Raw genomic sequence first — 52,288 nt, 5'->3', positions numbered from 1 at the left:
AGCCAGTCGCCGCTGCGGTCGCCGGTAAAGATTCTACCCGTGCGATTGCCGCCGTGCGCCGCCGGCGCCAGGCCGACGATGAAAAGACGCGCCGCGGGATCGCCGAATCCCGGCAGCGGCTTGGCCCAATATTTTTGTCCCCGATAGCGCAGCGGCGGATTCTTCGCCGCTTGCTCGCGCCAGCGGACCAGGCGCGGGCATCGCTTGCAGCGCGTGATGGTTTCGTTGAGCTGCTGTACCGGGTTCATGAAAAGTCCTGCTAACATAACGGCGAGCGAAAAAGAAGATGAAGCCCGCGCCGCGGACCGCGTGAAATATAGGAGCGATTGCTTTTAGGCAGCGCCCGGCGTAAAATCGTTTTTAAAATTTCAGATTCAGCCGAGAAATTTGGTTGAACTCAAAACGGCATTAGCTCGATGAATCATGACCCGACTGGATCGTTCCAGCCGGGTTTTTGTTTAAATGGCCGCGCTAACCAATATCGAGCCCATTTCTCCTCTCCAGCGCTGCGCGCGCGCGGCAAGTGTCGCCGCCGCCGCCGTCGGGTGTCTCGTTCTTCTGGGTTGGGCCTTCGACGTCTCAATCTTGAAGACTGTTTATCTCGGCGGGGGCGACATGAAGGCCAACGCGGCTCTGGCGTTGGTTCTATCCGCCCTGTCCTTATGGCTCTTGTCCGGAGACTCGGACGCTCGCCTGCTTCTCGTCGCCCGGGCGTGCGCGGCCGTCGTCGTTCTGATAGGCCTGTTGACGCTTGCCGAGCATCTGCTCGGGCGGGACCTCGGCATCGATCAACTTTGGTTCAACGATCCGGCGGCCGAAAGCGGCCGAATGGATCCCGCCACGGCAGTTTTGATCTTATTGCTGGGCGCCGAGCTGTCGCTGCTCGGCGCGGCCATCGAAGCCCGGATCGTCCAGTCGATCGCCCTGGCGACCGGCGCGCTTTCGCTGCTCGCGTTGTCCGGATATCTTTATGGCATCCCTGCACTCTATGCCGTCGGGTCCTATGCCCCCATCGCGCCGCACGCGGCGGCGTGCTTCCTGATTCTTTCCCTCGGCGTTCTATGCGCGCGCCCCGGCGAGGGCCTTCTCGCGGCTCTCGCGGGAGACAACACCGGCGGTTTGTCGGCGCTTCGATGGCTGCCGGGCGCGGTCGGCATCCCGCTTCTGCTCGGCTACTTGACCTTGCTGGGCCAGAGAAGAGGATTTTACGGCGCTGAAGTTGGATTGGTCCTCTTCGCGCTGTCCAATGCCGTTTTCTTCACCGTCGTCATCCTCCGGAGCGCCCGCTCCTTCGCGCAAGCGGAATCCTCGCGGAGACGCTCCGAAAGACGGCTGCAGCGCGATCTCCAGCGCCTGCGGGCTCTGCGAGAGAGCGAGCTCGCCATCCCTTCCGCGCCGGAGCTGGGCGATATTCTCGATATCCTGTTCGAGCGAATCGACCTCGTTCTCCCCTTCGCGACCGCCGCCACGGTCCGGCTGTTGAACCGGGAAACCGGTGAATTGGAGCCCCTGCGCGCGCGCCATCGAAACGAAGAAAACTGGACGCTCGAAGAAAACCGGGTTCTCGGCGCGCGCAGCAAGAAAATCATCGAAACGAAAACTCCCCTGACGATAGGGAATCTGCAGCACGACCCGCAGGCCAACAAGCCGATGGTGCGCAAGGCCGGGGTGGTTTCGTATGTGGGCGTCCCGGTGGTCGTCAACGATGAAGGGCTCGGGATCCTCGGCGTTTACACCGGCGAGGAGCACGATTTTGCCCGCGATGAGATAGAATTCTTGAGGTCCGCGGCGGCGAAGGCGGCGCAGTCGATTTACCAGGGACGGTTATACGAGGAGTTCGAGCTGTCCAAAAAACAATTGGAGCTGGCCAACGCCAATTTGAAAAACTCGCTGAAGGCGCTCCCCGGTATTTACTCGGCGCTGGCGCCCCTCACGGCGTCGGGGTCCATCGCCGAAACGATCGATGGAATCCTCGCGAGCCTCATGGAGGCGACCGGCGCCGATGCCGTTCTGATCCGGGTCTGGAAAAAGGACACGGGCGCCACCGTCGTCGCCGGCCACCGGGAATTTTCCGACGACCATGTCAGGCAGATGGAGACCGGGCTGTTGGGAGGGGCGCTGGAATGGGTCGTCAAACACGGCGAGCCCATCGTCGCTCCCGAGATCGCCGCCGAGCCGCGCTTCAAGACCAAGGTTCAGCAGCAAGCGGGCTTTTCCTCCTGCGCCCTGCTGCCGCTGAGGATTCATGGGTCCGTGTGCGGCGTCATCCATCTTGCCAGCCGGCGGCCGGGCCGCTTCGACGAGGGACAAAAAGATCTCCTGGTAGCCATCGCGCAACAAATGGGCGTCGCCATCGAGAACCGGGAGCTTTTCGATCACCTGAAAGATTCGCGCGACGAGCTCGAGAAGGCGAGCAAGGTCAAGGACGAGTTCTTGAGCGTCATGTCGCACGAGCTGAGGACGCCGCTGAGCGTCGTCATGGGCTACGCCGGTATGGTCAAGGAGAGGCTACTGGGCGAGATCAACCCGCAGCAGGAAGACGCGCTGCAGAAATTGCTCACCCGCGGCAACGACCAGCTCACGATGATCAACGCCATCATGCAGATCACCCAGCTCGAATCGCGCGCGCTCGTGCTCGAGCGCCATCTAGTGAACCTGGCCGAGCTGCTCGGCCATCTCAAGTCGGATTACGCCATAAGCCACACCAAAGAGCAGGTGGCGCTCGTCTGGGATTACCCTTCGGAACCGTTGGCCATCGTGACCGACGGCGGGAAACTGAAGGAGATTTTGGTCAACCTGATCAACAACGCGATCAAATTCACGCCCCAAGGCAGCGTTACCGTTTCGCTCCGGCTGACCGAGGACCCGAGAAGAAAGTGGGTGGAATTGAAGGTGGCGGACACCGGAATCGGCATCGCCGGGGAGCACTTCGGCGTCATCTTCGATAAGTTCTACCAGGTCGATAGCTCCGAGACCCGGCTCTACGGCGGAACCGGCTTGGGACTTTACATCGTCAAGCACTTCACCGAGTTTCTCGGCGGCAGACTCGACGTCGCGAGCGAACCCAGCGAAGGATCGACGTTCACGGTCAGAATCCCCTACGCAACCTAGGCCGGCGTCGCCGGCCGCCGTGGATCGGACATTCTGTCTTGCCTCCTCCGACGCACCTATGCAAGAATTACGCGTAAAAGCCGAGACGGACTGATTCCGCCGCGACTCCGGCTGGACGACTTTGGCGATCAACGGCGAGCCCGACTGGATCAGACCGGCCGGGCTTTTTTATTGCGCCTTCGATTCGCGTCGAGTGAAATGGCTCAAAGACGTTCAAAAAGCAGACGAAGATCCCGCAGGACAAAGAGTTCTTCGGAGAAGCCGACGCGAGCCCGTCGGAAAATTCAGGCTGAACTCGCCGAGCGTAAGCCGGCGGAGGAGGCGCTCAGGGAGAGCGAAGGACGATTTCGCACCTTGGCGGAGGCGGCGCCGATCGGGATCTTCTTGACCACGCCGACGGGCGAGTGTGTTTACACCAACCCGATTTGGAGCACGATTTCGGGACTGACCGCGGAAGAGAGCCTGGGATACGGATGGATGCGGGCGATTCACCCGGACGAGCTGGAAAGAGTTAAGCAGTCGTGGCATGACGCGGCCGCGCAGAGGAAGGATTATGCAACCGACTATCGCCTCATCACGCCCGCCGAAGATCTGCGCTGGGTGCATGCTCTCGCGACGCCGCAGGTGGACGCATCGGGAAAGGTTGTCAGCTACGTTGGGGTGGTAGAAGACATCACCGAGCGCAAGCGAGCCGAGGAAGCGTTGCGCGAACGGGAGAATCAGCTGTCGTTGATCTACGACAACATCCCCGATCTCGTTTCCCGCGTGGACCGTGACCTCCGCTATCTGTTCGTCAATGCCTCGTATGAACGCCGGTTTGGTGCGCCTGCAGCGGCCATCGTGGGCCGCACGGTGCCGGAAGTCATCGGCGAGGAAGCCTTCAGGCGGGCCGAACCCTATATCAAGCGAGCCTTGGACGGCGAGCGGGTCACCTTCGAGAACCCGCTCAAGACCGCCTCGGGCGAGCCGTTGCTGGGGCTCACCACTCTCGTGCCGGATTTAGACATGAAGGGAGAGGTTCAGGGTTTCTTCGTTGTTGTGCATGACATCACCGAGCGCAAGCGGGCGGAAGAGGCGTTCCGTGAAAGCGAGGCGCGCAAAGCGGCCATTTTCGAATCGGCGCTCGATTGCATCATCACCATCAACCACGAGGGGAAAATCGTTGAATTCAATGCGGCGGCCGAGAAGACGTTCGGTTACACTCGCGCCGAAACCTTGGGCAAGGCGATGAGCGAGTTGATCATTCCTCCATCCCTGCGCGACGGGCATCGCCGCGGTCTGGCGCACTATTTGTCCACGGGCGAGGGCCCAGTGCTGGGAAAGGAGATCGAGATCACTGCGATGCGCGCGGATGGCACTGAGTTTCCGGTAGAGCTTGCCATAACCCGCATTCCTCTGAACGGTCCTCCGGTATTCACCGGTTACGTTCGCGACATCACGGAGCGCAAGCGCGCCGAACAGCAGGCCCGCGACAATCTCCAACGCGTCGAGGCGCTCCGAGCGATCGAGCAAGCCATCGCCTCCTCGTTGGATCTCCAGAGCGTACTCCAGATTCTGCTGGAGAAGATCGAGCTCTTCTTGCCGATCGCGACGGCCAGAACGGTGCGGCTTCTCAACCGCGAGACGGGAAAATTCGAGTTTGTCGCCTGCCGGGGCGTGGACGCCAAAGAATGGAACGCAAGTCGAACCGGCGCGCGGTCCTGGAAGGTCATCGCGACCCAATCGCCCGTGGCGGTCCTCAACATCGACGCAGATCCGCTGACGCACAATCGCGAAATCTTCCGCAAGTACGGCTTGGTTTCCTACCTGGGAATCCCGCTGATCGCCAAGGGCGAAGTCTTGGGCGTTCTCGGCATTTATACGGGCCGCGAGCATGAATTCAACCAAGAGGAGATCGATCTCCTCACCACGCTGGCAAATCACGCGGCGATCGCCCTCCACAACGCCCAGCTCCATGAGCAAACCAAGAAGCACGCCGCCGATCTTGAGAAGACAAATAAGGTCAAAGACGAATTTCTCGGCGTCATATCGCACGAGCTCAGAACGCCTCTCGGCGTGGTGACCGGATACGCGGGGATGATCAAGGACCGGCTGCTGGGCGAGATCAATCTGCAGCAGGAACAGGCGCTGGAGAAAGTGCTCACCCGGGCGGCGGACCAGCTTGCCATGATCAACGATATCTTACAGACCGCGCAGATCGAGGCGCGCGTGGTCGCGCTGGAGCCCCAGCCTGTGGACCTCAATGAATTTCTCGATCAGTTGAAGTCGGACTATGCTGTCCGGGCCGAGAAGAAAGATGTCAGACTCCTATGGGATTACCCTACCGACGCGGACTCCATCAATACCGATAGAGCGAAATTGCAACAGATCCTGCAGAACCTCATCAACAACGCGCTCAAATTCACCGCTGAGGGCAGCGTGACGGTCTCGGCGCGAGTCCTTTCTGAAACGGGGAATCGGGGAAACGGAGAATCGGGGAATCGGGGCGGGGAAGTCACCGATTCTCCGGTCCACCCATTCTCCGGTACAGCCAGGCGCTGGGTGGAGCTGCGGGTGGCCGACACCGGCATCGGCATTCCCGCCGAGCAGATGCGATCCATCTTCGACAAGTTTTTCCAGGTCGATAGCTCCGCGACCAGACACTACGGCGGCGTCGGGCTTGGACTTTACATTGTAAAACAATTCACCGATCTGCTCGGGGGAAAAGTCGAAGTGGAGAGCGAGCTCGGCAAAGGTTCGACGTTTACAGTGACGATTCCTTCCGCCCCGTAGAGCGCGCGGATTTTTTTGCCAACACGGCACACTTCGCTGTCGCGTTTTTTCAATTCACCTTGACAGTTTGCCGACGCGGGTGAGATAATCGCCGCCAGTTGGAGTTTCGAAGGCTGCGCAGGTCTATGGGACTAGGCGGCCCGCCGTTTGAAGGTCAGCTATGAGCCCGACTGGACATGCCAGGCGGGCTTTTTTGATATGGACGGACTTTCTCTCCCGCATTCGGCACTTCTTTTCCAGTCCGGAGACGCTGACCCATGAAGATACGCTGGCACCTGATGATTCTGGTCGCGGTCGCGCTCCTGCCGGTTTTGATATTCGCCGGCGTGATGATCGCGGTTCTGGACGGAAAGGAGCGGGTCGCCGTGTCGATGGGAGGAATGTTGCTTCTCCTGTTGGGCCTTCTCCTGGCGGCTCTGTTCGGCCGGCGCATCGCGGCTGTATTCGCCGTTCTCTCCAGCGGCGCGGCGGCCCTGGGACGCGGCGAGATACCGCAAGTCCCGCGGCTGACGATCGCCGAGGCCGATCAACTCGCGCGAGCGTTCGAAGAGGCGGCCCTCAACCGCAAGCGGGCCGAGGAGCAGCTTCAACTCAGCGAGGAGCGCCTGGCCCTCGCCGTTGTCGGCGCCGGCCTCGGCACCTGGCATTTTAACGTCGTCACCGGCGAGTTGATCTGGTCGGAAAAGTGCCGGGAGATATTTGCGGTCGCGCCCGACGCGACTCTCACCTATAAATTATTTTTACAGATGATCCACCCCGAGGACCGCGAAGGCGTGGACCGGGCGGTCGCCGAAGCGCTGAGAGAAAAGAGGGACTACGGCGCCGAGTTTCGCGCCGTGCGGCCCGACGGCGCGGTGCGCTGGATCACGGCGCGCGGCCGGGGCCACTACGACGAGCGGGGAAATCCCACGCGCATGGAAGGCGTCGTGCGCGACATCACCGAGCGCAAAAAGGCCATGGGGAATCTTCAACACGCGCTCAAGCGCATCCGCGCGCTGCACGAGATCGGCATGGCGATCACCTCGACCCTGGATCTCCGCCGCGTGCTGGACATCCTGTTGGAGAAGCTCCAGCTCTCCACTTCCTACGCCGCGGCCACCGTCCGGTTGGTGAACCGGCAAACCGGAGAGCTCGAGCCCGTAGCCTCCAGGAACATCAATGAAGAGAAGTGGAAAAGGACTTTCTCCAAAGCCCCGGGAGGCCTATCGCAGCTCGTGCTCGAAACCAAGAAGCCCGTGATGATCGACGACGTCGGCCAAGACCCGCGCACCCGCCACCAGGAGTTCATGCGCGAATACGGATTGGTCTCTTTTTTAGGGATCCCCTTGATGGCCAAAGACGAGGCGCTCGGGGTCCTCGCCGTCTTTACCAAGGAAACCCACCGGTTCGACGAGGAAGAAGTGCAATTTTTCACGACCCTGGGCGGCCAGGCCGCCATCGCCATTCACAACGCGCAGATCTATGAAGAGATGGTCGGCGCCAACAAGGTCAAGGAAGAATTCTTGAGCGTCATGTCGCACGAGCTGAGAACGCCGCTCAGCGTGGTCATGGGCTATGCCGGGGTACTCAAGGAAGGCATGCTCGGCGACATCAATCCGCGGCAGCAGGAGGCGCTGCAGAAGATTCTCAGCCGGGCGGCCGACCAGCTCCACATGATCAACAGCATCATGCAGACGACGCAGCTCGAAACGCGCGCGGTGATGCCCGAGTACCATCCGATCAACCTTTCGGAGTTGCTCGCGCATCTCAGGTCCGACCTGGATATGACCCATAGTAAAAAGAGCGTCGCGCTTCTCTGGGACTATCCGTTGGAACCCGTACACATCGTCACGGATAGCGCGAAAGTAAAGCAGATTATTCAGAACCTCATCGGCAACGCGTTAAAGTTCACCGACCAGGGCAGCGTGACGGTATCGGTGCGGCTGGTGGAAAACACCGGTCCCCATCCGCTGGTCGCCGACAATCAGTTGATTCAAGACTCGAACCTCACGCCTTCCGACTCGGACCTCTCATCGCACGCCTTGCCGAAGTGCCTGCAGATCAAGGTAGCGGACACCGGCATCGGCATGTCCGCCGAACAGCAGTGGTCCATCTTCGACAAATTTTTCCAGGTGGACAGTTCGGAGACTCGCCTCTACGGCGGCGTCGGCCTGGGACTTTACATCGTCAAAACCTTCACCGCGCTGCTCGGCGGCAAAGTCGAGGTCGAAAGCCAACGCGGCAGCGGCACGACGTTCACCGTGACGATACCGGTGGAACTGGCCGCCGGCCCGACCGACCGTTCTTAATTTTACGATTTTACTGTAGGGGCAGACCTGCGTGTCTGCCCTGTCGGACGGGCGACCACACAGGGTCGCCCCTACAAAATTCGCAAATTAAACCACTACCTCGTCCTGTTGCCTGTTGCCTAAGAACTCGCTAAAAAAGGGGGACAAGAGAGGAGACGAACCATGTCAGCCGAAGAATACCGGATCGAAAAAGATTCCATGGGAGAAGTGAAGGTGCCGAAGAGCGCGTACTACGGCGCCCAGACGCAGCGGGCGGTGGAAAATTTTCCCGTCAGCGGCATCGGCTTTCCGCCGAAATTCATCCGCGCCCTGGCGCTTATCAAGCACGCCGCCGCCACGATCAACCAGGAGCTGGGGCTCTTGGACGCAAAGACCGCCGATGTGATCCGCCGCGCGGCCCAGGAAGTCATGGATGGAAAGCTCGACAAGGAATTCGTCGTCGATATTTTTCAAACCGGCTCGGGCACTTCGACCAACATGAACGCCAACGAGGTGATCGCCAACCGTGCGCTCGAACTTTTGGGGAAAGAAAGAGGCAGCAAAGGGGTCCACCCCAACGACCACGTCAACATGGGACAGTCGAGCAACGACGTCATACCGACGGCCATCCACGTCTCCGCCCTCGAGGCGATTCGTAAAGAGCTTCTGCCCGCGCTGAAGAAGCTGCACGAAGCGCTCCAACGAAAGGCGCGTGAATTCGACAAGATCGTAAAGATCGGACGCACGCACCTGGCCGACGCGACGCCGATTCGTCTCGGCCAGGAGTTCAGCGGCTACGCGCGCCAGATCGAGCTCGCCATCGAGCGTATCCAAGAGGCCTCCCGCGGCCTGGAAGAGCTTGCGCTCGGCGGCACCGCGGTGGGAACCGGCATCAACGTCCATCCTCAATTTCCCCCCAAGACGATCAAAAAAATCTCCGAGATGACCGGCCTGAATTTCCGCGAGGCGAAAAACCACTTCGAAGCGCAGGCCGCGAAGGACGCGGTCGTGAACGTCAGCGGGGCCTTGAAGACTCTGGCGGTAAGTTTCACCAAGATCGCCAACGACCTCCGCTGGCTCAGCTCCGGGCCGCGCTGCGGCATCGGCGAGATCGGTTTGCCCGACACGCAACCCGGCTCTTCGATCATGCCGGGAAAAGTGAATCCGGTCATGTGCGAGTCGGTTCTTCAAGTCGCGGCGCACGTGATCGGCTGCGACGCGACGATCACGATCTGCGGACAGGCGGGAAATTTCGAGCTCAACGTGATGATGCCGGTGATGACGCTGAGGCTGCTCGAGGCGATCACCTTCAGCGCCAGCGTGGCCAAGGCCTTCACGGAGAAATGCGTCGTGGGAATCGAAGCGAATAAACAGCACTGCGAGGAGATGATCGAGAAAAGCCTCGCGATGGTCACCGCGCTCGCGCCGGTGATCGGCTACGACGCCGCCGCGAAGATCGCCAAGGAATCGTTCGCCACCGGCAAGACCGTGCGCGAAGTCGCGCGCGCGCACAAGGTCTTGCCCGAGGACAAGCTCAACAAGATCCTCGATCCCTGGCGCATGACCGAGCCGGGAATCCCGGAAAAAGAATAAAGAAGCAATCCGCTAAGAAGCTATCAGCGCTCAGCTTCGAGCGGTTTTCCCTCACCCAACCCTCTCCCTGAGGGAGAGGGTTGGGTGAGGGTTAGCTGATAGCTGACGGCTGATCGCTGAAAGCTCCTCCTTTCCTTGACCCTCCGGGCAATCTGTTATAAATAAAAACGACACGCATGCGGAGGCGGATGTTGAATGCAGGAATTTGATGTCTTGGTCATCGGCGGTGGAGCTTCGGGATTGAGAGCGGCGATCGCCGCCAAGCATGCGGGAGCCACCGTTGCCCTCATCACCAAAGTTCATCCCTTGAGAACCAACACGGGGGTCGCCCAGGGCGGTCTCAACGCCCCCCTCGGTAAAGACGACTCTCCAACGAGCTTCGCTGAAGATACGCTCCTGGCAGGAGACGGCCTCTGTGACCGCGAAGTCGTTCAGGGCTTCGCCGCGGAAGCCGCAAAAGAAATCGTCTGGCTCGAGCGAACGGGCGTTCCCTTCAACCGCAACGATGAAGGACGAATAGATCTGCGCCGTTTCGGATCGAACGGCAAAAGCCGAACTTGCTACACGGATGATCGAACCGGACACATCGTGCTCCAGGTGCTCCACGAGCAGTTTCAGCGCGCCGAGATCCCCTCGTTCGAAGAATGGTTTGTCACCTCACTGTCCGTCGACGGAAATGGCTCGGCCGGCGCCGTTGCGTTGAGTCTTCGATCCGGCAGACTCGATGCGTTCGCCGCGCGGGCGGTGATTCTCGCCACGGGCGGGTCCACTCGGATGTATCTCCCTTCGACCGCTTCTCTCGGCACGACGGGAGACGGCCAGAGCCTCGCCTACGCGTCGGGAGCCCGGTTGATGGACATGGAGATGATTCAATTCCATCCCACGGTGTTCCCTAAGAACCAGGCGCTGTTGATCACGGAAGCGGCTCTCGGCGAGGGAGCGGTTGTGGTCGACGGCAAAGGAGAATCGATTCAACTATCGAAGAGTCTACCGAGGGAAAAGATTTGCCTCGCGATTCACAACGCGTCCAAGAACGGCGGCGGCTCGGTCGCCGTCGACCTGAGACCGATCGGCAAGGATAAGCTGCTGTCGCGCTTTCCCCAAACTCACGAGCTGGTCCGGGCGGTTGCCGGCCTGGACATCGCGAAAGAGCCAATACCCATTCATCCGGCGGCTCATCGCTCCGTGGGAGGAATTGAAGCGAACGCGGCAGGCGAAACGTCTCTGCCGGGTCTCTTCGCCGTCGGAGAATGCGCCGCCAACGGCCTCAACGGCGCGGGCCGTCTGGCGGGAAACACTCTGAGTGAGGCGTTGGTCTTCGGCAGAAGAGCGGGAGAGACCGCGGCAAGATATTCCAAGACGGCGCCCAAGAAGAGTTTTCCCGAAACCAAGTTGAGCGATGAAGAAAAACGACTCGCGGCCATTCGTGGACAAAACCCGTCCGGTGATTCCTTGGGCAAAATCCACTCCGAATTGGGACAGTTGATGAATGAAAAAGTGGGTCTGATCCGCGAACGCGCGGGACTGGAAGAGGCCCTCGATCGGATTCAGCGCTTGAAGGAGCGGTACGGTAAGATCAGCGTCAGGAATCCATCGAAGGTCTACAATTACGAGCTTACCGGCTATCTCGAGCTGGGTTCCATGCTGAATTTGGCCGAGATTGTAACCTTGGCGGCCCAGGCGCGAACCGAGAGCCGGGGCGCCCATCGCAGGGCGGATTTTCCCAATCGGGACGACGACAACTGGACGCACCACACTCTTGTGAGCCGGATTCAAGGCGCGCCCCGGTTGAACACGAGACCGGTTGCACGATAAAAAGGAGCTATAGGATGGAAGTCACTTTCAAAATCTACCGCAAGGACCCGGAAAAGGACGGCAAGCCGGGGCGTTCCACCCACGCCGTAAATATTCCGGCCGATGCCACGGTGCTCGACGGTCTGCTGAAGATCCGCGATGAATCGGATCCGACGCTTGCCTTCCGCGCATCCTGCTGCCGGGGTTACTGCGGCGATTGCATGATCCGCGTGAACGGCAGAGCGCGCTTCAGTTGCACGGCCAAGGTCTCCGCCTTTACTGAAAAAGGACCCGAGCTGTCGCTCGATCCGCTTCGCATCGTGCCGGTGATCAAGGATCTCGTTTTCGATTGGGACGCCTTCATGTGGAACAAGATCAAGGCCGTCAAGCCTTGGCTCGAACCCGCGGAGCCGGCGTCCGATGGCGAGAACGTAGTCCCGGACGCTCAGATGAAGGATCTCAGAAAGGCGATGAGCTGCTATTACTGCGGCATGTGCGACGAGGGTTGCACGGTCCTGCCGGTCGATTTCAATTTCCTTGGACCGGCGGCTCTGACCAAGGCCTACCGGTTCGCCTTCGATCCACGGAACCGAGATACGAGAGAACGATTTGCGGTCCTCGAGGGGCCCAAGGGCATCTGGGACTGCGTCCATTGCTATGAGGCGGACGAACATTGCCCCAGAGGCATCGAGCCGACCAAGCGCATCATCGCCCTGAGAGATCTGGCGTTCAAGATGGGCATCAAGAACGAGAAGGTCGCCCGGCATCACCAGAGCTTCGCCGCGTCGGTCAAGGAAAGCGGCTGGCTGGACGAGGGAAGGCTCGCAATAGAATCCGAAGGGCTCACCAATATTAAAGGGCTCATGAAACTTCTCCCGACCGCGGCCAAAGCGATGATGCGCGGCAAGGCGCCTCTGCCTTACCTGCACGCGAAGAGGCCCGGGGCCGATAAAATCAAGAAGATCTTCGAGAAAGGGGAGCAAGAGACAAAATGAAATATGCTTTCTATCCGGGATGCGTCTCCCGCGGCGGCTGTCCGGAACTTTATCCATCGGCCGTAAAAGTCTCGGCCAAACTGGGCATCGATCTGGACGAGTTGAAAGATGTGGGCTGCACTGGCGCCGGCGTGCTTCCCCAATACATCTCCGATCCCATCAACGCGCGCACGTTCGCCAAGGCGGAAGAGCTTGGTCTCCCCGTTATGACCATATGCAGCACGTGCCAAGGAGTCATGAGTCAGGCCAACTATCGGCTAAAAGGCGACCCGGAGTATCGAGCAAAGATCAACCGAGAATATCTTGCCGAGGAGAAGCTGGAGTACAAAGGGACGACCGAAGTGAAGCATCTTCTCTGGGTCCTTTTTGAAGATTACGGGATCGAGCGGCTAAAGTCCTTGCTCCGAAGACCGCTCAAGGGTCTGAGGGTCGCTCCTTTTTATGGCTGTTATATCCGCCGTCCTCCGGAGGCCATCACTCCCACTAAAGAACTCAACCGGCGAAAAAATTATCTCGACGAGCTGATAGGGATTTTGGGCGCCGAGCTGACGGACATCAGCGGCAAGGGAAAGTGCTGCGGATTTCCCATCCTGACGGCCAACGAGGAGAATTCCCTCGCCATGGTCGGCAAGCACACCGGCGAGGCAAAAGAAAAAGGCGCCGACTGCATGGTTACCCCTTGTCCACTCTGCCACCTGAACTTGGACGGAAACCAACCCAGGGCGGAGGCGCAAGAGGGAAAAGAGATCGGACTGCCGATTCTCCATTTGCCTCAGTTCCTGGGCTTGGCCCTTGGCTTCGACCCCGGTGAGATGAATCTAAAGCGCCACATCGTCCCAACCCAGACGGTCGAATCCAAGGTGAGCATGCTGACGTAGTGGAAACCGAAGGCAAAAAGCTCAACCCCGTTAACTTGGCCCGGCAGATCCTTAAGTTCCGCAAGGAGAAGCACCCCTATGGTTACAACTATGCGGTAAGGGTCCGCCTCGGCCACGCGGAGATTCAGGACCTCACGGCCATAGCCGAGATTCTTTCCGCCGTGGAAGAGCTCGGATATGAAATCGTAAAAAAAACCACTTGAGCAATCTCTTTCGACTCTAAAGAAGCAACCATGATTACACATGATATTATCTTGATCGGCGGCGGCGGCGCCGGCCTGCGCGCCGCGATCGCCGCCGCCGAGCAATCGAGCAGGCTCTCGATCGCCGTCGTCTCGAAGGTCTATCCGATGCGCAGCCACACGGTATCGGCCGAAGGCGGCACCGCCGCGGTGATGCGCGACTACGACAGCCTGGATCTCCATTGCAAGGACACGATTTTCGGCGCCGACTTTCTCGCCGACCAGGACGCGGTCGAAGAGTTCGTCAGAGAGGCCCCGGGAGAGCTCATCCAGCTCGAGCATTGGGGCTGCCCGTGGAGCCGCGACCCGGACGGCCGCGTCAGCGTGCGCTCGTTCGGCGGCATGAGCGTCGACCGCACCTGCTTCGCCGCCGACAAAACCGGCTTCCACATGCTGCATTCGCTGTTTCAAACCTCGCTCAAGTACGACAATATCGTGCGCTACGACGAGTTCTATGCCACCTCCCTGCTCGCCGACGACGGAAAAATCCGCGGCGCCACCGTGATCAACATCTACAACGGCCGCCTGGAAACGATCGCGGGAAAGGCCGTGATCCTGTGCACCGGCGGAGGCGGCCGGGTCTTTCCCTTCACGACCAACGCGGCGATCAAGACCGGTGACGGCATGGCGATGGCCTATCGCGCCGGAGTGCCGCTTAAGGACATGGAATTCGTCCAGTATCATCCGACCGGGCTGCCGGGCACCGGCATCTTGATCACCGAGGCGTCGCGCGGCGAAGGCGGCTGGCTCAAGAACAAAGACGGCTACCGTTATCTCCAGGATTATGGTCTAGGCCCGCCGACGGACAAGCCGACCCATCGCAAGATGGAGCTCGGCCCGCGCGATATCCTCTCGCGATGCCACATGCAGGAGTATTACAAGGGCCGGACCTTCGAAGGGCCCTACGGACACTACGTCCACCTCGATCTCCGCCACCTGGGGGAAGAGATCATCAACCAGAAGCTTCCTTTCGTGCGCGAATTAGCCAGCAAATATGTCGGGATCGATCCGGTCTACGAGCCGATTCCCGTGCGGCCGGTGGTGCACTACATGATGGGAGGAGTCCACACCGACAAAAACGGCAAGACGCCGCTCGAAGGGCTCTTCGCGGCCGGCGAGACCGCCTGTGTCTCGATCAACGGCGCCAATAGGCTCGGCTCCAATTCGCTGACCGAGTTGCTCGTCTTCGGCGCGCGCGCCGGCCGCGCGGCCGTGCAATATGCCGCGAGCCGGCCGGCCTCTTCGCAGCGCCTCGAAGCGCTGGCGCGCGACGAGCAGCAGCGCCTCGACCGGCAGTTCCTGAAAAAACAGGGCGGCAAAGAGAAGATCACCAACATTCGCCAGGAGATGCAGAAGGCGATGGAGGACGGGTGCGGCATCTACCGCAAAGAGGAAGAGATGAAAAAGACCTGCCAACTTCTGCGGCAACTGCGCGAGCGCTTCGCCGACATCGCCATCGAAGATCGCGGCGAGATATTCAACACGCAAGTCACCGCAGCTTTGGAGCTGGACTTCATGCTCGACGTGGCGGAGGCTGTCGCGCATTCCGCGCGCAACCGCAAGGAGTCGCGCGGTTCGCACACCCGCACCGACTTCCCCAAGCGCGACGACCCGAACTTTCTCAAGCACACTCTCGCCCACCGCACTCCCGACGGGCCGAGGATCGAGTACCTGCCGGTGACGATAACCCGCTGGCAACCGGAGGAGAGGAAATATTGAGGAGACCATGGCTGAACCGACCGTAACCTTGAAGGTGACCCGCTACCGTCCGGGGAAAGATTCCGCTCCGACGCTGCAAAGCTACTCGGTGCCGTATCGCCAGGATTGGGTAGTGCTGGACGCGCTGAACCACATCAAGGATCAGATCGACGGAACGTTGAGCTATCGCTGGTCGTGCCGCATGGGCGTGTGCGGCAGTTGCGGCATGATGGTGAACGGAGTCCCCAAGCTCACCTGCGCGGCTTTTCTACGCGACTATCACGGGCAGGAGATCCGCGTCGAGCCGCTCGTCAATTTCCCGATCATCCGCGACCTGGTGATCGACATGAACGATTTTATGGACAAGTTGAAGAGCGTAAAATCGTGGCTCGTGCGCAAGGTCGAAAAGCCCGTGACCGAGGGCGAATACCGCCAGACTCCGGCGGAGCTGGAGAAGTTTCACCAGTTCACGCAATGCATCAACTGCATGCTCTGCTACGCGGCCTGCCCGGTCTACGGCCTGGAGCCGGAGTTCCTGGGCCCTGCGGCGATTGCGCTCGCGTACCGCTACAATATGGATTCGCGCGATCAGGGACGGGATCAGCGGCAGGAACTTTTGGGCAGCCATCACGGCGTATGGGAGTGCACCTTCGTCGGCGAGTGCTCGGAGGTGTGCCCCAAGCACGTCGACCCGGCCGCCGCGATCCAGCGCTCCAAAGTCGACCTCGCCAAAGACTGGTTTAAGTCGATGCTGCTTCCATGGGGTACGAGATGATCCATTCGACTCAGCTCAGGATCATCCTGAGGAGGATCGAAGGATGAACGGAACCGCGGTCAGACCGGACAAATCGAAGCTCTATTATCCCAAGATGCCGCGGACGTGGTGGCTCCAAAAGCCCGCGTATCTTCTCTTCATGCTGCGCGAGTTGTCGAGCGTTTTCATCGCTATCTTCTTGATCGTTTTCCTGGTGCAAATCTATCAACTGACCAAAGGGCCCGAGGCCTACGCCGCCTTTGTCCAGAAGCTCAGCTCGCCGGGTTGGATTTTATTTCACATCGTGGCTTTGTTGTTCGCGGTATATCATAGCGTGACGTGGTTCGAGTCCACCGCCGTCGTTATGCCGATCAAACTGGGGGAGCGTGAATTGCCCCGCCAACTGGTTTTTGCCGTGAATATCGGCGCCTGGATCGCGGTGTCGGCGGCTATTTTGATTCTGTTTCTCGCGCTTCGAAGTTGACCCGTGTCTTCAACGAACAAAAATATCGAGCCGCTTTGGTGGGGACTCTTCTCGGCGGGCGGAGTGGTCGCCGCCTTCCTGGTGCCTATTCACATATTTATTTTCGGCCTTGCCGTTCCCCTCGGCTGGATACCCGACACGGGCGAGCTCTTCCGCCACTGGCCGGTCAAGATTTATCTCTTCGTCCTGATCGCTCTCCCTCTCTACCACTGGGCCCACAGATTTTATTTCACCGTGAACGATATGCGTCTGGGAGTTCCGCGCGGACCGCTGGCGGTTTTTTGCTACGGCGGCGCCGTCGTTGGAACCGTCATGACCTTATGGGTTCTGTTGCAGTTGTGAATGGAAAAAACCCCGGAGGTGCCTCATGGCTGATGAAGGGGAAAAACTCACGCAGGCGGAATTCGTCAAAAAGGCGATCGTCAGCTTGAGGAAAGAGCCCTACAAGGGCATCCACACCATCTACTCGGGCTTCAACGACGCGTTCCGCGCTTATTTCAACAACGAAGACCCGATCAAATGCACCAACCAGCTCGCCGAGGAAGGCGTCATCGTGATCCGCCCCGTCCGCGGGGGCGTCATGCTCTATCTCCCCGAAGACGCGCCCGCCGGCCGAACGTCGGGCAAAGACGTGCTGAAGAAAATGGGACTGTAAGTTCCACGATTTCCGCCTGAGCCTCTTTCATTCGCGCCCTGGTTTGCTGTCCACGGCTCGAAGCTCGGGGAATGGGATCAGAGCGGCCAGATTCCCCGCGAAACCGTCCAGTCCCGGAAACAAAGTCGCCGAGCTCATATTCATCGCGAGCAGTTCTTTCGTCGTCTCCTGAAGGAATTGCCGGTCCGATGGCAGGGAGATCTTAACGACGAGTTTCTCGGGAGCGTCCACCGCTTCCAGATTTTCCATGAAGGGTTTCGTAATATCGCCCGGAACAACGAATATGCTCTGTTGGAGAATCAAGCGTTGGTTCATTTTCGAGGGATTCAAGGGAAACACGAGGGCATGAGGGGCGAGTGGTTGATGATCGCGCCGACCGTCGACTGTTTCTTGGCGTTGGGATCCTCATTCAGCAAGCTTTTTAAATGATCCCTGGCTTCCACCACTTCTCGAACGCGGCCGAGATTCATGGCCCAGACGCGGCTGCTCACCCGTGCCGGATCGGCTGATGGCGAAGTAGACGGCCACGAAGAACGAATAGGTCCAATCCAGGAGCCGGGTCGGGGCTCCGTGATGCCGCATCAATGCGAGCCACCCGATGATATCGTCTTCATCGGGTTGGCTCGTTAAATACAAATGCGCCTCACGCTTGAAGCGGCGGAGAAGGCCGTTCTCGATGTCCGGCATCTCGGACCAGTTACGTCCCCAGCGGTCTATCGATGCGCGTTCGAGGCTCGTCTTGAAGCCCGGCGTGGCCCGGTCGCCGCGGAAGCACCACTCGCCGGACCTGAAGTCTCTGTACCGGTCGAGAAGATCGCGCCAGTTACGTATGGGTTCTGATGCCATCAGAGTTCAAATCCTGTGCGAAAGTATTCCGGACAAAGTTACTGACTCGCCGCCGGATTCGAGTCGTCGAACTGCGAAAGCAGTTCTTTGTTCAGCTCGACCTTGACTTCTCTCCAGGTGGGGCAGGCGCAACGCGCGAATAACTGCGCGATCGCCTGAGCGACTCCCGGCCAATCGAATTTGGGAACGAGAAGCTTGCCGCGGCCCCATTGCGACTCTGCGCTGCGAGCGAGAGAAAGCGGCGTGACCACCGTAAAACTAAAAGCCTCCTCCCCTTCGCCGTCCTTGGGGCCGACTAATACTTGAAAATGAATCTCGCAATCGCTCGGGTCCTCAGGCAGATTCGGCGGGTCGAGGTCCGGGCTATGGATGCGGCGAATTTCGGGATAGATCATTTTTGTTTTCTAGAGCTGGTACCGATCACCCATCTCAGGAAGGTTGGCCAGTTTCTGCGTTAACTCATAGATGCCGTTGACGGTTCTGGCGGCCGCCTTCGGATTATCTGCGGCAATATACCCGAAGATGTCCTCCAGCCAACGCTCGGCTTCCGCTGTCCAAGTTATTTTTGCCATGAGCGGATGCGTCGCGCCATCTCGTCGTTTGAGATGACTCGGCCCGCGTCCGAGTCGGCCAACCCACGCTCGACCATGACGTGAAATGCCAGTTCACGTACGATCTCTTCGCGCGAGCTGTCGTCTGGTTGATCTTCAATCAGTTTGGTCAGTTCTTCTTTCGCTTTGGACATGGTCCGCGCCTCCAGGCTATGTTAATCCTGCCACACCCGGAGAATGCGATCAAATAGCACTTGTCTCTCATGCTTGAATCACCCCGGCAGCAGACTCACCACCGCGTTCCCCGTCCCCGAGGACGGGCCGTAGGCGTGGAGCTTGCCGCGGAAGGCGACGCCGGTGGCACCGAGGAGGATCGCCAGGTGGCGGCCGCCCATTTCGGCGTCTACCGTTTTGCAGAAGGAAGGAAAAAAAGATTTGATCTCCGCGGCTCGACCTTTAGTCACCAGCTCGACGAACTGGTGGTCGAGTTTTTGATCTTCGTCCTTGGGCCATCTCTCCGGGCCACGCACGAGCTTGTGCGAGAGCGCGCCGCTGGCGATGACCACCGCGCGCTTCGAGCCGGCGCGAATCGCTTCGGCGATCGCCTCGCCGAAGCGGAGACATTCCGCTATGTCCCCCATGATGCAGCTCGACACGGGAACCACCGGAACGTCGAACTTCGGCGTCAAGTAGCGGATCGGATTCACCGTGCCGTATTCGAGCATGAAGGGCTCCGCCGCCGTGCAGATCACCGGGATGCCCTTCTCTTTTCCTTTGGCGGCGATTGCGGCCGCCAGCTCCGGATCGCCGGGAAAATCGTAGGGCACGCCGGCGATGATCTCCGGCGCTTCCGACGAGGTGAGTACGCCTTTGTGCCGCTTGTGTCCGAGCACGTAGTGATTAAAGGTCGTCACCCAGTGGGTGGAAGCCTGGATGAGAACGTCGGGCCGAAGCTCGGCGACCACCTCGCCCAGCTCGTGCATCCCGCGGATCATCTCGCGCGTGAAAGCCGGCGCGGTGGACTCATCCGCGATGCGCGGCGTATGCGTGACGATCAACGCGCCGACAATGGAACCCATGGCGGATGAATTGCCGAGTCTCGCAGTGAATCTGACTCAAATCCGAAACTCGAAACTTATTTTTAGATCTTCCTGAACGGCCTCCCGGCCGCCGGCTTCAAACCCTGGATTTGCATGCCTGCGGGCTTTTCCACCGACGGCTTGACTTCCTCTTCCAATAGCCGGTCGAGCGCGTCGTCGCCCTTCAAGCCCTCGAGCTTGATCTTGATGCGCAGGTTGTTGGCGCTGTCGGCGTTCATGATCGCCTGCTCCAGGCCGATCTTGCCTTCTTTATAAAGAAGGAAAAGCGCGTGATCGAAAGTCTGACAGCCTTCCTGAATACCCTGCTCCATCGCTTCCTTGATGACGTCGACCTGGCCTTTTTTAATCAGCTCCTTGACCCGCGGCGTGTCCATGAGAATTTCGATCGCGGGCACGCGCTTGCCGTTCACGCCCGGGATCAGTCGCTGCGAGATGATGGAGCGCAAGTTGAGCGAGAGCTGCATCAGAACCTGGGCGTGGCGCTCTTCGGGAAAGAAGTTGAGGATGCGCTCGAAGGACTGGTTCGCATTGGTGGAATGGAGAGTGGCGAGACAGAGATGGCCCGTGTCCGCGAACGTAATCGCGGTCTCCATGGTGTCCGAATCGCGAATCTCGCCGATCAGGATCACGTCCGGCGCTTGGCGCATCGCGTTCTTCAGAGCGTCGCCCCACGATTGGGTGTCGAAGCCCAGCTCGCGCTGGTTGACGATCGATTTCTTGTGCCGGTGGACGAACTCGATCGGGTCCTCGACGGTGATGATGTGGCCGGGCGCGTTGGTGTTCCGATAATCGATCATCGCCGCGAGCGTGGTCGATTTTCCCGAGCCGGTGGCGCCGACCAAAAGGACCAGGCCGCGCTTGGTCATGGCGATGGTATTGAGGATCGCCGGCAACCCCAACTCGTCCAACGTCTCGATCTCGACCTTGATTCTCCGGATCACGATTCCCACCGAGCCGCGCTGGCGAAAGGCGTTGACGCGAAACCGGCTGAGCCTCCGGTACGACAGAGCAAGATTCATTTCCATCGAGTCGCTGAATTGCTGCCACTGGCGCTCGTTCATGAAGGACTTGGCGAGCATTTCCAACTCCTCCGGCGTGAAGACGTGATCGCCGATCGGCTGCACGACGCCTTGAATCCGGTACATCGGCGGGCTTGCGACGGTGAGATAAATATCGGACGCGTCCTTTTCCACCATGACGCTGAGAAAATCGGTAAGATTCATAATTCCCTCCGGCTGAATCTCAAAGGGCCCGGCCCCGGGCGGCTGTTCCTCCGACTCCGAAAGCGCCGGCGCCGAACAGATTCGGAGTCATGCTCTTGGCCTGCGCCTCTTCCTGGGTCACGAGGCCGCGCGAGACCAGGTCGACCAGCGCCATGTCCATCGTCTGCATGCCGTCTTTTTGGCTCACCTGCATCGTGCCCGGTATCTGGTGAATCTTTCCCTCGCGGATCAAGTTGCGGATCGCCGTGGTGCCCGTCATGATTTCCAGCGCGGCCAATCTTCCGTTTCCGCCCTTTTTCTTGAGCAACGTCTGGGTGATCACCGCCTCGATGGACTCGGCGAACTGGGAGCGGATCTGCGACTGCTGTGTCGGCGGAAAAACGTCGATCACGCGATCGACCGTCTTGGGCGCGCTCGACGTATGCAAGGTGCCGAGGACCAGGTGGCCGGTCTCGGCGGCTGTGAGCGCCAGCTGAATGGTTTCGAGATCTCTCATCTCGCCGACCAGGATGATATCCGGATCCTCGCGCAGCGCCGCTCTCAGCGCGTTGGCGAACGAATGGGTGTGGAAACCCAGCTCTCTTTGATTCACCAGGCATTTCTTGGATGGGTGCACAAACTCGATCGGGTCTTCGACGGTGAGGATGTGGCCTTCGAAGTCGTTGTTGAGATGGTCGATCATCGCGGCCAGCGTCGTCGACTTCCCGGAGCCCGTCGGTCCGGTGACGAGCACCAGCCCTTTTTCTTTTTCGCAGATTTGCTTCAAGATCGCTGGCATGCCGAGCTGCTCGAGCGTGAGAATCTTCGATGGGATGGTGCGAAACACGGCGCCCTCGCCCTTCCGCTGCATGAAGACGTTCACCCGGAAGCGGGCGATATCGCCCAGCTCGAAGGAAAAGTCCACTTCGCGCGTCGCTTCGAAGGTCTTGCGCAGCGCGTCGTTCATGATGTCGTAAACCATGCTGTGGACTTCTTCTTTCGTCAGAGCCGGATGGTCGAGTTTTTTCAGATCGCCGTGGATGCGCATCATTGGCGGCTCGCCCGAGCTCAAGTGGCAGTCCGACGCGCTTTGCTCGACGCCAAAGGCAAGCAACTTCGTTATATCCATAAACGCCTCCGCAATCAGCGCCTATAATACACTAGTTGGCGGTCGGGGTAAACGTTCCTGCGAATGCCGGAAAATGGCCGAGCTTACGGCCTAAGCGATGATCTGAAAGAAGGATTGACGCGAACGGGTGGTGAAACTGCATTGGCCCGGAGAGAGACGCGCAGCGGTCGGATGGTGACTGGCCCTTTGTGGCGGGTCTGTCAGGCGGGAAATTTGGCGACGAGTTCTTGTAGTCGCGCCTTGGCGCCTTTCAGTATCGGCTCTCCGTCTCCCGTCAAAAGCGCGTCGAAATCCAGGACCAGCAGCGCTTCCACGCTTTCGCGCAGGCGCGCCGGATCGTCCATGACCCTTTCAGGGAGAAGCCCGCAGTGTCCCGGAGGATTGCCGATGACGGCGTCGCCGACGATAAGAATACTCCGCTCGGGCCAGTGAAGCGCGATTTCTCCGGCAGATTTGCCATGCGCTCCGACCACAACGAACGGCCCCGCCTTCGCGCCCACTTTAAGCTCGTCATCCAGCTCGGTTCCCTGGCCGCGCGCATGCGGCGCATCGGCGGGGTGGATCGCCGTGCGCGCCCCGGTGCGGGCGCGGATTTTATTCGCGGCGCGCGAGTGATTGCGGTTGGTGAGGAGAATACGCGAGACGCCGCGGCGGGCCAGCTCTTCCAGGTCCTCTCCGCCCGGCTCGACCGGATCGACGCAGAGATTGCCTTCAGGGTGAAGAACGAGATAGCCGTTGAAGTTGTAGCCGTGCGGCTCGGAGAACCAGGGCCAGGTGAAGATTCCAGGAAGGATTTCGCGCATGCGTTTTAACGCTGAGGGCCGAGTGCTGAGTAACTGCTCGAACTCCCTTGCTCAGTCCTCAGCACTCATCGCTCAGCACTTTTTTAGTGTTCATGATCGTGGTCGTCGTGATGATGCACGTGTCCCCGCCCGTGCTCCGTGTGGCGGAAGATCAGCGACTTGATCACCACCGGAACGGCGCGGGCGTCGGGAAGCTCCTCGCCGATATCGATGAAGTCGAAATCTTTGAGATCGATGCCGTCGATCGAGATGATACCGGCGCCCGGCAATAGCTCTCTTTCGAGGATGTTGCCGACAAGCTTGGCGATATCGGCGTCGAAGACCAGCACCAACGGCTGTCCCCTGTCCACGTGGTCCTTCATCGCCTCCGCCACTCCCTGGGCCAGATTGCGAATCAGCGGATAGGACGGGCCGAGCTCCCAGTGAATAGCCAGCGCCGCCGGCCGCTCGCCGTCGTTGATGTCGAAGCGCTGCAGCGACCGCAGCACCGCCTCTTTCACCACCGCCGGCTGAAGCGGCTCGTGCTGGTGGAAATGCGGCGTCACGACCTGGAGATTTCTCAGCGGCAGAAGCTCGCCGTGCGATAGGTAGATGGTATTGCCGCTCACCTGGACGGTGTATTGCGACGCGCCGATGACCGTTGCCCGGATGCGGACGTCGGCGGGCTTCAACGGTATCTTCGCCGCCAGCTTTTCCGCCCGCTCGCGCACCCGCCGCCCCATTTGATTGCCCAGGTCTCCGAGATTTCTCTTCTCCAAGCCGTAGACGTACTCGGAGACGCCGCCGGAAAACATCAGCGCGTCAACCCGGTCCGTATAATCGAGCTCCGGGGTCAGCAGCAGGCTCTTGACGAAAGGAGAAAGCGCGCCGCGCTCCACCACTTCGAAGAGCGAGTCGCAGAGAAGGGCCGCCATTTTCTCCTTCTCGTCGTCTTTCATCGTCTGTCCCAGCGCGAGCTTGATGCCGGCCTGGTTGCCGATCTTGACCCCCGTGTCTTCCAGACGGTTGATCTTGCCCTGCTCGTCCATCGCGACCAGGCGCGCGCCGACTTCCACGGCGCAGGTGTCGATCACCTTGCCGTTTTGCGTGATGGCGATTTTGCTCGTGCCGCCGCCGAGGTCCACGTTCATCACGGTGTAATTATTTCCCTCGTGCATTGTCAGATGCACCGCGCCCGAGCCGTAGGCCGCGAGGATCGCCTCCAGATTGTGTCCGGCGGTGGCGCAGACAAATTTTCCCGCCTGGGCGGAGAACAGCGCCGAGATCGCCTCGGCGTTTTTCTTCTTGGCCGCTTCGCCGGTCACGATGACCGCGCCGGTGTCGATGTCCTTCGGCGTCAAGCCGGCCCTTTGATAGGCCTCGTGGATGAAATCGCCGAGCTTGTCGGTGTCGATCGTGGTCTTGTCTATATAGGGCGTCAGCAGGATCGGCGACTCGTGGAGAACCTCTCGCTTGACCACGACGAAGCGGCTGGAAAGCGCGATGCCCTGGCGCCTTAAAAGCAGGCGCGAAAAAATCAGATGCGACGTGGAGGAGCCGATGTCGATCCCGACGGACGTGAGCGATATGCGCTCCGAGCGCCACATTGGGTGGTCTTCGTCCATCGGCATGCCGCCTTCGTTCTCGTCGTCTTCATATTCCTCGTGGAGATAATATTCCTCGGTAGATGGTTCAAACATCCTGCGATATTCCTTTCCTAATTTGTTTTCGTCTCACGATTGAACCATTTGCATACCATAACAAAAGCCGGCTTGCCAATGATCGCTGCATGGCTCCGAAGATAAAATTTTGTAGGGGCGACCCCCCGTGGTCGCCCGAAAAAAAGGGCAGGCACAGGGGCCTGCCCCTACAAAGAACCGTTGTTGAACCATTACCCGAGCATGGACAAGGCAGAGTTGGAATAGTAAGATGAGCACACTGCAACATGGGCCAGGAAGAGTACAGCGAATTAGCCTCTTTTCTCCAGCGCTTCATCCGCCGCTTCCGCGCCGTCAAGGGCCTGGAAGGACTCTGCCTCATCGGGATCTGCCTGGTCCTGCTGTTCTCGCTCGGCCTGGCGGTCCGGGAGATCAAAGCCTTCTTTCCCTACGCGCCCGTCATTTATTGCCTGCTCGCCGCGGCTCTTTTGATCCTGCCTTTGGGCTGGACGCTGTTTCAGCTCTGGCAGCGCGCCTCCGACGAATGGGCGGCTCTCTATATCGAAAAGAAATGCCCGCATCTTAGAAACAACTTGATCAATTCGCTCCAGCTTTATCCGCAGATCGCGGGCGAGAACAGGCCCGCCGAAATTTCCGCCTCGATGGTGCTGGCCCTTTTGCGCGCCACCCGCCGGCAGCTCCACTCGCTGCGCGCCGAAGAGCTGGTCAACGCCGCGCCCGTCAGGGCGAAAGGCCGGCTCTTGGGAATTTTGTTCGTCCCGGTTCTCGCCGTTGTCCTGTTCGATCCGTCTTCGTTGAGCGACACGTTCAGTCTCCTCGCCCATCCTCTGAAAGACATCCCGCCGTCGGAGATTAGGATCGACCTTGCGCCGAAAGGGATCCGCGTCGCGCGCGGCTCCGCCGTGACGCTCAGGGCCGCGGCGGCGGGCGCGATTCCGAAATCGATGGACCTCCTGCTCGCCTCGGGCGCCGACGCCGCGGAGGAAAGAATTTCAATGGAGGCGCTCGGCGGAGGAAAATTCACCGCCACGTTGAACGACGTCAAAGGCACCGTGTCTTACCGCGCCGTCGCCGGCGGCTTTTCATCTCCGCGCTACACGCTGGAAGCGATCGATCCGCCCGAGATCGGCAACCTTAGCGCCACACTGTATCCGCCGCACTACGCCGGCCTGCCTACCGAGACGATTCAGGGCGGAAACATCGACGGCCTCAGAGGCTCGACGATCCGCCTGGAGGCGGCGACCAGCAAAGACGTTATCAAAGCCAAGCTGCTGCTCGACGGAGCGAAAGAAGTCCCGCTCAGAATAGACGGAAGAAAGCTGCAGGCGAATCTCGTCATGTTTCAATCGCAGCGCTACCAGATCCAGGTGGAGGATGCGCTCGGCTTCGGCAACCAGCCCATTTTATACGAGATCCGCGTCCGCCCGGACGGCTTTCCGACGGTCGAATTATTGCAGCCTGGCGAAGACCTCGATGTCAATGGGGATGAAAAGTTGCCGCTGGAATTCAGCGCGCGCGACGACTTCGGCATTCAGGAAGCGGCGCTGTCCATCAAGATCGGCGAGCGCCAGGAAAAGATTTCCATCAAGCTCGACGGCGCCAAAAAACTGATCCCCAGACAGCGGTTCGACTGGGACCTGGGGAGGCTCGGCCTTCGCGAGGGAGACGAGGTCGTTTACAACTTCGAAGTCCAGGACAACGATACCATCTCCGGCCCTAAGATCGGCATCTCGCGCGCGCTGAGACTCAGGCTCAAGAACCTCCGCGGCGAGCACAAGCAGGTCGCCGACATGATCCGCGACTTGTCCGGCCGCATGGTCGATCTCCTGGCCGACCATTTGGAAAAGCCTGCGGGAGAGAAGCAGGCGGCGGCTCCGGAAGCCGACCACGACAAAAACTTCGAGAACAAGCTCGGCGAGATGGTGAAAACCGTCGAACAGGTCATGCAGCGGAGCGAGAAGGACCGCCTGACCGATTTCGCGACCTGGTCCGATCTCGAAGCGCTCAAGCGCAACCTCGAATTCACCAAGAACGACCTGCTCAGGCGCCAGGAGCAGGCGACCGGAGAGGAAAAAGAAAAGGCGCGCGACGACATCTCCACCGAATTGGAGCGGATGTCGCTGCTCTCGGAGGAGATCGGCAAGCGGCTCAAGGCCGAAGAGCTCGCCGGCTCGGCCCGCGATCTGATGAAGGGCCAGGAGCGGTTCATGGACGCGCTGGAAAAACTCCGCAGCGGCGACAAGAATCTCGACGCGGTGCTGAAACAGCTTTCCGAGATGGCCAAGCAACTGAGCGCGCTGCAGCAGGCGCTGTCGCAGTTCGCTATGCGCCTGCCGGACGACTTCATGAACAGCGAAGCGATGCGCGGCCTCAACTTCGGCGACATGTTCTCCGCCATGGAAGCGATCCGGAAGAAGCTCGCGGCGGGCGACATCGAAGGCGCCATGCAGCTCGCGCGCGAGCTGTTCAACCAGATGGCCTCGATGCTGGCGGCGCTCCAGGCGGGGCAACAGTCGGCGATGTCTTCGAGCATGGGCCGCATGCAAGGCGAGATGATGCGCTCGGCCAACGAGCTGCAACAGATCGCCCGCGAGCAGCAAGAGCTGCTGGTCGAGACCGAGAGCGTCAACAAGAAGACGCTCGCCGAACGCGAAGCCGTTCTCAAGGAAAAACTCGAACGCTTCATGTCGAAGGCGAACCAGGAGCTTTCCCGTCTCGCCGAGATGTTCCCCGACATCGAGGGCGGCGGCAAGCCGAGCGAGGACGCCCTGGACGAAGCGACGGTGAACAATCTGGTGAAAGAAATGATCGGGCGGCTGTTGAAAAAAGACTTCTCCGGCTTCGACGAGATCATGGGCATGGCCGGGAAGGAGCTGGCGAAGAAACGCACGCGGGAGCAGGAAGCCAAGGGACAGCAGGCCGAGGCGAGCCTCAAGGGGCTCAAAGGCGAGCTGGAGTCGCTGCTGCGCCTGCCGCCGTCGGCGCTCAAAGACGAGGAGCGCGCCGGCCTCCGCGACCTCGAGCGGCGCCAGGGAACGCTCAAAGAGCGCACGGAGGAGCTGCACGAAAAATTGGAATCGCTCTTTCAGCTCTTCCCGTCGCTCGATCCGCAGATCACCCAGAACATCAAAGGAGCGGGCTCATCCATGGGCAAGGCGCAGGGACGCCTCGGCGAGCTCGATTCGCAGGGCGCGGTGCCGCCGGAGCGCCAGGCCCTCGAGCAGCTCTCGCAGTCGCAGCAGCAGATGCAACAATCCATGCAGCAGCTCGCGCAGCGCGGGCAGCTCGGCCGGATGCCGGTCTCGCGCCTTTTCCGCATGGGCCGGTTCCTGCCTTCCGGAGAGCTGGTGCCGCTGCCGGGCATGCCGCAGTTCCCGGAGTTCGACGTCGAGGGCGGGATCACCGGCCTCGACACGGAGAAATTCCGCCTGCCCGGCAAAGAGGACTACAAAGTTCCGCGCAGTTTCCGCGAGGAGATTCTCGAATCTCTCAAGCAGGGCGTGCCGAGCCAGCACAAAGAGCAGATCGAGAGCTATTTCAAAAATCTCTCAGAGTAATCCCGCTTTGAAATTCAAAGTTTTTTTCCCTCTCGCTTTTTTTCTTCTTGCCGCGCTTCCCTTCTTGGCCTGGAGCGCCGAGGAGAACCCGCGCATCAAGCAGGCGCAGGAGTATCTCGACGCCTGGAAGGTGTCCGAGGCGGAGGCGATTTCCGCCGCGCTGCTCAAAGAGACGCCCCGCTCCGCTCCGGCGCTCGACCTCGCCTCGCAGTTGAGCTTTTACCAGGGCCGCTACGACGATGCGCTGCGCCACATCGAGCAGGCATTGGCGATCGACTCCGCCAACGAGCGGCGCCAGGCGCTCCGGCTCTTGGCGCAGCAGACCCGCGACCGGGTCGGCAAGATGAAGCGCTATGAGAGCGAGCATTTCATTCTCCATCTCGACGAGCAGAAGGACGGCATCCTGGCGCCGTACGCGCTCGATACCTTGGAGAAAAGCCACCGCGCTCTCGGCCAGGCGCTGGGCTACACCCCGCCGGCGAAGGTGCGCGTCGAGATAGCGCCGGATGCGGTCGCGTTCAACGCGATCTCGACGCTTTCGCGGCGCGATATCGAAGAGACCGGGGCCGTCGGCATCTGCAAGTTCAACAAGATCATGACCATCTCTCCGCGAGTGCTCTTGCAGGGCTATCGCTGGCTCGATTCGCTCAGCCACGAGTACCTTCACTACGTGATCGTCGGGCTCTCGGACAACAAAGCGCCCATCTGGCTGCACGAGGGCACGGCGCGCTTCTACGAAACCTTGTGGCGGCACGACAAATCCAGAGCCGCCGCGGACTATCTCACGCCGGCCAACCAGACGTTGCTGGCCCAGGCGCTGGCGAAAAATAGTTTCGTCGGGTTTAAAAAAATGGAGCCGTCGCTGATTTATCTGGAGACTCCGGAGCAGGTGCAGCTCGCCTACGCCGAGGCCGCGTCGGCGGTCGATTTCCTGGTCCACGGAAAGGGCGACGCCGCGGTCCGCGAGCTTATGTCCGAGCTGAAAACGAGGCCGACGCCGGAGGCGATCGAAAAAACCACGGCGAAGCCGTATGCGACGTTCGAAGCGGAATGGAAAGCGTTTTTGAAGGCGAAGCAGTTGAAAGAAATCGAAGGCACCCGGGTAAGGAAGCTCAAGGTCGTCGGCGACCAGCAAAAAGAAGCGGAGGAGGCGGTGGAGCTGAAGGAGATCCAGTCCGCCGTCGCGCGCAATCGCACGCATCTCGCGGACCAGCTTCTGGAGCGAGGCCGGGCCGCCGCCGCGACCGAGGAGTATCGCCGCGCCTTGCAGGCCAGTCCAGGTTCCCCTATTATTTTAAACAAGCTGGCGCGGGTCCTCATCAGGCAGGAGCGCTATCAAGAAGCGCTGCCGCATCTCAAGCGGGCCCAGGATCTCGATCCCGATTCGGTCGGCACCTACGTTCAGTTGGGACGGCTGCGCCACGCGAGCAAGGAATTCGCCGCCGCCAAAGCCGACCTCGAAGAGGCGCTCCAGATCAATCCGTTTAATCCGGAGATCCACCGCCTGCTTTCCGAAGTCTACGGCGCGCTGGGCGAGCAGGAACAGGCGAAGAAGGCCAGAGCGACTTTGGAACGGCTCATGAAGCGATAGAAAGGGCGAGGAATGGAGCAAAGCGAGATCAACGACCGGGAAATCGCAGCGATCGAAGAGTTTTCCGCCACGCGGGACTCGATGGTGGACGAGATCCGCAAGGTCATCGTGGGCCAGGAAAGAGTGATCGAAGAGGTGCTGATCGCGCTTTTCTCCCGCGGCCATTGTCTTTTGGTCGGCGTGCCGGGGCTGGCGAAAACGCTTTTGATCGGCACGCTGGCGGAGATCCTCGATCTCGATTTCAACCGCATCCAGTTCACGCCGGACCTGATGCCGTCGGACATTACCGGCACGGATATCTTGCAGGAAGACGCGGCCACCGGACGGAGGAAGTTTCAATTCATCCAGGGACCGATCTTCACCAACATCCTGCTCGCGGACGAGATCAACCGCACGCCGCCGAAGACCCAGGCGGCGCTCTTGCAGTCGATGCAGGAGTACAAAGTCACCGCCGGGGGCCAGACCTACGCTCTCGATCTCCCCTTCTTCGTGCTCGCGACGCAGAACCCGATCGAGCAGGAAGGCACCTATCCGCTCCCGGAGGCGCAGCTCGACCGCTTCATGCTCAACATCGAGATCCAGTACCCGCCGTTCGAAGACGAGGTGCAGATCGTGATGCAGACGACTTCCACGAGCAAACCCGCGCCGCGGAAAGTCATGGACGGCGCGGCGATCCTTCGCTACCAGGACCTCGTTCGCCGCGTGCCGGCCTCGCCCTTCGTGATCGGCTACGCCGTTTCGCTGAGCCAAAAATCCCGGCCGCACAACGCCGACGCGCCGCAGTTCGTCAAGGACTACATCGAATGGGGCGCCGGCCCGCGCGCGTCGCAATATTTAATCCTCGGCGCGAAAGCGCGAACCATTTTGCAAGGACGCTACGCCGTTTCGGTCGAAGACATTCAGGCGCTCGCGCCTTCCGTGCTGAGGCACCGCATCATGCCCAACTTCAAGGCCCAGGCCGACGGACTCACATCGCTCGACATCATCGGCCGGCTCTTGAGCGAAGTGAAGCCGGAAGAAGATGGGAAGGGGAAGAGGTAAACTCCACGCGGGGCGAGTCGCTAGAAAACCGCCGATAAGACAAGATTATGCAGATCTCTAGTGAATATCTGTTCCCGATTTTCATTAGCTCAACTGATTACAATCTTTTAGATTTGAGGGCTGAACTGGCTCATCATTTGAACGATATGGGCTATCGGCCGATACTTAGTTCTGCCGAGGGATTTCCAGATCGTTTTCCGGAATTGGAACCTTGGGAATCATGCTTGCCCGTTTTGGAAAGCTGCTTTGTTACTATCTTGGTTATCGACGGCCGCTACGGGAACAGCTTCGATTGGCCGCATTTTAGCCTATGCTTTGGTGACCGAAAATTATCACCTACCCATGCTGAATATGCTTATGCTCATAAGTTAAGAAAGAGGATGCTCGTATTTATCCGAGATGACGTTCTGACCCATTATCAGAGTTACCGGACCGCTATGGCGAAGGCCAGTGGAGATCCTGAAAAAGCTCGTGATCTCCTCGCTCACACGTTGCCGCAGAGAATAGCCTTTGAAACTCTACAGTTCGTCGAGGAGGTTAAAACGACTAAGCCCATTCCTTGGATCAAGGGTTTTGCTGACGTAACCTCGATAAAAAAAGAGATACAAAAAAAGATGCTGAATGAGCTCTCAGAAGTGTTCATGATTAAAAATAGGCACCTTGAGACCGTTGTAAATGCGTTTTCGATAGCTATCGATGAACTCGCTCCCGAAAAACGCAAAGAAGTGCTTCTATCTATCGGCGCGACACGCGAGTTGATGCAACAAATTGACGCACATTCAAACACCGTCCAGGTGCTACGTGAGGAAGAACGCCGATTGAAGACAGAACTACAAAAGGCACGTGAAGAAATTGAACAAGGAAAGAAATCAGAAGAAGAAAAAGCCGCGCTGGAAGCAAAAGTTAAGAAATTGTCTGATGAGACTAACAAATTAAGACGCGAAATTACGGAACGTGAACAAGCGAATACGGCATTTATTTTAGGAGGTGCCGGCGGCGGGGCGGGCGGTTACTTTCCCTCACACTACTCTACGCCTAGCGCACACCTCGCTGCTAGTGGATCAGTCGGTGTATTCGGTCAAAGCGGTTATCCGTCTTACGTATCTGCATTAGGATTTGATAAAGCCCAACAATGCGCTGGCTGTGGGCGAAATGATTTTTCCGGCGGCCTCTTCGGTTTTAGACAATGCCATAAATGCCAGAAGTACTATTGTATGTCGTGTTGGCCCTATACTGATAGTTTTGCCAGCATGGTACCTGATACCTGCCGGGGCTGTAATAAATAGAGACCGCTCTGCACAGTGTCACCAGTGATGAGTGAAGGCCGTCGGAAAAGGCAGACGGCGTTGAAGGCTGCGCATGGCGACCTCTACACGGAGGTGTCTCGCCTCGTGCGCGAGGCGGATTCAATTCAACTTATATCAAGAGGGGCTCCCGACGACGAATATGATCCGGAAGTGAGTACGATTTTGCCGCGGCTCCGCGAGGCAAAGTCGCCCGACGACGTCCAGCGGATCGTGCACGTATAATTCTGACCGTCATTCCGACCGAGCGGGCAGCAGCACGCGAGAGCCGGAATCCAGGAAACACCAGGAAAACTGGATTACCGCTTTCGCGGTAATGACGAAAAGGAGAGACCGACTTATTCCGTGAGCTTCTGACAGGACCTTACCGACCTGATTTTGAATCGTCGAGCGGCCACATTCGCACCGCACGTCCACGCGCTCGCAAGATAGGTTCCACCATTTTTTGCATTTGCACGACGATGCGCACTTTTTGAGCGAAAGGCAGCGCGGCCAACTCGCGCCGGCGGCGCTCCTTCGCGGCGATGAGTCGGGCGATTTCCGGCGGTAGATAAGGATCGTCGAGGTCTGACACAAAAGGCCTATCATTTTGGATCGGGTATGCCGAGTTGACGACAAATTTTTCTGGCTAAAAGATCCGCAATCTCGGTGTGACGCGGTACAGTAACGACCCGGCGCGGATCGGCAAGATTCACATACTTAGTATGTTTCGCTCCTTCCTCGGCAAGAACACAACCGAAACGTACCAAGTGCCGGATCAACTCCCTGCGTTTCACTCAAATCTCGATCTGCTCGATCACAACTTTTGCTTTTGGAAGCTTGGAAAGATCGACGGGCTCTCGGATCATGCGAACGGCATCGGCAAGATTTTCACGGGCCTCCTTTAGCGTAGCTCCTTGGGTAAGCGCTCCGGGAACATCCTCGCTCCAAGCCACCCACCATTTACCGTCTTTAACGAAACTTGCTTGGATTTTCATGCGTCCCTCCAATGCTCTGTTCACCGCTTCCCATTCTACGTGATTTAGCGCTGCTACAGCAATAGGAAGAAATGGAGGATTCGGGCTCGCGCCAGCTTGGCCGAAATGACGACTAACTTTTGAGCGTTTCCTTTCGTTCGAATCCGGTAGTATAAATTTACTCTGGACAGCCGATTGATATGGGTCTCACAGTTTTAGAAGTTGAAGTCGGAAATCCGGAAAAGCCGGAGGTCACGGAGAAAGTCGAGTTTTTGATCGACTCTGGGGCCATCTATTCCGTAGTTCCTGCTCCGATCCTAAACAAACTTGGAATAAAGCCTTTGTCCGAGCAGCAGTTCAGATTGGCGGATGGAACGCAGGTAATTCGCAAAAAGGGAGCCGCTGTTTTCAAATATGGAGATCGGATAGGCGGCGCGGATGTCGTCTTTGGAGTAGAAGACGATCATGTTCTTCTTGGCGCCTTGACCCTGGCAGCGTTGGGATTGTTTCTTAACCCACTAACGCGAGAGCTAAAACTGTTGCCGATGATTCTTGCCGGCTTTCCGAGAAGGCAGGCAATTAATTCTTCGTCTTCTTTTCCGCCTGTTTGACAAAAGCGCCTCAATCCCGGCTTTCTGTGAGTCTTCTCCTCAAACAATCCCATTCTGAAACTGTCGATGGAATTGAGATCATAGGTAGCCCAGCGTTCATTGTATGCACGAAAGAAGCGCTGGCACTGCTCGGGCGGACGCCGTTTTTTAACGTCATCCCGCGTTACATTGCCGTCATCCAACAAGGAAGGCGCAGCGGGATGCGCGCCGACGCCGAACGGCCGACGTTTGTTGTCGGCAAGCGAACGTGGAATCACTCGGCATTGTGGTACGCCGGCGCGATCGCGCACGACGGTTATCACTCCAAACTGTACCAGGAAGCGCGCGCGGCTACGGGCGCGAAGCCGGCCGCCGATTCCTGGACCGGAACGGACGCTGAAAAGAAGTGCCTTGCGTTTCAGATAGAGGTGTTGCAATCGCTGCACGCCGACGAGGAGACTGTGGCGTATCTCAAGCAGGTGGAGAAAAATCCCACCTATCAGGGCCGCAACCACGGCTGGCGCTCCTGGTGGGATTATTGGAAACGGCGCTGGTAGGATGATAGGTACTCTTGGTGTAGAATGTCTCAGATGGCCAACGGCGACCGAAGCTATTTCGATCCTCTCGTTCTCGCGCGCCTCTCGAATCTTTATCTCAAGGCGCGCTGGGTCGTCGAAGGCATCATGTCCGGCATCCACCGGAGCCGGTCCAAGGGATTCAGCGTCGAGTTCGAATCGCACCGCGAATATTCCCCCGGCGACGAGCTCCGCCGCATCGATTGGAAGGCGCTCGGCAAATTCGACCGCTACTTCATCAAGGAGACCGAGGACGAGACCAACCTCCGGGCGACTCTCGTCCTCGACGCCAGCGCCTCGATGGATTACGGCTCGAACGGCGTCACCAAGTTCGAATACGCCTCGATCCTCACCGCCTCGCTCGCCTATCTGATTTTGAAGCAGCAGGACGCCGCCGGCGTCGTGACTTTTTCCGATCGCGTCGAATCGTTCATCCCGCCCAAGGCGAAGCGCGGCTACGTCTTCGAGATTCTCCGCGCGCTCGAAGCGCACCGCCCGTCCGGTGAAACGAACACGGGAAAAATTCTCCAGGAAATCGCCGGCAAGACGAAGCGGCGCGGCCTGGTGGTCCTGGTCTCGGACCTGCTCGACGAGCCGGAGGAAGTTCTCAAGGGCCTGCGGCTTTTCCGCTTCAACGGTCACGACGTCATCGTCTTTCATATCATGGACAGCGCGGAGATCGAGCTTCCGTTCGACGGCAATATCCTTTTCGAGGACCTGGAACAGGCCGATCTCAAAGTCACCGCCGATCCGCAAACCATCCGAGCTGTTTATCGCCGCGTGGTCGATGAATTTATCGATCACCTGCGCAAGGAATGCCACGCGAGCTCGATCGACTATCAGCTCGTCTCGACCTCGACGCCTCTAGACCGCGCGCTGGTGAGCTATCTGAGCTGGAGGGGCTGACCGGCCGATGTCGCTTTTTTTTCTTCACCCCGCGTATCTCTTCGGCCTGTTCGCCGCCTCGCTGCCGATCGTGATTCACCTGCTGAACCGGCGGCGGATCAAAAGGATACGCTTCCCCGCCGTGCGTTTCCTGCTGCTTTCGCAGAAGCGCATCTCGCGCACCAAGCGTCTGCGCCACTGGATTCTTCTCGCGCTCAGAACGTTTGCCGTGCTCGTGCTCGTGCTGCTTCTGGCGCGGCCGATTTTTCAGACCGGCGTCGGCCTGTTCGCCGGCGGCGGAGCCTCGGCCATCGCCGTCGTCCTGGACAACTCTCTCAGCATGAAATGGAGCCGCGACGGCGAGGGCTTCAAGCAGGCGAAAGGCGCCGCCGCGCGGCTCTTCGCGTCTATCGGACCCCACCATCGCGCGGCGCTCATCACGACCAACGCCGCGTCGAAGGAGCCGGCGCGCCTGAAGCGCGAGAAAGAAGTTCTCCTGCGCGACCTGGAAGGCGCGAAGACGGCCGACGGCAGCGCCGACTTCGCCCCGGCCCTCGGCCAGGCCTACGAGCTGCTCCGCGAGCCGGCGGCGCAAAAAGAAATTTGGGTCATCACGGACACGGCGCTGACCGATTGGGACCGCTTCAGCCTCTCGGCCGTCAAGCAATACGATCCGCTGGTGCCGCTGAAAATCATCAAGGTGGGACCCAAGGATGAGCCGCCGAACGCCGCCGTAAAAGAGATCCGGCTGCGCGGACGCGACGTGAGCGTCGGGCTGCCGATCCCCTTGCAGGTCGTGATCGCGAATTTCGGCGACCACGAGATCAAAGACCTGCTCGTGCAGCTTCACATCGACGATCAGCCGCGGGAGCAGAAGCTCGTCTCGCTCGCGCCCAGGAGCGAGACCGAAGTCGCCTTTCAGTTCGTTCTGAAGGCGGCGGGGAGCCATCACGGCTCGGTCACGCTCAAGAAAGAGCGGCTCGCGGGAAACCCGGTTTCTTATTTCACCCTCCAGGCGCAGGACAAGCTCAAGGTCCTGATCGTCGACGGAGATCCGCAAACTTCTCTCGTCCTGAGCGAGACTTTTTTTCTCACCCGCGCGCTCAATCCCGCCGGCGAGAGCGACGGCTCGCCGTTTCTCCCGACGGTCGCCGTCGCCGACGGCCTCGGAACGGTCGCGCTGGATTCCTATCAGGCCGTGATCTTGTGCAACCTGGCGGCGATTCCCGACGCGCTCCTGTCGCGACTGAGGGAGTATTTGCGCCAGGGCGGCGGCCTGCTGATTTTTTTAGGCGACCGGGTTCAGGCCGAGGACTACGACCGCAAGCTGTTTGACTCCTCGCCATCGATTTTGCCCGCGCGCCTCCGCGACAAAAGAATGGTCGCCGCAAGCGGCCCGGAGAAAATCGACAGGATCGAGATCAAGCACCCGGCGCTGGCGCCTTTTTCCGATCCGATCTTATTGGAATCGCTCAAATCGACGCGTGTCATGGGCTATTTCCGCACCGAAGCTCCCGGCGCATCGGCGCTGATAGCGCTCGGCAACGGCGATCCTCTGGCGTTGGAAAAGAGAGTCGGCTCGGGACGGGTCATTCTCGTCAGCACGAGCGCGGACCGCGACTGGAGCGATCTGCCGCTTAAGACCGCGTATCTGCCGCTGACGCAATCGCTGGTGAGCTATCTGCAAGCGGAGAAAAAAGGCTCGTTGGACACGGGCATCGCGGTCGGCGGCGCGAAGAAATTCTCGCTGCCGCCGTCCTACGTCGGCAAGAGCTTGAAAATCACCCCGCCGGACAAAAAGGAACGGGAGGTGAGTCTCGCGGCCGAGAGCGACAACGCGGCGGCCTCTTTCAGCGAAAACCATATCGCCGGAATTTATCGGGTGGCTGCGCCGCCGGCCGCGGACCAGCAAGGAAGCGTGCCGCCGGTTTATCCGGTGAATCCACCGTTTTTGGAATCGCGTCTCGCGACCATCAGCGAGCCGGAGCTTCTGGCGCGGCTCAATCCTGCGCGCGCCGAGATCATTGCGATCGACTCTCTCGACCAAGGCGGCAGCAGAAGCGATCTCTCTCTTCCCTTGCTGCTCGTTCTCATTGTAACCTTGTTATCCGAAGGCTGGCTGGCGCAGCGGTTTTATGGATAGACGCGATTTTCTCCGGCTCCTCTCTTACGGTTGTCTCGCGGCGGCGGGGCTCGCGCCCGCCAAGTCGCCCGCCGGCCAGGCGCAGGAGCGCGAGCGGCCGATCCAGTTCGTCTTCGCCCAGCTCAAGTATCGCGGCGGCGATTGGAACCCGCACGCGCTCGCCGTCCAGCCGCTGATGGAAGAGCTGATGCAACGCACCAGCGTGGAGGCCGCGCCGGCGCGCCGCGAGATGACTCTCACCGACCCCGATCTGTTTTCCCACCCGTTTCTCTACATGTCGGGCAAATACGAGTTCGAGCCGTTCAACCTTGACGAGATCGACATTCTGCGGCGTTTCCTATCCTACGGAGGATTCCTGCTCGTCGACGACGCCCTGGGACAGCCCGGCTATGGATTTGACCAGAGTCTCCGGCGGGAGATGAAGCGGATCTTCCCGGAGAAGGAGTTCAGCCGCTTGCCCACGGCCCATCCGGCGCTGCGGAGCTATTATCTTCTTTGGCGCATCGGCGGCGTCAGGATCGTCCGCCCCTACGTCGAGGGAATCAACATCGGCGCCACGACGCCGGTCGTTTATTGCCAGAACGATCTCGGCGGCGCCTGGGAGCGCGACCAGCTCGGCAACTGGATCAACCCGTGCACGCCTGGCGGCGAGCCGCAGCGGCGAGACGCATTTCACCTGGGAATCAATCTCATCCTTTACGCCATGACGGAGAACTACAAAGACGATTTGATCCACGTGCCTTTCATCCAGCGGCGGCTGTCGAGATAGGAAGGTGCTGTCTTGACTCATGATCCGAACTTCGTGCGCTTCGTGCTCTTCGCCCTCACCCCTTCCCTCTCCCGCGTGCGGGAGAGGGTGAGGGAGAGGGTAGCCTCGCGCAAAGACGCAGAGGGCGCCAAGGGAAAATATAAGGCGATGCAGACATGAGTGAAATGTTTTTTGCCGGCGGTCTGTCCTGGTGGGTCGTAATCGCCGTCGGCCTTGGCGCGCTGGCTGCGGTGGCGTTCCAATTCATCGGCCTCAAGCAGCGCCTCGGCACCCAACGGGCCGCATGGTTGACGCTCCTACGGAGCGTGGTCTATGCCGCGCTGATTTTTTTCCTGCTGAGTCCCGGATTGATCCACAAGCGCGTCACGAAACTCCGCCGGCCGCTGAGCCTCTTGATCGACACTTCGCAGAGCATGGCGCTGCCGGCGGCGTCCGGAAAGAGCCGGCTCGATCTTGTCAAGGAAAAGTTGCTCGGCGGAAACGAGCCGCTGATCGAGAAGCTGGCGCGCGACTACGACCTGCGCGTTTACCAGTTCAACACCAGCCTCGACCCGGTCGCGCCGTCGGAGATTTCCAAGCTCTCGGCCGGAGGACGAGGCACCCGGCTGGTGGAAATTTTGAAAGAAGCGAGCCGCGACGCCGGGCCGCAAGGCGCGATCATAGTCTTCTCCGACGGGATCGCCAACGGAGAAAGCAAGGGAGCGATCGATTCCGGCGCGGTTTCGGCTCCGATCTTCACGGTCGGCTTCGGCGAGAGCCAGGGCTTCGTCGATCTCCGCGTCGCCGACCTCACCGCGCCGGAATTCGCCTTTCGCGGCCGGGAGTTCAAGCTCGACCTCCTGGTCCAGGCCTATGGCCTGGCGGGAAAAACCGTGCCGCTCTACTTCAACCGCGGAAAAAATCTCGTCGCCACCCGCTCGGTCAATATCGACAAAGACGCCTTCGAGCAGCGCATCACGCTCGCCTACACGCCCAAAGAGATCGGCGCGCACAGCTTCAGCGTCAGCGCGGCGGCCCAGCCCGGCGAGCAGATCGCGGACAACAACCACAAGGAATTCCGCGTCGAGGTTCAGCGCGACAAGCTGCGCGTGCTTACGCTTTCCGGCTCGCCCGCCTGGAATTACCGTTTTCTCCGTATGGCGCTCAAGCAAGATCCATTCATCGATCTCGTCTCTTTCGTGTTTCTGCGTACGCCGACCGACGTGGTCGACGTGCCGGAAAGCCAGTTGAGCCTGATTCCGTTTCCGATCGACGAGATCTTCCTCGAAGAGCTCAAAAATTTCGACGTCGTGTTTCTCGACGATTTTTCCTACCGCTCCTATTTCAATATCCAGTACCTCGAGCGCGTGCGCGACTTTGTCCGCGACGGCGGCGGGCTGGCAATGATGGGCGGCATCCGCTCCTTCGACAGCGGCGGCTACGCCGAGAGCCCGCTGCGCGAGGTGCTGCCGGTGGAGCTCGACGGCAAAGGAAGATACCGGATGAAGACACGCGCGCGGGGCATCCTGACCTCGTCGGGCAAGGCGCATCCGATCACGCGCCTTTTGCCGGACCCGCAGGCAAACGAAGAGGCGTGGAAAAAAATGCCGCCGCTGACGAGCCTGAACCTGGTCGCGAGAAGCCGAGGCGAAACGCTGCTGCAAGCGGCCGAGGACGGCGCCGGCGGCGGTCCGCCGTTATTGACGGTCGGCAGGTTCGGCAAGGGCCGTACGCTCGCGCTGATGAGCGACGATATTTGGCGCTGGAGCTTCGGCGCGGTCGGCGCCAGAGAGAGCCCGCAGAACCATCTGAAGCTCATCCGCCACAGCGTGCGCTGGCTCGCCCAGGAGCCGACCTTCGAGCAGGTGCAGATCCGCTCGGTCGGCGGCCCCAGGGCGCCGGGAGAGAAAAGCGAGTTCAAGATCCAGGTCTTGAACGACGACTTCACGCCGGCGGCGCACGCCATCTTAAAGATCGTCGTCACGGGCGCCGAAGGAGAGCAGACGAGACTCGAGGCAAGCGAAGAATCGGAAGGCCAATACCGGGCCGATTTCACGCCCGCCAGAGAGGGCGCCTATCGGATCGAAGCCGAAGCCCAGCTCGGCGGCAAGACGCTCGGCAGAGACCGAAAGAATTTTTCCGTCGCCTTTCCCTACGCGGAGGCGGAAGACGGCAGGCCGCGGCCCGAGCTGCTCAAGCAGATCGCCGAGACGAGCCGCGGCGAGTTCATCGCGGGCGCCGAGCTTAACGCCGCCAGCCTGGAGCGCGTCGCGGCGAAGCTCAATCTTCTCGCTCCCTCGGAGATCGTGGAGCGAACGGAAATTCCGCTGTGGAGCACGCTCACGACTTTCTCGATTATATTGATCCTTTTAAGCAGCGAGTGGTGGCTCAGAAGAAAATGGGGAATGATCTGAGAAAATGATGAATGATGAATTTTGGGTTTTGAATTTCAAGCCGAAAACGTCGAGCGAAAAGTGCAAACGACAATGATACAGAAACTTGAACTGTGCCTCGGTTCAATGTTCCCTCTCCCCTCGCGGGAGAGGGCTAGGGTGAGGGGGCGCCGCACGGTCCGGTCACCCTCACCTCATTCCTCTCCCATCAAGGGAGAGGAAGTAGGCAAGCTCACCGGAATTTTCTTCGCTCTTATTTTAATTGTAAGTTTCCCGAGTCGCGCATTAAGTTTCTGCCACGAGATCGAGGTCGTAAAGGCGCGCGTGATGCGCGCGGCGGCTGCGCCCGGCGCCGCCGTATCGGTCGAATGGCTCGGCCACGCCATGTTCCAGATCGTTTCGTCTAAGGGAACGCGGATTTTGACGGACCCGCACGGACGCGGCGACATGCCTTCGGCCATGTTTCCTCAGAACATCGTCACAGCGAGCCACCCGCATGGACCGCACAGCGCCGTCTGGATGGCCAAAGGGAATCCCGCCATCTTTCATGGCCTCACTCCCAGCGGCGAGAACTGGAACAACGTGCACACGAGCATCCGCGACGTTTCCGTTTATACGGTGCCGGCCTATCACGACAAGAGCCAGGGATTGCAGCGGGGGAAAAACGCCATTTTCGTCTTCCGCGTGGACGACGTGTGCATCGCGCATCTCGGCGATCTGGGCCACGAGCTCACGCCGGCTCAGCTCAAGTTATTAGGAAAAATCGACATTCTGCTCCAGCCCATCGCCGGCGGCATGTTCACCGTAACGGCGACCGAGGCGAGAGAAGTCACCAAGCAGGTAAACCCGAAGATTGCGGTGCCGATGCATTACGACTGGGAAGGAGCGGTGGACAACTACATCCGGGGCAACGGCCGCGTTCGCAGGCTGAGCCAGCCGGTGATGAAAATCTCGAAGCAGGAATTGCCGCAGCCGACCGAGATCGTGGTATTTCCCGTCCCTTGATCTCCCCCCAAAAAAAGGAGCGCTCACAATGAAAGCGGTTCGCGTGCATCAGTATGGCGGCGGCGAAGTCCTGCGTTACGAAGACGTCCCGGTTCCCGAGCCGGGCGCGGGAGAGGCGCGTGTCAAGATCGAGGCGATCGGTGTAAATTTCATCGATGTTTACCAGCGCACCGGGCTCTATCAGCTCAAGCTCCCTTTTACGTTGGGGATGGAAGCCGCCGGCGTGGTCGATCAGGTGGGACCCAGTGTCTCGGAAGTGAAAATCGGCGATCGCGTCGCCTATTCGATGGTGCCGGGCGCCTACGCGGAGTATGCGGTCGTCCCCTCTTCCAGGCTGGTTCCGGTTCCGAAGAACATCGACAGCCGCGCCGCCGCGGCGACGATGCTTCAAGGCAAGACGGCGCATTATCTGACCCGCAGCACTTATCCGCTCAAGAAAGGCGACACGGCGCTCGTCCACGCGGCGGCCGGCGGCGTCGGATTGTTGCTCGTTCAAATCGCCAAGCGTCGAGGCGCGACGATTTTCGGCACCGTCTCTACCGATGAAAAGGCCCGCCTTGCGCGCGAGGCCGGCGCCGATGAAATCATTCTATACACGCAGAAAGATTTTTTAGCCGAAGTGAGGAGGCTGACCGACGGGCGCGGCCTGAATGTCGTGTATGACTCCGTGGGCCAGAGCACGTTCGAGAAAAGTCTCGACTGCTTGAGGCCGCGCGGCTATCTGGTTCTGTTCGGACAGTCGAGCGGCCCCGTGCCGCCGTTCAATCTCGGCACGCTCGCCGCCAAGGGATCGCTGTTCGTGACCCGGCCGACGCTGGCTCATTACGCCATCACGAGAGAAGAATTGCTCCAGCGGGCGAATGATCTCTTCACCTGGATCGCCTCCGGCGAACTCAAGCTCAGAATCGATAAAACCTTTCCACTCGCCGAAGCCGCCGAGGCGCACCGCCAGCTCGAAGCCCGGAAGACGACGGGCAAGGTGTTGCTGATACCGTAAGACTTAGGACGAGATCCTTCACTCCGTTCATCAGGATGACATTTGCTGACTGTCATTCTGAGCGCAAGCGAAGAATCTCTCTGCGACGTTATGCTGTTAGGGGGGTGTCGAGTATCACTACGCGGGCAAACAACCAATTCCCGCGACCGGACTTTCACCGGCTAGACAAGCAACCGTATAGGCTGCATACGAAGAACACGAAGGAAGTGACGCAAAGAGGACAGCGTACCCTACGTAGAGGATGTTTAACGGTGAATTTTCCCGTCTAGCAAGCCGAGGGGCTGAGTCCCGGCCTAGACCGCCAGCTTTCTCTCCCGCGCCGCGCTCCGCCCCGCGAGCGCGCTCAGCTCATCGACAATGCGCGTCATGCTTTGCTCGTAGAGCTTTTGATGCTCCGGCGTGAGCGGCTTGGTCGGCCAGCGCGGGTACTCCTTGACGTCGAGGCCCCGCAGGCGGAGCCCTTCGAGCGTTATCCGCCTCCCGTAAGCGCGGATCGGCGCCATGCGCTCGCCGTGCTCCAGCAACAATACCTGGATTTTCTGCGCCCGCTCCAAGTCCCCGGCCCAAATCGCTTCGATAAGCTCGACGCCCGCTTCCGGCACAGTCACCGGCGTCCCCGCCGCGATGCTCCCTTTCACGCCGATCAGCATGCCCGGCAGCATCTGCGTGATCGGAATGAACAGCACGAACTCGCGCGATAGCACGCGGAGATAGTTCACCGCCTGGTCGATGTTGCCCATCGCGAGTTTGGCGGCGAAAATGTTCGGCGCGGCTTCGCGCAGCTTCGCCATCGTCGCCGGTGAAATCGGGTAGCCGGAGTATTCGGGATTGTTGTAAAGCAGCATCGGCAGCCCCACCGCCTTGTCCACCATCTTGTAGTGCTCGATCAGCTCCCACTCGTTGCGGTCGCTGTAATAGTAAGGTCCTACGACTCCGATCGCGTCGGCGCCGATCTGCTTTGCGTGCAGTCCAAGCTCGATGCTCGTGTAGGGGTCCACCGCCCCGACCTGCACAATAGCCGGGACGCGCTTGTTGACGCGGCGCACGACCGTTTCGGCCACGGCTTTGCGCTGATCGATCCGGCAGGCGGGCCCCTGTCCCTGCGATCCCAGGATAAAGAAACCATGAACGCCGGCGTCGAGATACCAGTCCGTCAGCTTTTCGATCATCGGCAGGTCCGGTTCGCCTTTGCCGTCGAATACCGCCGGGATCGGTATCACCAACCCCTTCACCGTTTTTTTCAATTCGTTGAGTCCCGCCATGGCTTCCTCCTTTTTGAGTTGGGGTGAGATACGTTCTATCTATAGGCAGAGGCAAGCCCATGTCAATCTGGGCAGTGGTTCAGTTTGATTTCGACGACGCATCGTGTAGGGGCAGACCTGTGTGTCTGCCCCTCTCGGACGGGCGACCACGCAGGGTCGCCCCTACAAAATTTGGCAAATTGAACCACTACTCTCAGACTTGCCTGCACGCGAAATTCCGGCTATGTCTTGCCCTATGGAAATCAAACACAAGCTGATCAGCGCGGACTCGCACGCGGCGTTCGATCCCGAGACTTACACTTCCCGGATGTCGGCCGGCAAATGGGACGAAAAAATCCCTCATGTCGTAGAGGTGCAGGACAACGGACAGCGCGTTCACCGCTGGTCCATCTACGGCAAAGTCCATAACGGCAACGTCTGCAACTGCCCCGCGGTCATGGGCGAGCCGTTTCCGACTTATCCCAAGCGGTGGGAAGAGGTTCCGAGGACGGCTTACGACCCGCGCGAGCGGCTAAAGGCGCTCGATGCCGACGGGGTCGACGCGGAAGTGCTCTTTCCCAATCCGCCGGGCGGAACGTTTTTCGAATTCAAAGACCCCGAATTCGAGCTGGACGCCGTGCGCGCCTACAACGACGCGCTCGGCGAGTGGGTGCGCGCCAGCGACCGCTACCTGCCGCTCGCGATTCTGCCGTACTTGAGCGAGCCGAAAACCATCGCGCGCGAGATCAAGCGCGCGGCGTCGGTCGGCCATCGCGGCATCAACTGCCTCGGCGAAGCGCCGAAACGGCTCCCTCACCTTACCGATCCGTACTGGTATCCGGTCTGGACCATTTGCCAGGAGCTCGACATCCCGGTCCACATCCACGGCTCGGCGGGTCTGCGCGCAGGTTCGTCGGTGCGCAAGTGGAGCGGCTACTCGCCGCGCCAGGCCCACTCGGCGATGACGGCGACGTCGGCGGTCACGCCGGCGCAGGTCATTCCGCAGTTGATCTTTTCCGGCCTGACCGAGCGCTTTCCGCGCTTGAAGTTCGTCTTCGCCGAGGCCGGCATCGGCGGGCTCAACTTCGTCCTGGCCGCGTGCGATCACGAATGGGAATCGCGCCGCCTGTGGACCGCGGGCCTCGCCACGCGCCCGAGCGAAACGGTGCGGCGGCAGATGTACGTGAACTTCTGGTTCGAAGCGGAAGGCATCAAGCTCCGCCACGACATCGGCATCGACAACATCATGTGGGAGTCGGACTTTCCGCACGTGGCGTCCTACTACCCGCGCTCATGGCAAGAGGTCGAGCGCGTGCTCGAAGGCGTGCCGCCGGACGATCGCCGCAAAGTGCTCTATGAAAACGCGCTGCGCGTTTACCGCATCGACGCCACCTTTCCGGCGGAAAATAATTGACGGCGGCTTCCGTGCAATTGAAATACGGCTTGATCAGCGTCGACGACCACGTCCAGGAGCCGCCGGATCTCTGGACGAGCCGGCTTTCAAAGAGTAAGTGGGGCGACCGCGTTCCCCGTCTCGAGCGCGCGCCCGACGGCACGGAGCGGTGGCTGGTCGATGGCGAGACGGTCCTCGACGGGCGCGCGGCCAACGCCGGCGCTTTGATGGCCGACCGCAACCGCGAGCCCGGCCGCTGGGAAGAGGTTCCGCCGGCCGCCTATCGGCCGTCTGCGCGGCTGAAAGCGATGGACGATGCCGGCGTCGACTACTCGGCGCTTTATCCGACGGTGGCGGGGCTGGCGGGAGAAGTCTTCGGCCGATTGAAAGATCCCGAGCTGGAGCTCGCCTGCGTGCAGGCCTACAACGACTGGCTGATCGACGAGTGGGCTTCGGCCAGCGAGCGTTTCATCCCGCAGTGCCTCGTGCCGATCTGGCCCGCCGAAGCGACCATCGCCGAGATCCGCCGCGCCGTCGCCAAAGGCCATCGCGGCGTGGTTTTTCCCTCGCTTCCCATGCACCTCCGCGACGTGCCGCACGTGAGCGGACCCGAGTACGATCCGGTCTGGGCGGTCTGCGAAGAGCTGCAAGTGCCGCTCTGCCTTCACGCCGGCGCATCGCCCGAGCTGCAGTACGTTCCGCCTGCCGGACTCGACCCGGCACTGGCCCAGGCCCTGGATGCCGTGACGCGGCCCGTCGCCAGCGTATTCGTGATCTCGCTGCTTTCTTTCTCGCGCGTGCTCGTGCGCCATCCGCGGCTCCGCGTCGTGCTCGCCGAAAGCGCGCTCAGCTGGGGCATGCTGTACTTGGAATGGGCCGACCATCAGTTCGATCATGACGGTCTCGCCCGCGAAGGCTACGAGCTGAAGCCCTCGCAGATGTTTCGCCGCCAGTGCTGCTTTACCTCGTGGTACGACGCGGTCGCGCCGTTCGCCGATTACGTCGGCGCGGATAATATTCTCTGGTCCACCAAGTTTCCGCTGGCAACCTCAAGCTGGCCGCGGACAAAAGAGACGATCGAGCGCTGCATGCAGGGCGTCCCCACGGAAACGCGCGAGAAGGTCCTGTGGAAAAACGCGGCAAGTCTCTACCGGATCTGAATCTCAGCCACTCAGCACTTCCGGCAGACGAGATCTCCCTTTGGAAATGGCAGGAGCACGCAGTCCACTCGCGTATCGGTGCGCGCGCGGTTCAGAAGGTCGGTCTGGACGCGCGGCGAAGTCACGTTGTCGATGACGAGCCACCCGCCGGGCACAAGGCGCGGGACTATCTTCTCGTAGACCTTGGCGTTGTTCTCCGGCGGCTCGATATCCGAGAAGCAAAACGCGATCTCCTCGAAACGGGTCGCGTAATCGAACGCGTCGCCGTGGACGGCCTGAACCGAGCCGGCCGCGCCGGCGCGCGAGATGTTCTCGCGCGCGAGGGCGAATTTGTTTTCGTCGAGATCGACCGTCGTGACCGTGACGCCCTTCGCGCGCACGGCGAGCGACAGCCACAGACTGGAGTATCCGCCGCTGCTGCCGAGCTCGAGGAACACGCCCTGCGGCGCCGACATCGCCAGAAGCGAAAGCAAGCGCCCCACGTCCGTATCGACCGAGCGCAGCCACGGCTGGTTCCGCGCCGTCTCGTCCTCCAGCTCCCGCATCACCCGCTGCATGTCGGCGGAAATGTCATGAAACACTTGCGCCTCCCTCGAGATTTTCGAACGGCACGCTGCGCCGGTTGATCTGCTCTTCGATATCGTCCGGAAAAAGATTCTCTTTCAACATGACGTAGTCGCCGTAAGCGCCGTGCACTGGACCCAGCAGGTTGCGCTCCGCGAGCAGACCGGCCTTGCGCTTGCCGAACTGGGGCAGCTGCGAGCGATATTTCTCGTAGCACTCGTACCAATTGCGCGTGAGCTGCACGTAATAGTCGAGCGGCACCGGCGGCTGCTCGGCTTCCTTGCAGAGCGCCGTCGACGGCTCGCGCCGCCACTGCTGCGGCCGCGGCATGATTCCCCGCGACATCAAGTATTCGAAACAGCCTGTGGTCGAGTCGACCGCTTCGGCAACGGATTGAAAGCCGTGGGGCCGCGCCATTTCGACGCCGGAGACGAAGCTCGGCTGCACGTTTCCCGGGCCGAAGACTTCGACCGCGTCGCACATCCAGCGCACCCAGTTGTCCCATCCGACGCGCTCGGCCTTGCCGGGATTGATCCATTCGAAGAGGCGCCTATCCCACACCTCCATGTTGAAGTGAATGTGGTCGGCGCCGGCGGCTTTGTACCGCGCCACCTCTTCGCGCGGCCGGGCATTGACCTCGAAGGTGATTCTTGGCTTCGCCGTGCTCGCTTTGATGGCGCGGATGTACTCCTCGTAGAAATCCACTTCGCTCTTGCCGTGCAGGGTCTTGGTGATCGTGCCGCCGCTCAGCACGAAGCCGGGCGGGGCGACTCCGAGTCTCCGGGCGTCGCTCGCGACCTCGTCGCACACGCGCACGACATCCGCCACCGATTTTACCGGCGCCTTCAAAGTGAAGTCGCGCGACAGCTTCATCTGCCGGGCGTTCTCGTTGATGTCGCAGAACTTGCACTCTTCCTTCGCGCCCCAGTATTGGCAATTGCGAAAAATCGTAATGAACGCGCCGAAGGCGACGATCTCATGATAGGGAGTGCCGTCCGGCAAACTCTTCGCGTAGTAGTCGGGCGTCTTCGGGAAGCGGACATCAGCTAAGACCCGTCCCCCTGTCGTCATGACAAGGCGGCCGTCGACCACGTCGATCAGGTAGGGAGAGTGAGGAGAAAGCGAAGTTTGAATCGCCACGGGACGCATGCCGTACGGCCCGTTGAGGATGACGAAGTGCTCGGGAACGCGCCGATGCTCGCCCCTCTTGAACTCGGACATCGGCACGAGATCGTAGGAGAACAATCGGTAGGACTTGACCAGCGCGCCTTCGGCGGCCTGGAGCGCGGCGTCGCTGAACCAATGACCGAGGCTCAGAAGATGTTGCTTGAGAATCGTTTCTTTGGGAACGTCGGGGTATTTCTCGAAATACGATTCCAGGACTTCGGGATTGGTTTCGGTCGGCGGCGAGACGTTACCCATTGCGGATCCTGAGGACGGTCAAGCGCGCTTGATTCCTTGACTTCTTATCGACGGAGCCTCTATATGTCAAGCAACATCAACTTTGACGACAAAGCGGGCGCATAAAAGTTGTACTTCCGATTGAAAATTTTCCTATCCCTTGGCGCGCTGGCTTGCTTCGCCCTGCTCGGAGCGGGAGGGTCGCACGCCGGGGAGGCGAAACCGTCCTCCGCCGGCGAATGGGAAAGAACGATAGAGGCGGCGAAGAAGGAAGGCAAGGTGGTCGTTTCCATCCCCGCCAGCGCCGAGCTGAGAAAAGGAATAGAAAAAGTTTTCAAACAGCGCTTCGGCATCGAGGCCGAGCTCAATGCCGGCAGAGCCGCCTCCATCATCACGAAAATCCAGCAGGAGGCGAAGTCCGGCGTGCCATATTTCGATCTTCATATGGGCGGCAGCGAATCGATGGTCACGGGGCTCCTCTCCGAAGGTCTTTTAGCTCCCCTCGAACCGGCGATGATGCTCAAGGAAATCAAAGAGCCGAACAACTGGTGGAACGGGCACATCTGGGTGGACAACGCGAAGCGTTACGTTTACGCCTCGCAGGCCTATCAAGTCGAGAACATCTGGTGCAACTCAGATCATGTCAAGCCCGAGGATATTCGTTCCTTGACCGACTTGCTGAATCCCAAATGGTCCGGCAAGATCGGCTACCTCGATCCGCGTAATCCCGGCGCGGGCGCTTCGATGTGGTCTTTTCTCTGGAAGCTCAAGGGGGAGGACTACTTGAAGAAGCTGGCGGGCCAGAAACTGTTCCTCAGCCGGGACCAACGGGTATTGGCGGAAAGTCTGGCCAAGGGAAAGATCGCGCTGGTCGTCGGCCTTAGTTATTATTCATTGCTTCCGTTCGCCAAAGCCGGACTGCCCGTGAAGTCGGCGCACATTCCGCGCGACGAAAGTTACGTAAGCGGCGGCAGCGGCAACGTGACGATCATCAAAGGCGCTCCCCATCCCAACGCGACGAAGGTGTTCCTCAACTGGTTCCTGGGGCAGGAAGGACAGGAAACCTATTCGCGAGCGATGGGCCAGGGGACGCGCCGCCTCGACGTCGATACCAAATGGTTACAAGAGTTCGGCGTCATTGCCGCAAAAGATAACCTTACCCCGGAGCAGTACACGAAGCTCGAAAATCAGTCGGAAGAAAAAATCCTCAAAGAGCGTGAGCCGGCAGCCGAGCTCGCGCGCAAGCTTCTCGACTGAAAGCTGCTTATTGCCTGTTGCCGCTAATGCCTGTTCAAATAAAACGATACAACGCGGGCATTCAGCGCGCCCGGGGGTTATTGGAATTGGCCTCCGGATTATTCGACAGCGGGCTCTCCTCGGAGTCGTGGAAAGCCGCCGAAGGCGTGCTGCAAACCGATTCTCCCCTCGGCAACGCGCTCAAACTTTCGCTCACGCCCAAGCCGAACGATCGCAAGGGCATCGCCCTCTCTTTCACGACCGGCGGTTTTGGCGCGATCAAAGCGGTCGCCGAAGGCAAGTTTTCGCTCGCGTGGGTCAACCCTTCGGTGCTTTTGACGATGGCCTACCGGGGGAAAGGCCCGTTTCGCAAACGCCTTCCCGTGCGCGCGCTCGCCGTGTTCCCCTCTTACGATGTCATGGGCTTCGCCGTCCGCGAATCGACCGGGATCACGTCCATCTCTCAGATTAAAAAGCAGCGCTTCCCGCTCAAAGTTTCCATCCGGCGGATGGATAAAGCCGCTCGCAAGGACGACTCGACGATGTTCACGGTGGCGGAAGTCTTGCGCGCCGCCGGATTTACGCTGGAGGACATTCGCCGGTGGGCCGGAGAAATTCGTCTAGCAAGCAGGCCCAGCGATCCGGCGCGGCGGTCGGACATTGAAAGCGGCGCGGTCGACGCGGTCTTCGACGAGGGAATCAAAAGCTGGGCGCGCACCGCGCTGGAAAACGGCTTTCGTTTCCTGCCCGTGGAAGGATCGGTCCTGAAGCATATGGCGGCGCTGGGGTACCGGCCGGCCCTCATGTCTAAAGCGCGATTCGAGGGGATGGCCGCGGACGTTCAGACCCTCGATTTCAGCGGCTGGCCGATGATCGTGCGCGCCGACATGCGCGGCGACGTGGCTTACGCGTTATGTGAAACGATCGAAAGGCGAAAGGACTTGATGCCGACGGATAATTATAAGCCGCTCGACGTCGCGCAGCTCTGCGCCAATGACGAAGAGTCGCCTTACGATGTCCCATTGCATCCGGGCGCGGCGCGCTTTTACCGCGAGCGAGGATATTTGAAATAGAATTTGGGCGCGGCAATCGGGGTCGGGCTTTCTTTTCTAGACAATCTTCGATTCCTCACAATCTCCGATCCAATCTTCGATACTGCATCGCCTCGGAGATGTGCGCCGGTTGGATATCTTGCGAGCCTCCCGGGTCGGTTATGGTGCGGCATGATCGGGATCATGAGAAGAGGCGCGAAGATGACCAGCCCTCCCCCGCGAGCCGCTCCGGCCACGGCAATACGATCCGATTAAACCGTCTTCAAATAGTTAGACAGAGAACGGGCCGTGCAGTATACTTCAGTGAGTTGGGGGTTTTATGAAAAATGAGTTTACCGCCATCATCGAACGTGACGGAGACTGGTATATTGCCTATTGCCCTGAGATTCCCGGCGCCAACGGCCAGGGGCGGACCAAGGATCAGGCTCGGGAAAACTTAGCTGAAGCGATTGAACTCATTCTCCAGGACCGACGGGAGGACGCGCTCCGTGGAATTCCGCCCGACGCCATTCAAGAGACGGTTATTATTAAATGAAGCGGAGCACGCTGCTCCAACACCTTCGCAGGCATGGATGCTATCTTAAACGAGAAGGAAGTTCTCACTCGTTGTGGACGAATCCAGGTACCGGTGCTGTGGAAGCAATCCCCCGCCACACAGAAATTCCCAATCGACTTGCCAGAAAAATCTGCCGCAATCTATCGATACCGGAAATTGGCGAGGAATGAATCCTGTCTAAGCAGCGGCTTACAACACGATGGCTAAACCGCTCGCCTCATGCTCGCTTTCTTCGCCACGCCTTAGCCGCATGGCGTCGAATTGAATTTTCCGTCAACTCAATTGAGGAAGCAGGTCGATCCAATAAGCGTCGGGATAGGCGGCCTTGAGCAACGTGGTTTTTCCTGTCTGTCGGGGGCCCCACAGAAAGAACGTCTCCGTTCCCGGCGCCGGCAAGCGCAACGATCGTTTGAACACGCACTTCAAATTATCATGATAATTTGAAGTGTCAATTCAGCGCAGGACTTCGACTTGAATGTCGGGCTGTACGGATTGCAATCGAGGAGGCGAAAAAGTGAAAGACAGCGCTAAGTACGTAAAGATTGTGGAATGGTCGGAAGAAGATCAGTGCTACGTTGGAAGCGCTCCCGGCTTAATTTACGGAGGCTGCCACGGAAGTGACGAAAAGGAAGTCTTCGACGAGCTATGCCAAATCGTTGAGGAGGCAATCGAACTGTACCGAAAGGACGGTAAACCGCTGCCTCCTCCGACTTCCGGGCGTGACTTTGCGACGAAAATGCAGGGTGTTGCATAACAGGCGGATACGATGAGGGATGAGACGGTTGGCGGTGTTCACTGGAGTTTTTGGATGATCGGCGCTGTCGCGCTGATATGGAACGTCATGGGCGTCGTAAATTTCTTCATGCAGATGAATGCCGACACGCTCGCTGCAATGCCCGAATCGGAGCGAGCAATAATCGCCGGCCGGCCCGCATGGGCCACCGCAGCTTTTGCGCTGGCCGTTTTCGGCGGCGCGCTTGGCTGCCTTCTGCTCCTGCTCAGGAAGTCGGCTGCGTACTATTTGTTTATCGCGTCGCTACTTGGCGTGATCGTGCAAACGATCCCTTACCTTGGCATCGCCGGTCCGCCAATCAACTACGGTCCCTTCGAGCTCTCGATGATCATTGTGATGCCGCTGGCGGTAGCGGCGTTTTTGATCTGGTATTCGAAGCAGGCCGAGAGAAAGGGATGGATCAGTTAGCGCTACCCTCAAGGAGCGAGATTAATGGTTCGCGTCCGGGTGGCCCCAGGCGGTTGCCCGCCCGAGGCTCCCACAGACCCGTACGTGCATTTTTGATGCATACGGTTCCTCGGATCATGGTCTCGCTGCGCGAGAATCGCGCACCCTATGCCGAGCAAACTTCGACT

50 protein-coding genes are annotated in these 52,288 nt (G+C 59.8%); 33 read left to right on the top strand and 17 right to left on the bottom strand.

From position 1 onward, the window contains the following. On the bottom strand, nucleotides 1-248 hold a 248-nt coding region (locus tag VGL70_23175; protein HEY3306434.1), incomplete at its 3' end, for a uracil-DNA glycosylase family protein. Nucleotides 249-462: 214 nt separating this feature from the next. On the opposite strand from VGL70_23175, the gene VGL70_23170 reads away from it, so the two are divergent. The 13 genes from VGL70_23170 (at nucleotide 463) to VGL70_23110 (ending at nucleotide 17,243) form a co-directional block, all read left to right on the top strand. Beyond that, nucleotides 463-3,111, top strand: a complete 2,649-nt coding sequence (locus VGL70_23170; GenBank protein HEY3306433.1) for a GAF domain-containing sensor histidine kinase — start codon at nucleotides 463-465, stop codon at nucleotides 3,109-3,111. 198 nt (nucleotides 3,112-3,309) lie between these two features. Beyond that, entirely contained in the window at nucleotides 3,310-5,883 is a 2,574-nt protein-coding gene (locus VGL70_23165) for a PAS domain S-box protein (GenBank protein HEY3306432.1), read from the top strand. Between the two features lie 257 nt (nucleotides 5,884-6,140). Beyond that, on the top strand, nucleotides 6,141-8,171 hold the full coding sequence (locus tag VGL70_23160) for an ATP-binding protein (protein HEY3306431.1): 2,031 nt from the start codon (nucleotides 6,141-6,143) through the stop codon (nucleotides 8,169-8,171). A gap of 162 nt (nucleotides 8,172-8,333) precedes the next feature. After that, entirely contained in the window at nucleotides 8,334-9,743 is a 1,410-nt protein-coding gene (locus VGL70_23155; GenBank protein ID HEY3306430.1) for a class II fumarate hydratase, read from the top strand. Nucleotides 9,744-9,938: 195 nt separating this feature from the next. Next, nucleotides 9,939-11,558 (top strand): FAD-dependent oxidoreductase, encoded by a 1,620-nt coding sequence (locus VGL70_23150; protein ID HEY3306429.1) that lies wholly within the window; start codon nucleotides 9,939-9,941, stop codon nucleotides 11,556-11,558. Nucleotides 11,559-11,572: 14 nt separating this feature from the next. Further along, nucleotides 11,573-12,532: a succinate dehydrogenase/fumarate reductase iron-sulfur subunit gene (locus VGL70_23145; GenBank protein ID HEY3306428.1), complete on the top strand. Its 960-nt coding sequence runs from the start codon at nucleotides 11,573-11,575 to the stop codon at nucleotides 12,530-12,532. Beyond that, a complete protein-coding gene (locus VGL70_23140; GenBank protein HEY3306427.1) occupies nucleotides 12,529-13,410 on the top strand; it encodes a CoB--CoM heterodisulfide reductase iron-sulfur subunit B family protein in 882 nt (293 codons plus the stop codon). Before VGL70_23145 ends, VGL70_23140 begins: the two co-directional genes overlap by 4 nt. Continuing rightward, complete coding sequence (locus tag VGL70_23135) at nucleotides 13,410-13,613, top strand: hypothetical protein (GenBank protein HEY3306426.1); 204 nt, start codon at nucleotides 13,410-13,412, stop codon at nucleotides 13,611-13,613. The genes VGL70_23140 and VGL70_23135 overlap by 1 nt, the downstream gene beginning before the upstream one ends. 30 nt (nucleotides 13,614-13,643) lie before the next feature. After that, a complete protein-coding gene (frdA, locus tag VGL70_23130) occupies nucleotides 13,644-15,371 on the top strand; it encodes a fumarate reductase (quinol) flavoprotein subunit (GenBank protein ID HEY3306425.1) in 1,728 nt (575 codons plus the stop codon). A 7-nt stretch (nucleotides 15,372-15,378) separates the two neighbouring features. Then, complete coding sequence (locus tag VGL70_23125; protein HEY3306424.1) at nucleotides 15,379-16,125, top strand: succinate dehydrogenase/fumarate reductase iron-sulfur subunit; 747 nt, start codon at nucleotides 15,379-15,381, stop codon at nucleotides 16,123-16,125. Between the two features lie 43 nt (nucleotides 16,126-16,168). Further along, the gene (locus VGL70_23120) at nucleotides 16,169-16,588 is read left to right on the top strand and encodes a hypothetical protein (GenBank protein HEY3306423.1); all 420 of its coding nucleotides are present in this window, start codon (nucleotides 16,169-16,171) and stop codon (nucleotides 16,586-16,588) included. A 3-nt stretch (nucleotides 16,589-16,591) separates the two neighbouring features. After that, on the top strand, nucleotides 16,592-16,930 hold the full coding sequence (gene frdD, locus VGL70_23115) for a fumarate reductase subunit FrdD (GenBank protein HEY3306422.1): 339 nt from the start codon (nucleotides 16,592-16,594) through the stop codon (nucleotides 16,928-16,930). Nucleotides 16,931-16,955: 25 nt separating this feature from the next. After that, on the top strand, nucleotides 16,956-17,243 hold the full coding sequence (locus VGL70_23110) for a hypothetical protein (GenBank protein ID HEY3306421.1): 288 nt from the start codon (nucleotides 16,956-16,958) through the stop codon (nucleotides 17,241-17,243). Nucleotides 17,244-17,270: 27 nt separating this feature from the next. Here the strand turns inward: VGL70_23110 and VGL70_23105 are convergent, their stop codons facing one another. The 10 genes from VGL70_23105 to VGL70_23060 all read right to left on the bottom strand — a co-directional run bounded on the left by VGL70_23105 (nucleotide 17,271) and on the right by VGL70_23060 (nucleotide 24,553). Then, nucleotides 17,271-17,492 (bottom strand): hypothetical protein, encoded by a 222-nt coding sequence (locus tag VGL70_23105; GenBank protein HEY3306420.1) that lies wholly within the window; start codon nucleotides 17,490-17,492, stop codon nucleotides 17,271-17,273. Nucleotides 17,493-17,648: 156 nt separating this feature from the next. Then, nucleotides 17,649-18,089, bottom strand: a complete 441-nt coding sequence (locus VGL70_23100; protein ID HEY3306419.1) for an FRG domain-containing protein — start codon at nucleotides 18,087-18,089, stop codon at nucleotides 17,649-17,651. Nucleotides 18,090-18,127: 38 nt separating this feature from the next. Beyond that, complete coding sequence (locus tag VGL70_23095) at nucleotides 18,128-18,484, bottom strand: Imm8 family immunity protein (protein HEY3306418.1); 357 nt, start codon at nucleotides 18,482-18,484, stop codon at nucleotides 18,128-18,130. A gap of 9 nt (nucleotides 18,485-18,493) precedes the next feature. Beyond that, a complete protein-coding gene (locus tag VGL70_23090; protein ID HEY3306417.1) occupies nucleotides 18,494-18,661 on the bottom strand; it encodes a type II toxin-antitoxin system RelE/ParE family toxin in 168 nt (55 codons plus the stop codon). Continuing rightward, entirely contained in the window at nucleotides 18,649-18,834 is a 186-nt protein-coding gene (locus VGL70_23085; GenBank protein ID HEY3306416.1) for a hypothetical protein, read from the bottom strand. Before VGL70_23085 ends, VGL70_23090 begins: the two co-directional genes overlap by 13 nt. Nucleotides 18,835-18,912: 78 nt before the next feature. Continuing rightward, nucleotides 18,913-19,719, bottom strand: a complete 807-nt coding sequence (locus tag VGL70_23080; GenBank protein HEY3306415.1) for an extradiol ring-cleavage dioxygenase — start codon at nucleotides 19,717-19,719, stop codon at nucleotides 18,913-18,915. A 62-nt stretch (nucleotides 19,720-19,781) separates the two neighbouring features. Beyond that, entirely contained in the window at nucleotides 19,782-20,963 is a 1,182-nt protein-coding gene (locus VGL70_23075) for a PilT/PilU family type 4a pilus ATPase (protein ID HEY3306414.1), read from the bottom strand. A 19-nt stretch (nucleotides 20,964-20,982) separates the two neighbouring features. Then, the gene (locus VGL70_23070; GenBank protein HEY3306413.1) at nucleotides 20,983-22,071 is read right to left on the bottom strand and encodes a type IV pilus twitching motility protein PilT; all 1,089 of its coding nucleotides are present in this window, start codon (nucleotides 22,069-22,071) and stop codon (nucleotides 20,983-20,985) included. A gap of 200 nt (nucleotides 22,072-22,271) precedes the next feature. Further along, the gene (locus VGL70_23065; GenBank protein HEY3306412.1) at nucleotides 22,272-22,874 is read right to left on the bottom strand and encodes an MBL fold metallo-hydrolase; all 603 of its coding nucleotides are present in this window, start codon (nucleotides 22,872-22,874) and stop codon (nucleotides 22,272-22,274) included. A gap of 83 nt (nucleotides 22,875-22,957) precedes the next feature. Then, on the bottom strand, nucleotides 22,958-24,553 hold the full coding sequence (locus VGL70_23060; GenBank protein ID HEY3306411.1) for an ethanolamine ammonia-lyase reactivating factor EutA: 1,596 nt from the start codon (nucleotides 24,551-24,553) through the stop codon (nucleotides 22,958-22,960). A gap of 245 nt (nucleotides 24,554-24,798) precedes the next feature. Between VGL70_23060 and VGL70_23055 the strand changes: the two genes are divergently transcribed. Genes VGL70_23055 through VGL70_23040 form a run of 4 tightly spaced genes read left to right on the top strand, consistent with a single transcriptional unit; the run spans nucleotide 24,799 to nucleotide 32,007 of the window. Then, nucleotides 24,799-28,089 (top strand): DUF4175 family protein, encoded by a 3,291-nt coding sequence (locus VGL70_23055; protein ID HEY3306410.1) that lies wholly within the window; start codon nucleotides 24,799-24,801, stop codon nucleotides 28,087-28,089. A gap of 7 nt (nucleotides 28,090-28,096) precedes the next feature. Further along, a complete protein-coding gene (locus VGL70_23050) occupies nucleotides 28,097-29,680 on the top strand; it encodes a tetratricopeptide repeat protein (GenBank protein HEY3306409.1) in 1,584 nt (527 codons plus the stop codon). Nucleotides 29,681-29,692: 12 nt separating this feature from the next. Beyond that, nucleotides 29,693-30,721 (top strand): MoxR family ATPase, encoded by a 1,029-nt coding sequence (locus VGL70_23045; GenBank protein HEY3306408.1) that lies wholly within the window; start codon nucleotides 29,693-29,695, stop codon nucleotides 30,719-30,721. Nucleotides 30,722-30,768: 47 nt separating this feature from the next. Continuing rightward, complete coding sequence (locus VGL70_23040) at nucleotides 30,769-32,007, top strand: DUF4062 domain-containing protein (protein ID HEY3306407.1); 1,239 nt, start codon at nucleotides 30,769-30,771, stop codon at nucleotides 32,005-32,007. A 382-nt stretch (nucleotides 32,008-32,389) separates the two neighbouring features. On the opposite strand, the gene VGL70_23035 is transcribed toward VGL70_23040, so the two are convergent. The 3 genes from VGL70_23035 to VGL70_23025 are packed head-to-tail and all read right to left on the bottom strand — an operon-like array spanning nucleotide 32,390 to nucleotide 33,002. After that, nucleotides 32,390-32,599 carry a hypothetical protein gene (locus tag VGL70_23035; protein ID HEY3306406.1) on the bottom strand — a complete coding sequence of 70 codons (210 nt, stop codon included), beginning with the start codon at nucleotides 32,597-32,599 and terminating at the stop codon, nucleotides 32,390-32,392. 10 nt (nucleotides 32,600-32,609) lie between these two features. Further along, nucleotides 32,610-32,801: a type II toxin-antitoxin system HicA family toxin gene (locus VGL70_23030; GenBank protein HEY3306405.1), complete on the bottom strand. Its 192-nt coding sequence runs from the start codon at nucleotides 32,799-32,801 to the stop codon at nucleotides 32,610-32,612. After that, nucleotides 32,802-33,002: a DUF1902 domain-containing protein gene (locus VGL70_23025; GenBank protein ID HEY3306404.1), complete on the bottom strand. Its 201-nt coding sequence runs from the start codon at nucleotides 33,000-33,002 to the stop codon at nucleotides 32,802-32,804. A gap of 179 nt (nucleotides 33,003-33,181) precedes the next feature. Here VGL70_23025 and VGL70_23020 point away from each other — a divergent pair, with 179 nt between their 5' ends. The 8 genes from VGL70_23020 (at nucleotide 33,182) to VGL70_22985 (ending at nucleotide 42,317) form a co-directional block, all read left to right on the top strand. Then, the gene (locus VGL70_23020; protein ID HEY3306403.1) at nucleotides 33,182-33,592 is read left to right on the top strand and encodes an aspartyl protease family protein; all 411 of its coding nucleotides are present in this window, start codon (nucleotides 33,182-33,184) and stop codon (nucleotides 33,590-33,592) included. 26 nt (nucleotides 33,593-33,618) lie between these two features. Beyond that, nucleotides 33,619-34,128: a hypothetical protein gene (locus VGL70_23015; protein ID HEY3306402.1), complete on the top strand. Its 510-nt coding sequence runs from the start codon at nucleotides 33,619-33,621 to the stop codon at nucleotides 34,126-34,128. 33 nt (nucleotides 34,129-34,161) lie between these two features. Next, nucleotides 34,162-35,052, top strand: a complete 891-nt coding sequence (locus tag VGL70_23010; GenBank protein HEY3306401.1) for a DUF58 domain-containing protein — start codon at nucleotides 34,162-34,164, stop codon at nucleotides 35,050-35,052. Nucleotides 35,053-35,059: 7 nt separating this feature from the next. Continuing rightward, nucleotides 35,060-37,174, top strand: a complete 2,115-nt coding sequence (locus VGL70_23005; protein ID HEY3306400.1) for a BatA domain-containing protein — start codon at nucleotides 35,060-35,062, stop codon at nucleotides 37,172-37,174. Further along, nucleotides 37,167-37,943: a DUF4159 domain-containing protein gene (locus VGL70_23000; protein ID HEY3306399.1), complete on the top strand. Its 777-nt coding sequence runs from the start codon at nucleotides 37,167-37,169 to the stop codon at nucleotides 37,941-37,943. Before VGL70_23005 ends, VGL70_23000 begins: the two co-directional genes overlap by 8 nt. A 155-nt stretch (nucleotides 37,944-38,098) precedes the next feature. Further along, the gene (locus tag VGL70_22995) at nucleotides 38,099-40,336 is read left to right on the top strand and encodes a glutamine amidotransferase (GenBank protein ID HEY3306398.1); all 2,238 of its coding nucleotides are present in this window, start codon (nucleotides 38,099-38,101) and stop codon (nucleotides 40,334-40,336) included. 306 nt (nucleotides 40,337-40,642) lie between these two features. Next, nucleotides 40,643-41,320 (top strand): MBL fold metallo-hydrolase, encoded by a 678-nt coding sequence (locus VGL70_22990; GenBank protein HEY3306397.1) that lies wholly within the window; start codon nucleotides 40,643-40,645, stop codon nucleotides 41,318-41,320. Between the two features lie 28 nt (nucleotides 41,321-41,348). Then, the gene (locus tag VGL70_22985) at nucleotides 41,349-42,317 is read left to right on the top strand and encodes a quinone oxidoreductase (GenBank protein HEY3306396.1); all 969 of its coding nucleotides are present in this window, start codon (nucleotides 41,349-41,351) and stop codon (nucleotides 42,315-42,317) included. Between the two features lie 293 nt (nucleotides 42,318-42,610). Here VGL70_22985 and VGL70_22980 read toward each other — a convergent pair whose 3' ends face one another. Beyond that, nucleotides 42,611-43,579, bottom strand: coding sequence for a dihydrodipicolinate synthase family protein (locus VGL70_22980; GenBank protein HEY3306395.1), 969 nt, complete (start codon nucleotides 43,577-43,579; stop codon nucleotides 42,611-42,613). A gap of 235 nt (nucleotides 43,580-43,814) precedes the next feature. Between VGL70_22980 and VGL70_22975 the strand changes: the two genes are divergently transcribed. After that, entirely contained in the window at nucleotides 43,815-44,972 is a 1,158-nt protein-coding gene (locus tag VGL70_22975) for an amidohydrolase family protein (protein ID HEY3306394.1), read from the top strand. Nucleotides 44,973-44,983: 11 nt separating this feature from the next. Beyond that, nucleotides 44,984-46,111: an amidohydrolase family protein gene (locus VGL70_22970; protein HEY3306393.1), complete on the top strand. Its 1,128-nt coding sequence runs from the start codon at nucleotides 44,984-44,986 to the stop codon at nucleotides 46,109-46,111. Between the two features lie 11 nt (nucleotides 46,112-46,122). Here the strand turns inward: VGL70_22970 and VGL70_22965 are convergent, their stop codons facing one another. Together VGL70_22965 and VGL70_22960 are read right to left on the bottom strand one after the other, a co-directional pair. Beyond that, entirely contained in the window at nucleotides 46,123-46,692 is a 570-nt protein-coding gene (locus tag VGL70_22965; protein HEY3306392.1) for a class I SAM-dependent methyltransferase, read from the bottom strand. Continuing rightward, the gene (locus tag VGL70_22960) at nucleotides 46,682-48,097 is read right to left on the bottom strand and encodes a radical SAM protein (protein HEY3306391.1); all 1,416 of its coding nucleotides are present in this window, start codon (nucleotides 48,095-48,097) and stop codon (nucleotides 46,682-46,684) included. The genes VGL70_22965 and VGL70_22960 overlap by 11 nt, the downstream gene beginning before the upstream one ends. 120 nt (nucleotides 48,098-48,217) lie before the next feature. Between VGL70_22960 and VGL70_22955 the strand changes: the two genes are divergently transcribed. The 6 genes from VGL70_22955 to VGL70_22930 all read left to right on the top strand — a co-directional run bounded on the left by VGL70_22955 (nucleotide 48,218) and on the right by VGL70_22930 (nucleotide 52,121). Then, complete coding sequence (locus VGL70_22955; GenBank protein HEY3306390.1) at nucleotides 48,218-49,333, top strand: extracellular solute-binding protein; 1,116 nt, start codon at nucleotides 48,218-48,220, stop codon at nucleotides 49,331-49,333. Nucleotides 49,334-49,359: 26 nt separating this feature from the next. Continuing rightward, on the top strand, nucleotides 49,360-50,385 hold the full coding sequence (locus VGL70_22950) for a TAXI family TRAP transporter solute-binding subunit (GenBank protein ID HEY3306389.1): 1,026 nt from the start codon (nucleotides 49,360-49,362) through the stop codon (nucleotides 50,383-50,385). A gap of 298 nt (nucleotides 50,386-50,683) precedes the next feature. Beyond that, a complete protein-coding gene (locus tag VGL70_22945) occupies nucleotides 50,684-50,899 on the top strand; it encodes a type II toxin-antitoxin system HicB family antitoxin (protein ID HEY3306388.1) in 216 nt (71 codons plus the stop codon). Then, entirely contained in the window at nucleotides 50,896-51,090 is a 195-nt protein-coding gene (locus VGL70_22940) for a type II toxin-antitoxin system HicA family toxin (protein ID HEY3306387.1), read from the top strand. Before VGL70_22945 ends, VGL70_22940 begins: the two co-directional genes overlap by 4 nt. Nucleotides 51,091-51,434: 344 nt before the next feature. Further along, on the top strand, nucleotides 51,435-51,674 hold the full coding sequence (locus VGL70_22935) for a hypothetical protein (GenBank protein HEY3306386.1): 240 nt from the start codon (nucleotides 51,435-51,437) through the stop codon (nucleotides 51,672-51,674). A gap of 54 nt (nucleotides 51,675-51,728) precedes the next feature. After that, a complete protein-coding gene (locus VGL70_22930) occupies nucleotides 51,729-52,121 on the top strand; it encodes a hypothetical protein (protein ID HEY3306385.1) in 393 nt (130 codons plus the stop codon). The last annotated feature ends 167 nt before the right edge of the window (nucleotides 52,122-52,288 follow it).

This window comes from Candidatus Binatia bacterium (assembly GCA_036504975.1).
Taxonomy (GTDB): Bacteria; Desulfobacterota; Binatia; order UBA9968; family UBA9968; genus JAJPJQ01.
Note: the sequence above shows the minus strand (reverse complement) of the source record. Positions and strands in the feature narration are given on the sequence as shown.

What these genes read in the sequence shown, in the direction of transcription:
- VGL70_22960 (HEY3306391.1), bottom strand. Translation starts at nt 48,097, where the DNA reads ATGGGTAACGTCTCGCCGCCGACCGAAACCAATCCCGAAGTCCTGGAA.
- VGL70_23020 (HEY3306403.1), top strand. Translation starts at nt 33,182, where the DNA reads ATGGGTCTCACAGTTTTAGAAGTTGAAGTCGGAAATCCGGAAAAGCCG.
- VGL70_22985 (HEY3306396.1), top strand. Translation starts at nt 41,349, where the DNA reads ATGAAAGCGGTTCGCGTGCATCAGTATGGCGGCGGCGAAGTCCTGCGT.
- VGL70_22950 (HEY3306389.1), top strand. Translation starts at nt 49,360, where the DNA reads ATGCCTGTTCAAATAAAACGATACAACGCGGGCATTCAGCGCGCCCGG.
- VGL70_22995 (HEY3306398.1), top strand. Translation starts at nt 38,099, where the DNA reads ATGAGTGAAATGTTTTTTGCCGGCGGTCTGTCCTGGTGGGTCGTAATC.
- VGL70_23045 (HEY3306408.1), top strand. Translation starts at nt 29,693, where the DNA reads ATGGAGCAAAGCGAGATCAACGACCGGGAAATCGCAGCGATCGAAGAG.
- VGL70_23155 (HEY3306430.1), top strand. Translation starts at nt 8,334, where the DNA reads ATGTCAGCCGAAGAATACCGGATCGAAAAAGATTCCATGGGAGAAGTG.
- VGL70_23060 (HEY3306411.1), bottom strand. Translation starts at nt 24,553, where the DNA reads ATGTTTGAACCATCTACCGAGGAATATTATCTCCACGAGGAATATGAA.
- VGL70_23170 (HEY3306433.1), top strand. Translation starts at nt 463, where the DNA reads ATGGCCGCGCTAACCAATATCGAGCCCATTTCTCCTCTCCAGCGCTGC.
- VGL70_23105 (HEY3306420.1), bottom strand. Translation starts at nt 17,492, where the DNA reads ATGGAAAATCTGGAAGCGGTGGACGCTCCCGAGAAACTCGTCGTTAAG.
- VGL70_23120 (HEY3306423.1), top strand. Translation starts at nt 16,169, where the DNA reads ATGAACGGAACCGCGGTCAGACCGGACAAATCGAAGCTCTATTATCCC.
- VGL70_23090 (HEY3306417.1), bottom strand. Translation starts at nt 18,661, where the DNA reads ATGGCAAAAATAACTTGGACAGCGGAAGCCGAGCGTTGGCTGGAGGAC.
- VGL70_23145 (HEY3306428.1), top strand. Translation starts at nt 11,573, where the DNA reads ATGGAAGTCACTTTCAAAATCTACCGCAAGGACCCGGAAAAGGACGGC.
- VGL70_23005 (HEY3306400.1), top strand. Translation starts at nt 35,060, where the DNA reads ATGTCGCTTTTTTTTCTTCACCCCGCGTATCTCTTCGGCCTGTTCGCC.
- VGL70_23000 (HEY3306399.1), top strand. Translation starts at nt 37,167, where the DNA reads ATGGATAGACGCGATTTTCTCCGGCTCCTCTCTTACGGTTGTCTCGCG.
- VGL70_23150 (HEY3306429.1), top strand. Translation starts at nt 9,939, where the DNA reads ATGCAGGAATTTGATGTCTTGGTCATCGGCGGTGGAGCTTCGGGATTG.
- VGL70_22980 (HEY3306395.1), bottom strand. Translation starts at nt 43,579, where the DNA reads ATGGCGGGACTCAACGAATTGAAAAAAACGGTGAAGGGGTTGGTGATA.
- VGL70_23080 (HEY3306415.1), bottom strand. Translation starts at nt 19,719, where the DNA reads ATGGGTTCCATTGTCGGCGCGTTGATCGTCACGCATACGCCGCGCATC.
- VGL70_23010 (HEY3306401.1), top strand. Translation starts at nt 34,162, where the DNA reads ATGGCCAACGGCGACCGAAGCTATTTCGATCCTCTCGTTCTCGCGCGC.
- VGL70_23160 (HEY3306431.1), top strand. Translation starts at nt 6,141, where the DNA reads ATGAAGATACGCTGGCACCTGATGATTCTGGTCGCGGTCGCGCTCCTG.
- VGL70_23025 (HEY3306404.1), bottom strand. Translation starts at nt 33,002, where the DNA reads ATGAAAATCCAAGCAAGTTTCGTTAAAGACGGTAAATGGTGGGTGGCT.
- VGL70_23055 (HEY3306410.1), top strand. Translation starts at nt 24,799, where the DNA reads ATGGGCCAGGAAGAGTACAGCGAATTAGCCTCTTTTCTCCAGCGCTTC.
- VGL70_23140 (HEY3306427.1), top strand. Translation starts at nt 12,529, where the DNA reads ATGAAATATGCTTTCTATCCGGGATGCGTCTCCCGCGGCGGCTGTCCG.
- VGL70_23165 (HEY3306432.1), top strand. Translation starts at nt 3,310, where the DNA reads ATGGCTCAAAGACGTTCAAAAAGCAGACGAAGATCCCGCAGGACAAAG.
- frdA (HEY3306425.1), top strand. Translation starts at nt 13,644, where the DNA reads ATGATTACACATGATATTATCTTGATCGGCGGCGGCGGCGCCGGCCTG.
- VGL70_23110 (HEY3306421.1), top strand. Translation starts at nt 16,956, where the DNA reads ATGGCTGATGAAGGGGAAAAACTCACGCAGGCGGAATTCGTCAAAAAG.
- VGL70_22945 (HEY3306388.1), top strand. Translation starts at nt 50,684, where the DNA reads ATGAAAAATGAGTTTACCGCCATCATCGAACGTGACGGAGACTGGTAT.
- VGL70_22990 (HEY3306397.1), top strand. Translation starts at nt 40,643, where the DNA reads ATGCGCGCGGCGGCTGCGCCCGGCGCCGCCGTATCGGTCGAATGGCTC.
- VGL70_23040 (HEY3306407.1), top strand. Translation starts at nt 30,769, where the DNA reads ATGCAGATCTCTAGTGAATATCTGTTCCCGATTTTCATTAGCTCAACT.
- VGL70_23075 (HEY3306414.1), bottom strand. Translation starts at nt 20,963, where the DNA reads ATGAATCTTACCGATTTTCTCAGCGTCATGGTGGAAAAGGACGCGTCC.
- VGL70_23070 (HEY3306413.1), bottom strand. Translation starts at nt 22,071, where the DNA reads ATGGATATAACGAAGTTGCTTGCCTTTGGCGTCGAGCAAAGCGCGTCG.
- VGL70_23085 (HEY3306416.1), bottom strand. Translation starts at nt 18,834, where the DNA reads ATGTCCAAAGCGAAAGAAGAACTGACCAAACTGATTGAAGATCAACCA.
- VGL70_23095 (HEY3306418.1), bottom strand. Translation starts at nt 18,484, where the DNA reads ATGATCTATCCCGAAATTCGCCGCATCCATAGCCCGGACCTCGACCCG.
- VGL70_23125 (HEY3306424.1), top strand. Translation starts at nt 15,379, where the DNA reads ATGGCTGAACCGACCGTAACCTTGAAGGTGACCCGCTACCGTCCGGGG.
- VGL70_22975 (HEY3306394.1), top strand. Translation starts at nt 43,815, where the DNA reads ATGGAAATCAAACACAAGCTGATCAGCGCGGACTCGCACGCGGCGTTC.
- VGL70_22930 (HEY3306385.1), top strand. Translation starts at nt 51,729, where the DNA reads ATGATCGGCGCTGTCGCGCTGATATGGAACGTCATGGGCGTCGTAAAT.
- VGL70_23065 (HEY3306412.1), bottom strand. Translation starts at nt 22,874, where the DNA reads ATGCGCGAAATCCTTCCTGGAATCTTCACCTGGCCCTGGTTCTCCGAG.
- VGL70_23100 (HEY3306419.1), bottom strand. Translation starts at nt 18,089, where the DNA reads ATGGCATCAGAACCCATACGTAACTGGCGCGATCTTCTCGACCGGTAC.
- VGL70_22940 (HEY3306387.1), top strand. Translation starts at nt 50,896, where the DNA reads ATGAAGCGGAGCACGCTGCTCCAACACCTTCGCAGGCATGGATGCTAT.